Origin of the sequence: Mesorhizobium sp. M0052 (genome assembly GCF_040323255.1) — a bacterium.
Taxonomy (GTDB): domain Bacteria; phylum Pseudomonadota; class Alphaproteobacteria; order Rhizobiales; family Rhizobiaceae; genus Mesorhizobium.
The window spans coordinates 112,085-169,367 of sequence record NZ_JAMYUS010000015.1 but is presented as its reverse complement, the minus strand read 5'-3'; the positions used below and the strand labels follow the sequence as shown (position 1 = coordinate 169,367).

The following is a 57,283-nucleotide window of genomic DNA, read 5'->3' as shown; positions in this document are numbered from 1 at the left end:
GTTAGAATGTAAATAGGATGCCGGCTCACCCTAGCGCAAGGCCGCCTCCTCCTAGCCATCTGGTTAAGTCGAATCAAGGTTTCCGCGCAAGGGAAGCCCGAAGGCGGCCAACGGCGTTTTTGCGGTGTAGCAATTCCTTAACCCCGTCGCTTAACGAAACGCGGCGAAACCGCTTTCCCCCGGAGAACCATCCCCTACAGTTCAACGTTGAACCTCACCTTCTCGCGTTCAAACAGGGGGAGTGCCATGATCAGGAAAACTGTTTGCCTCGCCATTTCCGGCCTTGCCGGTCTCGGCATGGTGTCCGATGCGGTTGCCGGCGGCCGGGCCGCCGAATGCTATGAGCCGGTGCACAGGCCGGCGCTCTATGACACCGTCTATGAAGACGTCATGGTCAGTCCCGGCGGGCAGTTGGTCGACTATGATCCGCCGATCTATGGCACCATGGAGCGCGTCGAGCAGATCGCGCCGCCCCGAGTCACCTATGACATCGTACCGGCGAGAACCCGCACCGTTTACCGCACGGTCCAGGTCGACGATGGCGGCTATGCCTGGGAATGGCGCGTCATCCACGGCCGCAAGGTGCTGTGCAAGGTGTGGCGCAAGGCCCGCTACGCGCGTGTGGCCGAAACAGTGGTGGTTGAACCGGAGCGCACCCGCCGGGTTGTGCTGCCGGCCGAATATGAGAGCGTCGCCCATGAAGTGCTGGTGCGGCCCGAGCGGCGGCACGTCACCCAGATAGCGCCGTCATACCAGAGGATGGCGCGCCGGGTGGTGGTGCAGGAAGGCTCGACCAGCTGGCGCCGCGTGCATATTGCCAGGCATTGCGAGGATTAGACTTCGGTACTTCGCCGAGGTCCGCCTCGGTTGGCTCAATCCATAGGGCCGTCGGGTGCCAACATCCGGTCTGGCACCAAGCCGGCAAGCCGCGGTAATGGTCTGGCATGACCACATCCATGCCGCCCTACCTCGCCTTTGATCCAGCCACGCGCCGCCTGCGGCTCGATCCGCACGAACCGGCGTTTTTCCAGAACCCCTACGACGCCTATGCCGTCCTGCATGGCGCATCGAATGCCTTCTTCTGGGAGGAATTCGGCTTTTGGTGCTTTGGCGGCTTCGACGACGTCAACCGGCTGTTGCGCGACCGCCGCTTCGGTCGCCAGAACCCGGCCGGCATTCCCGACAGCCGCGGCATCGGCGAGGATCGCTCGCATTTGGCCGCTTTCGACGGCATCGAGAGCAATTCGATGCTGGAGCTGGAGCCGCCGGTGCACACCAGGCTCAGAACCCTGGTCAACCGCGCCTTCGTCTCGCGCCAGGTCGAGCGGCTGCGGCCGCGCGTGGAGGCGCTGGCCAATGAGCTGATCGACCGTTTCGAACCGCGCCAGGTCGATCTATTGCCCAGCTTCGCCGCACCTTTGCCGATCACCATCATTGCCGAAATGCTCGGTGTGCCGGTCGAAATGGGGCCGCAACTGCTCGACTGGTCGCACCGGATGGTGGCCATGTACATGCATGGCCGGACGCGCGAGACCGAGGAAGCGGCCAATCGCGCCGCGCACGATTTTTCCGACTTTTTGCGCGGCTATGTCACCGAGCGGCGGAAGAAGCCTGGCGACGACCTGCTATCGCTGCTGATCGCGGCACAAGAGGATGGCCAAAAGCTGTCGGAAGACGAGTTGGTCTCGTCCGCCATCCTGTTGCTCAATGCCGGCCACGAGGCGACCGTCCATCAAACCGGCAACGCCGTGCGCACGTTGCTGGCGCAAGGCGGCGACCCCGGCCGTTTCTTCACCTCGCCGGAAGCAACCGCTGCGACGGTCGAGGAGTGCCTGCGCTTCGACGCGCCGCTGCACATGTTCACCCGCTACGCCTATCAGGAGGTCGAGGTGACATCCGGGGTTGTCGTACAACCGGGCGAGACGGTCGGCCTGCTGCTCGGCATGGCCAATCATGATCCGCTTGCCTTTGCCGAACCTGGCGCCTTCCGGCCCGGCCGACCAGACCAGAAGAATGTCTCGTTCGGCGCCGGTATCCATTTCTGTATTGGTGCGCCGCTGGCGCGGCTGGAATTGCAGGTGTCGCTGAAAACCCTGTTCGAGCGGCAGCCGCAACTCCATCTTGCGGAGCAGCCGCGCTTCCGCGACACCTATCATTTTCATGGGCTGGAAAAGCTCATTGTGAGCTTGTGAGGACGGCGGAGCCGACGCATGCCCGAGAAAATGAGATTCGCCTTTCTACAGGAACCACCCTTCTGCTTTATCGACGGATCGGGACGTCTGGGCGGCAGCGATGCCCACTGGCCAAGAGGGTCTGCCTGACGCTCGGGCTGGAACTTTTGCCCATCGAGACCGAGTTTGCCGAGCTGCTGCCTGGGTTTGCCGAAGATCGGTGGGACATAACCACCGGCCTGTTCATTTCCGACGACCGCCGGAAGCTGGTCGACTTCACAAGGCCGATCTGGATGCTGGCGAATGGATTGCTGGTCGCGAAAGACAATCCCCGCGCCTTCGATGGCTATCGGTCCGTCGCCAATGATCGGACGGCGCTGATCGGCGTCATATCGGGCCAGATCCAGCACCGGACGGCCCTGCAAAACGCTATTCAGCCCGAACGGCTAAGGATATTTGCCACTCAGGCCGAAGCAGCTAACGCCGTCGCGGCCGGCGTGGTGCATGCCTATGCGAGTGCAGCGCTCGCGCATCGCGGCTATCTGAGCCGGCGACCCGACGCGCCTCTCGACGTCGTCGACGTCCCGGCAGTCGAAAAACAGCCAGCGCCCGGCGCTTTCGCTCTCGCCAAAGGCAGTGCCACCCTGCTCCAGCGCGTCGATTCATGTCTCAGTGATTTGCTTGGAAGTCCCTGGCACAGGGAGATGATGAGCGGATACGGCTTTTCCGACACTGACATCGATCGGCTTTTGTGAAGTCCAAGCGCGCCGCGAGCGTCAGAGCTTGATCACATACTCCTTGCGGGTCGTTTCAAGCACTTCCCAGCTGCCCCTGAAGCCTGGCCTGAGCACGAAGCTGTCGCCGGCGCGCACCGTGCGCGCCTCGCCGCCATCCTCGGCAACCACCGAGACGCCGGACAGGATGTGGCAGAACTCCCATTCGTCATATTCGATGCGCCATTTGCCCGGCGTCGCTTCCCAGATGCCGGCATAGAGGCGGCCATCGCGCTCCTCGACATTCCAGGTGCGGAACTTCGGATCGCCCGCAATCAGACGATCCGGCGCCGGGGCGCCATGTTCGGCGTCGACGCTGTCGGTCGATATTGCCAAGTAATGCGCGGACAGGGTTTGCCTCCAACAGATTAGTGACTAGTGAGTAGTGCAGTGAGTAGTGACTAGTGAGTAGTGAGTAGTGAGTAGTGAGCGGAAAGCGCTCCCTCGAGCGGGTGGCTGATCACTAATCACTGCTAAATGGTGAATACCGACTACTACTCACTACTCACTACTCACTACTCACTACTCACTACAAAAAATCAAACCTTGGTCAAAGCCTGTTCCAGATCGGCGACGATGTCGTTGACATCCTCGATGCCGACGGAAAGCCGGACCGTGTCCGGTCCCGCGCCCGCCTTGACCTTCTGCTCGTCGGAAAGCTGGCGATGCGTGGTCGATGCCGGATGGATGACCAGCGACTTGGTGTCGCCGACATTGGCGAGGTGCGAGAACAGTTCGAGCGCCTCGACGAACTTGATGCCGGCCTCGTAGCCGCCCTTCAGGCCGAAGGTGAAGACAGCACCGGCGCCTTGCGGCGAGTATTTCTTCTGCAGCGCGTTGTTCTTGTCGCTGGGCAGGCCGGGATAGTTGACCCAGGCGACCTTGGGGTGGTTGGACAGCCAGCCGGCTACGGTGATCGCATTGTCGCAATGGCGCTGCATCCTGAGCGGCAAGGTCTCCAGCCCGGTCAGGATCAGGAAGGCATTGAACGGCGAAATCGCCGGGCCGATGTCACGCAGGCCAAGCACGCGCGCGGCGATGGCGAAAGCGAAATTGCCGAAGGTTTCGTGCAGGACAAGGCCGCCATATTCGGGGCGCGGCTCCGACAGCATCGGATATTTGCCGGATTTCGACCAGTCGAACGTGCCGCCATCGACGATGGCGCCGCCGATCGAATTGCCGTGGCCGCCGATGAACTTGGTCAGCGAATGGACGACGATGTCGGCGCCATGCTCGATCGGCCGCACCAGATAGGGCGAGGCCAGCGTGTTGTCGACGATGAGCGGCAAGCCGTGCTTGCGGGCGATGTCGCCGATCTTCTCGATGTCGACGAAGGTGCCGCCGGGATTGGCCAGGCTCTCGATGAAGATCGCCTTGGTCTTGCCATCGATCTGGCTTTCGAAAGTGGAGATGTCGTTGGTGTCGGCCCAACGCACCTCCCAGCCGAAATTCTTGAAGGCATGGCCGAACTGATTGATCGAACCACCGTAAAGCCTTGTGGCGGCGACGAAATTATCGCCAGGCCGCATGAGATTGTGGAACACGATCACCTGTGCGGCATGGCCGGAAGCAACGGCAAGTGCAGCCGTGCCGCCTTCGAGCGCCGCGATCCGCTCTTCCAGCACCGCCTGGGTCGGGTTCATGATGCGGGTGTAGATGTTGCCGAAGGCCTTCAGCCCGAACAGCGAGGCGGCATGGTCGGCATCGTCGAACACAAAGGAGGTCGTCTGGTAGATCGGCGTGGCGCGTGCGCCCGTTGCCGGGTCGGGCTTGGCGCCGGCATGGACGGCGAGCGTGTTGAAACCGGGCGTGCGGGTCATCGAAAACCTCCCTGAGCGGTAAACGTGTGAATGATGAAATGGTCAATGGTGAGCGATGAATGGTGGTCGCAAAGTCGGCCAGTCCCACCTTGATTGCAAGCCGCTCATATTCCGCATTACCCGGCTTCCAGGAAAATCCTTCTATTCACCATTCACCATTCACTGCCTTACTTCTGGCGCACACCGAAACTCTGGAATCCCGACCGCATCAGCGGCTTCTTCGACGAAAGCACACCGGAGTTGACGCCGGTCCAGCCGATCTCGCCCGACAGCTTGCCATATTCGATCTTCGGGCAGCGGTTCATCACCACCTTGATACCGGCCGCCTCGGCGCGCGCGGCCGCCTCGTCGTCGCGCACGCCAAGCTGCATCCAGATCACCTTCGGCAAGGGGTCGAGCTTCAGCACCTCATCGACAATGCCGGGCACCGATGCAGAGGCGCGAAAGATGTCGACCATGTCGACCGGCTCCGGCAGATCGGCAAGGCTGGCATAGGTCATGCGGCCGAGGATTTCCTTGCCGGCCTGCCCCGGATTGATCGGAAACACCGAAAAGCCCTTGGCCAGCAGATATTTCAGCACGAAAAAGCTCGGCCTGACATCGTTGGCCGACGCGCCGACCATGGCGATGGTCTTCACAGAATTGAGGATGCCGCCGATATAGGCATTGTCGTAGCTATCGTGATTCACTCGTCGGTCTCCCTCAGTGCTTCCTCCATAAAGGACTGCGGGTCCGTGCAGAAGTCGCGCATCATGCGAAAATGATCGGTATCGGTGAAATCGGTCGGATCGAGGCCGAAACGGCTGATTCGGAAGAGCCGCGCGCCGGGACAAGCCATCAGCAGCGGCGAATGCGTCGCCATGATCACTTGCGCCGTGCCTGACTGGTCCATGCGCCGCAGCATCTTCAACAATTCGATCTGCCGCGACGGCGACAGCGCGCTTTCGGGCTCGTCGAGGATGTAGATGCCTTGCCGGCGGCAGCGCTCCTCGAAAAAGCGAATGAACCCTTCGCCATGCGACCACGATAGAAAGTCCGGCGGCGGCGGTCCGAACGGGTCTTCGAGTGCCGCCTGGTCGAGATAGCGCGCGACCGAGTAAAAAGATTCGGCACGAAAGAACCAGCCGGCGGTGACTTTTGGCAGCCAGTGGCCGCGGAATGTATTCGCCAGTGCCGCACCGCTCTTGTCGATGGCGATGGAATGATCGACCGGACGATAGCCCTTGCCGCCGCCGGCCTCGTCGTAACCGGCCAGCGCGCCGATGGCTTCCAGCAGTGTCGATTTGCCGGTGCCGTTTTCACCGACAATGATGGTGATCGGCGTGGTGAATTCGAGCTCGAATTCACGGCCGCGAAACAGCGGCAGGTTCCATGGATATTTTTCCCAATCTTCCACGCGCTCGGGGTCAATCAGGATGCGTTTGAGATAAGGCGCCTTAAGCCGGGTCAGTTGCTTGCGATAGCCCATGCGGGCGCTCAGTCCGGCAGCGAGATGGTGCCGTCATCCGCGATCGGGAAGGCCGGATTGTGTGCGACTTCCCAGACATGGCCGTCGGCATCGGCGAAATATCCATACCAGCCGCCCCAGAAGGCGCGGCCTGCCGGCTTGACGATCCTGCCGCCGGCCTTCTCGGCGGCCGCCAGCACGTCGTCGACTTCGGCATCTGAGCGGGTGTTGTAGGCGAGGTAGACCGCCGACGGTGCTGCGGCGAAGGCAATGCCTGAATCCTCCTCGGCGCTTGGCCTCGGGAACAGGCCGAGAATGGCGCCGCCCATCTGGAAGAAGGCGACGCCATCGGTGATGCCGGCGTGGCGCTTCAAGCCCATGCCTTCGTAAAAGCGCACGGCGCGCTCGAGATCGTCGGTGGCGATGGTGATGATGGAGATGCGCGGTTCCATGGATCGAAAACCTATTCGTCCGTCCATTCCGGTTTGCGCTTGCCGATGAAGGCGCCGATGCCTTCCTCGGCGTCGCGGGCCAGCATGTTCTCGACCATGACGCGGCCGGTATAGGCATACGCGTCCGCCAACCCCATCTCGGCCTGCGCGTAAAAGGCTTCCTTGCCGGTCTTGACCACCAGAGATGATTTGGAGGCAATGGTTTGCGCGTATTTGGTGACGATCTGATTCAGGTATTCGCGCGGCACGACGCGGTTGACCAGGCCGAATTCCTTGGCGGTTGCGGCATCGATGGTCTCGCCGGTGAGCAGCATTTCCATGGCGTGCTTGTGAGACACGTTGCGTGACAGCGCCACCATCGGCGTCGAACAAAACAGGCCGATATTGACGCCCGGCGTGCAGAAGGTCGCTTCATGCGAGGCAATGGCGAGGTCGCAACTGCAAACCAGTTGCAGCCCCGCAGCGGTGGCTAGGCCATCGACTTCGGCGATGATCGGGAGCGGATGGCGCACGATCTGCTGCATCAACGCCGCGCAAGCCGAAAATGTCTGCTCGAAAAACCCCTTGCCCTTGTCGGCGTCGGCGCGGCGCGCGGTCATTTCCTTGAGATCGTGACCGGCGCAGAAGACTTTCCCGGCGGCCGCCAAGACGATGACGCGGACCGATTTGTTGGCCTTGGCACGGTCGAGCTCGGCGCTCAATGCCGCCATGACGGAAAGCGACAAGGCATTGGCGGGCGGATTGGCGAGCGTCAGGCGCAGCACGCCCTTGTCCAGCCCGGCGATGACCGGCCCGTCTATGGCAACAGGTTTGATCGAAAGGATTTCGGCCATGACAAGGGTCTCCGCGATTCCGCCGGGCGCCGCCAGACTATCTAATATCGGATCGAGTTTCATCAACACCCATCGCTTGCGCCAGAGGTGTTGCCAGAAGCGCATCATTGCGTTCATACAGGCCCGGCATAGAACGAGAGACCGACATGCCCGCCCAGGATAATCTCAAGCCGGTGCTGACGGCGGCTGAAGTCAATGCGCTGATGGCCAGCGTCTACCCGCAGCTCAACGACGAGTTCACGTCGTATGAGGCGCTCGATGTGTTTCCGGGCGGCTGCACGGTGCGGCTCAATGCCGACGAGCGGCATTTGCGGCCCGGCGGCACGGTGTCCGGGCCCTCGCTGTTCACGCTGGCCGACATTGGCGGCTATGTCTGCGTGCTCAGCCATGCCGGGCCGGATGCGCTTTCGGTTACCGTCAACCTCAACATCAATTTCGTCCGCAAGGGCGAGGCCGGCCCGATCGACGGCCATTGCCGCATCCTGAAGCTGGGCAAGAGCCTGATGGTGTTCGATATCGACATCGTTGCCGGACCGAAGGGACACACGGTAGCGCATGCGACCGGCACCTATTCGATCCCGCCGAAGCGCGCCGCCGATGTGGTAAAATAATACCTTTTGGTCAAACCTTTGTTTTTATTACACTTTGCGAGCAGACGTGCGTTTCCTGCGCCTTGACGTGCCCACTCCCCTCGCCTATAAGCCGTCACGAAGCAGCGGCCCGCAAAGGCCGCCGTTTTGTTATTGGCGGCGGGCAAGTGCCTTGTCGCCAATCCAAGCAACAAGAAACGCCTTCTTCGGAAGGTCAAAATCGAAAGCAGAAATCCATGGCAACCTTTTCGCAGAAGCCTGCGGATGTGGTGAAGAAGTGGGTGCTGATCGACGCCGAGGGTCTCGTCGTCGGCCGTCTCGCCACTGTCATCGCCAATCATCTTCGCGGCAAGCACAAGCCCACCTTCACCCCGCATGTCGACGACGGCGATAACGTCATCGTCATCAATGCCGACAAGGTGGTGTTCACCGGCAAGAAGTTCACCGACAAGGTCTATTACTGGCACACCGGTCACCCCGGCGGCATCAAGGAGCGCACCGCGCGCCAGCTGCTCGAGGGCCGTTTCCCCGAGCGTGTCGTCGAGAAGGCCGTCGAACGCATGATCCCGCGCGGGCCGCTCGGCCGTCGCCAGATGAAGAACCTCCGCGTCTATGCAGGCACGGAACATCCGCATGTCGCCCAGCAGCCCGTCACCCTCGACGTCGGCGCGCTGAACGCCAAGAACAAGAAGGTTGCATAAGATGGCTGAGCTTTCCTCGCTCGCAGAATTGGGCGCCGCCACCGGCAACACCAATACCCAGCCGGCAGCACCCGTCCATGTCCAGAAGCTCGACAAGTCGGGCCGCGCCTATGCCACCGGCAAGCGCAAGAACGCCATCGCCCGCGTCTGGGTGAAGCCGGGTTCGGGCAAGATCGTCGTCAACGACAAGGAATTCGCGACCTATTTCGCGCGTCCGGTCCTGCAGATGATCCTCAACCAGCCGATCATCGCTTCCAACCGCGCCGGCCAGTACGACATCGTCGCCACCGTCATCGGCGGCGGCCTGTCCGGCCAGGCCGGTGCCGTTCGTCACGGCATCTCCAAGGCGCTGACCTACTATGAGCCGGCACTGCGCGCCGTGCTCAAGAAGGGCGGCTTCCTGACCCGCGACAGCCGCGTCGTCGAGCGCAAGAAGTACGGCAAGGCGAAGGCCCGCCGTTCCTTCCAGTTCTCGAAGCGCTAAGCGCTGCGACGTTCCAGACATCGAAAGGCCGCCTCCGGGCGGCCTTTTCTTTTGGGTCTCGGCAGTCCCCCCCCCCGGCGCTTCGCGCCGACCTCCCCATCGAGGGGAGGTAGGAGGTCGCGGCAGTTTTGCCGCCCGGACAATCCACGATGGTCCAGCGGCTAGCAAACCAGTTCGACCATAAAAACGCGGCACCCTACCTCCCCTCGATGGGGAGGTCGGCGCGAAGCGCCGGGTGGGGTGATGGCGCCGGCCTCGGTTCAAGTCTCAGAACTTGCCGGCCTTGATGTAATCGATAAACGCCCGTAGCGGCGCCGGAACCAGACGCCGTCCGGGATAGTACAGAAATGGCCCGGGAAAGCTCTGCCACCATGGTTCGAGCACGGGCTCCAGGTCACCGCTTTCGAAGTGAGGGCGAAGCCACCCTTCAAAGAGAGCGACGATGCCGCTGCCGGCAATCGCCGCATGGACGGCAAGATCGCTCGCCCCGCCGATGCGCACGATCAACGGCCCCGTCGTGTCGACCCGCACCACCTCGCCGTCGCGCTCGAATTCCCACGGCAGCATCGAACCACTGGCAAAACGGCCGCGCAGACAAGCATGGCCAAGCAGATCGCTCGGGTGCTGCGGCCGCCCATGGCGATCGAGATAGGCGGGGCTGGCGCCAGTGGCGAAGCGCTGGACGCGCGGTCCGATCGGCACCGCGATCATGTCCTGCTCCAGTCGCTCGTCATAGCGGATGCCGGCGTCGCAGCCGGCCGCCAACACGTCGACGAAGTTCTCATCGGCGATGACCTCCAGCCGAATGCCGGGATAGGCGGCGAGGAAGCCCGGAACGATGTCGGGCAATATCAGCCGCGCGGCGCTGACCGGGACGTTGAGGCGCAGCGAACCGGCCGGCCTGTCGCGAAAGCCATTAACCACGTCGAGGGCCGCCTCCACCTCCGACAGCGCCGGGCCAAGCCTTCCCAAGAGGCTGAGGCCTGCGTCGGTTGGAACAACGCTGCGTGTGGTGCGGTTGAACAGCCTGACGCCGAGCTGCGTCTCCAGGCGGCGCACCGCTTCGCTCAGGCCCGACGCGCTGCCGCCGCTGGCGCGAGCCCCTTCCCGAAAACCGCCGGCACGCGCCACCGTCACGAAAGCGTTCAGATCGCCAAGGTCCATCATTGTTCGCCATTCCGCACAAGCTGTACGGATTGTACCTTATTATCCCGAGGTTGAGCAGCGTCTATCTTCGCCTCCTCAAAGGAGACCGACCATGTCCACCATCCAAAAATCCGGCACATTCACCCTCGGCAGCCACACCGTGAAACGGCTCGGCTACGGCGCCATGCAACTTGCCGGCCCGCACGTTTTCGGTCCGCCGAAGGATCATGACGCGGCCATTGCAGTGCTGCGCGAAGCGGTGGCGTCCGGGGTCAACCACATCGACACCAGCGACTACTATGGCCCGCATGTCACCAACCAGCTGATCCGCGAAGCGCTGGCGCCCTATCCGCAAGACCTCGTCATCGTCACCAAGATCGGGGCGCGGCGCGGCAGCGACGGCTCCTGGCTGCCTGCCTATTCCGCCAAGGAACTAGAGCAGGCCGTGTACGACAATCTCAGGAATCTCGGCCTTGAGGTGCTGGATGTCGTCAATCTGCGCATCATGTTCGGGGTGATGGGTCCGGCCGAGGGCTCGATCGAGCCGCAGTTGACCGCGCTTGCCGAACTGCAGCGCAAGGGTCTGGTGCGCCATATCGGCCTGAGCAACGTCACCCCAGCGCAGGTCGAGGAAGGCCGTGGGATCGCCGAGATCGTCTGCGTGCAGAACCAGTACAATCTGGCGCATCGCGACGACGACGGGTTGATCGATGAACTGGCGCGCGCCGGTATCGCCTACACGCCGTTCTTCCCGCTCGGCGGTTTCAGCCCGCTGCAGTCGTCGACCTTGTCGGATGTGGCCGCGCGGCTCGGCGCCACACCCTTGCAGGTCGCGCTCGCCTGGCTGCTGCGCCGCTCGCCGAACATCCTGCTGATCCCGGGGACGTCGTCGGTCGGGCATTTGAGAGAGAACCTGGCGGCGGCGGAACTGGAGCTGTCGGCTGATGTGCTGAGGGAATTGGATGGGGTGGCGAAAGCGGCGTGAAGCGCGAGCAATCTCCCCCCTCGAGGGGGAGATGTCGCCAAAGGCGACAGAGGGGGTCGGTTCGACCGGGCTGGACCTTTTCTCAGTGGCAGAGGGAGGTTAGCGCTCCACGCGAGGCGACCCCCTCTGGCCTGCCGGCCATCTCCCCCTCAAGGAGGGAGATTGCAGCTCCAGCCTCCGCTCCAATGATACTCGCCGTATTCGCGGCTCGGCCGGCTTCGCCTCATCCACATAAGGCACCCTAAACCCGTTGGCCCCCAGCCAGCCAATGGCAGCCTTCGGTTCGTCGGTCTGGATGATGGTGGCGCCGCGTTCGGCCCAGAAACCGTGGTCTCGGCCGGCATGCCGGCCCGCACCGCCAGTTCATCGCCGCGGCCGCCGGAGAGGATGCCGCCGGGCCTTGCACCTTGGCGATACAAGTCCTTCGCCAAGCTGTGACTGGCATCTTGCGTGCCGGTTCTGTAGTTGTGGCAGCCCGATGAACAAAGAAGGACCCGTAATGGCGAACCAGACCATCGATAACGCCTTCACCGCCCGCTCCAAGACGGGGCCTTCCTTCGAGCCGACCTATGCCGGCGCGCTGTCGTTCATGCGGCGCAAATACACCAAGGATGCAAAGGGCGCGGACGCCGTCGTGTGGGGCATTCCGTTCGATGCCGCCGTCACCAACCGGCCGGGCGCGCGCTTCGGGCCGCAGGCGATCCGCCGCGCCTCGGCGATCCTCGACAACGACCCGCAATATCCGTTCTCGCGCGACCTGTTCGAGCATCTCGCCGTCATCGACTATGGCGATTGCCTGCTCGATTCGGGCAATCACCAGAAGACACCAGGCACGATCGAGCGCGAGGCGGCGAAGATCCTGAAATCGGGTGCCTTCCTGTTGTCGCTCGGCGGGGATCATTTCGTCACCTGGCCGCTGCTCAAGGCACATGCCGCCATCCACGGGCCGCTGGCGCTGGTGCAGTTCGATGCGCACCAGGACACCTGGCCTGACGATGGCAAGCGCATCGACCATGGTTCGTTCGTCGGCCGCGCCGTCAATGAAGGCATCATCGACCCCGATCGCTCGATCCAGATCGGCATCCGCACGCATGCCCCCGATACGTTCGGCATCAAGATCCTTTACGGTCACGAGATCGAGGAGATGCGGGCTTCCGACATCGCCTATGCGATCGTCGACCGCACCGGCGGCAGGAAGACCTATCTCACCTTCGACATCGACTGCCTCGACCCGGCCTTTGCGCCCGGCACCGGCACGCCGGTTGCCGGCGGACCGTCCTCGGCGAAAATCCTGTCGACGCTGCGCCAGCTCGGCCAGGTCGATATTGTCGGCGCCGACGTCGTCGAGGTTGCGCCGGCCTATGATCACGCCGATATAACGGCGATCGCCGGCTCGATGGTGGCCATGCACTATCTCGGCCTGGTGGCCGAGCGAAAAGCGCGGGCGGAAGAGCTGAACAGCGGCAACCATGGCGCGGCAAACCATGGCCAGGGCATATAGGCCTGAATTAGCAGGGAATTGACGGGCACATGAAACCGAAAATCTTCATCGACGGCGAACACGGCACCACCGGCCTGCAGATCCGGGCGCTGCTGGCCGAGCGCGGCGACCTCGAGATCATCTCGATCCCGGCCGAGCGCCGCAAGGAAACGGCGGCGCGCGCCGAGTTCCTCAATGCAGCCGATGTCGCCATCCTGTGCCTGCCGGATGCGGCTGCCAAGGAAAGCGTATCGCTGATTGCCAACGACACCACCAAGGTGATCGACGCCTCCACGGCGCATCGCGTAGCCGAGGGCTGGGAATATGGCTTTGCCGAGATGGAAAAGGGCCAGGCCAAGATCATCGCCAATGCAAAACGCGTCGCCAATCCCGGCTGCTGGCCGCAAGGACCGATCGCGACACTGCGGCCGCTGGTCGCCGCCGGCCTGCTGCCGGCGGATTTCCCGATCACCGTCAATGGCATTTCGGGCTATTCGGGCGGCGGCCGGCCGATGATCGAGGACTATGTCGCCAAGGGCGAGGATGCCTCTGAATTCCAGGTCTATGGGCTGACCCTGCAGCACAAGCATGTGCCGGAGCTGCGCACCTATGCGAAGCTGTCGCACGATCCGATCATGCAGCCGGCGGTCGGCAATTTCGCCCAAGGCATGATCACGGTGGTGCCGCTGCAACTCGGCGGGCTTGACCATGTGCCGGCCGGCGCCGAACTGCACGCTGCAATCGCCGACCATTTTGCCGCCATCAAGGGCGGCGGGGTCGAGGTAGCTCCTTACGAGCACGTGGAGCGCCTGCCCGAGATCAATCCCGAGGTCTATAACGGCACCAATCGGATGAAGGTCTATGTCTTTGCCAATGACGACCGGGCGCAGGCGCTGCTGATTGCGGTCTATGACAATCTCGGAAAGGGCGCCTCGGGTGCTGCCGTTCAGAACATGGATCTGATGCTCGGCCTTTAATTCAGTTGGAGAGAGCATGTTGCCCGAAAACCGCTTAACACTTTTCGGCATCACGCTCTGAATGGACGCGCCTGCATTTCCAAAGCGCTGGAAGATCAGCGCGCCCGAGCTCATTGCGGAGACGTTTTCGAGCCGCATCTGGAAGGTGCGGCGTGAGGACGGCTCGCCGGCCATCGTCAAGGCGCTCAAACCATTCGACGATGTCGAGGACGAGTTGCGCGGCGAGCACTATCTCGCATGGCGGCGCGGCGAAGGCGCGGTGCGGCTGCTTGGCCGGGACGGCCACCGCATGCTGCTCGAATATGCCGGCGACACCCTGCTTTCCGACGTTCTGGCCAAAGAAGGCGACAACGCCGCGACCGCAATCGCGGCCGAGTTGATGGGGAGACTGTTCTCGCCCACAAGACACCCTGCCCCGCCGGACCTGCAGCCGCTGCGGACACGGTTTGCCAGCCTGTTCAAAAAGGCCGGAGCCGATCGCGACGCCGGAGAGCACAGCCTCTATATCGAGGCCGCCGAAATCGCGGACCGGCTGCTCGATGCCCCGCATGCGGTCAAGCCGCTGCATGGCGACCTGCATCACGACAACATTTTGCACGGTGCGCGCGGCTGGCTGGCGATCGACCCGAAGGGCGTGGTCGGCGATCCCGGCTTCGACGCCGCCAATCTGTTCTACAACCCACTGGGGCGCGACGACCTCTGCCTCGATCCCGAGCGCATCGCGCATATGGCCGAGATCTTCGCCAGGACACTGGGCCAGACGCCGGCTGCCATTCTCGACCATGCCATCGCCTATGGCTGCCTGTCGGCCGCATGGCATCATGAGGACGAGAATGCGGTCGACGAGAACCGCGAGCTGTCGGTTGCGGGAGTGATCCGAAAGGTGCGGCTCAGCTTCTGACCGGCGCAGCCTCGCGCGTTAGACGTAGCGAGGCAGTTCGTTCGCGAAATAGATTATTGCGACGGCCAAGACACCGTAGACGATGTACCTGCGTTCATGGCGGCCGCGTTGGCAGTGGATAGGCGCCTTTGGTGCCGCGCCAGTGGGCGGCGGCAAATCCCAGCAGGACAAGCGCGAAGGCCTGATGGGTCAGCGCCATGTGCAGCGGCACCTGCATCAGCAGCGTGCCGATGCCGATCGAGGCCTGGACCAGCACCAGCAGAAACAGCAGCGTCGCGCGGCGTGCGTGTGTCGTGCCTGGTAAACGCCGGCGTGTCGCGATCATGTGCCAGAGCGCGACGGCAAAGACCGTGTAGGCGCCCAGTCGGTGGACGAACTGCACCGTCTTCGGGTTCTCGAACAAGTTGCGCCAGGCCGGCTCGAGCAGAAGCAAATCTGACGGGATCACCTTGCCGTCCATCAGCGGCCAGGTGTTGTAGCTCAGGCCGGCGTCGAGCCCTGCGACCAGCCCGCCGAGATAGATCTGGACCAGCGCCAGCAGCACGATGAAACCGGCCAGTCTTTGCGTCGACCGGCCGGCGGCAGGCTCCGAATGCGGCGCCAGCCCGCGCGCGACCACCATGGTGGCAGTGAAGATCAGGGCGGCAAGCGTCAAATGCGTCGCCAGCCGGTACTGGCTGACGGAGACGCGGTCGACCAGGCCGGAGGCCACCATCCACCAGCCGATGGCGCCTTGCAGGCCACCAAGCAGCAGAATACCGACCAGCTTTGGCCCAAGGCCGCGCTCGATGCGGCGCGTCGCCCACAAGACCAGCAACGGCAGGCCGAAGACCAGGCCGACACTGCGCGCCAGGATGCGGTGCGCCCATTCCCACCAGAAGATCGATTTGAAGGCGTCCAGGCTCATGCCCTTGTTGAGCTCGGCATATTGCGGAATCTTTTGATAAAGCTGGAATTCCTCCTGCCACTCCGCGTCATTGAGCGGCGGTATCACACCGTGGATCGGCTTCCACTCGGTGATCGACAGGCCGGAATTGGTGAGCCTGGTGGCGCCGCCGACCAGCACCAGCGCAGACAGCACCAGAAGCACGACATACAGCCAGCCGCGCACCAGCGCCCGATTTTTCAAGTCGCGATCGCGGTCAATGTAAGGCGCGGCGGCTGATATGGCGGCCATGGTTGGTCCCGGCAGGTTGACGTGGCGGATTGGTGAACCATCGCAACCCGGCTGACAAGACCGGACGGCGCGGCACGCCGTCGCGCCGCATCTCCCGGGTTGCACAGGCGCGCGGTTGGGCCTAAGCGGAGGCGATCAACGAGAACGCTCATGCCCATCCGCCTGAAAAAGCTGATCGGAACTTTCCTGCTGGTGGCGCTGGTCATCATCTATGCGCTGGTCGCGTCGATCATAGCGGTCGCGCAGCTGTCGCAATCCAGCCCGCTGGTGCACTTCCTGTTCTTCCTGTTCAGCGGCCTGTTCTGGGTGCTGCCTGCGATGGGCATCATCAAATGGCTGATCCTGGAGCCGCCGCCGAAAGGCTGAAGAGCCCGCCCCAGGTTAGATGGTGACCACCATTTTGCCGGCATTGGCCAGCGGCGTCGTTAAGCCCGACAACATGGTGCGGATATGGGCGACGCTCTGGTAGCGGCCGTTGATCGAAATGCGCGGCAGCGCGTGCAGGAAGCCGGCGTGCTCGGCGTGCAGCACGCCGTGGCGAGTGGTCACCGCCGAGGCGTAGCCGGCGTCGCGGGCAAAGCCCACTTCGCGGCAGCCGACAGCGCTGGCGTAACCATAGGGGTAAGCGAGATGACGGGGGTCTTCGCCGAGCTGCGCCTGCAGTTGGCGCCTGACGTCGACGATCTCATGGCGCGCATCGCCTTCGTCGAGCCGCTTCAGATTGCGGTGGTTGACCGTATGCGCGCCGATCGTCACCAGCCTGTGCCCGGCCACGGCGCGGATGTCGTCCCAGGTCATCAGCGTGCTTGGGCGCAAGCCATCGAGGTCGATGCCGTTCGAGTGCGCCAGATCGCGCAGCACGGCGCGCTGATCCTCCTCGCGCACCTCGAGCGTCAGATAGGCATGCAGACGCGCATTGGCGTGGAGTTTCTTGCCGTGGGTCGAGCAGTCTATGGTCACCGGCCCCTTCGGCGTCGCCAGCGTCAAACGCTCCCGCGCGTTGACGATATCCTCGACCACGTCCCACCATAAATCGGCGCTGCCGTCGATCAGACCCGGCGCGACATAGATGGTGATCGGCGCGTCGTGCTTTTCGAGCACTGGCAGCGCTTCGGTCATGTTGTCGCGATAGGCGTCGTCGGCGGTGATGGTGGCGAACTGGCCGTCCTTGCCGCCGGCCTTGATGCGCTCGATCGCCTCGTCGAGGGTGACGAAGGCATAGCCCCTCGACTTCATGTCGGCGACGAGAGCGTCGAGGAATCGCGGGGCGATGTTGAGGTGGCGGTTAACGCCGTCCGGCTTCTCCGGCGTGGCGGTGACCCGATGCAACATGAGGATGGCGCCAATGCCGCCGACAAACGGCTTGGCCAGCGGTGCAAGGCCGGTAAAGCGGGCGATATTAAGCGCCAGTTTCCGAACTGCCTCACCACCGTCGATCATTCATTCACCTTTTGCGCCTAGGCTCGATCCAAGCACGGAACGCGCCGACGCGAACTCCTGATCGCGACGAATACGCCTTAAGGATTGAGGTATGGTTGACGCCACCGCGTCATTTGACGGCAATCGGCTCGCCGCAAGCAAGGCGTCTGCGCGCACGCCGGCTGCCGACCAGACCAGTCTGTTGGTGTCGATCGCAGATGCTGCCGCGCTCGCCTCTTACGGCGAATTCTGCCGTTCGGCGCTGTTTGCGCCGGCGCAAAGCGCGGACTGGGTTCGTGCCTGGACGGCGCAGGCTAATCCCGATGCCGTCATTGCCACGCTGACAATCGAGGACAGGCCGGTCTTTGCACTGGCACTGGAAATCACGCGAACTGGTCCATTCCGCGTCGCCCGCTTCATGGGCGGGCGCCATGCAAACGGCAATTTCGCCGCCGCCGATCCGGCATGGCTGGCAAAGGCAGATGCTGGGGGGATCCGCAGGCTGGTGACGGCGATCGGCAAGGCGCGTCCCGACATCGATCTCGTTGCCTTGGAAAGGCTTCTGCCCGACCTCGATGGTGTTGCCAATCCGCTGGTGGCGTTCTCCAACTTTCCGAGCCCAAACCTGTCGCTCGCCGTCAATCTCGACGGTGGTTTCGATGCGCTGCTGTCGCGTGTGGGCGGCAAGCGCAAGCGCAAGAAGCACCGTTCGCAGACACGAAAATTCGAGGCGGTCGGCGTTCATCGCCGCATCGAGGCGCAGACACCCGAAGACGTGAACCGGCTGCTCGACGCTTTCTTCGAGATGAAGGAGTTCCGCTTCGCCAAGATGGGCATCGCCAATGTCTTCGGCGAGCCGGAGGTGCGGGCTTTCTTCCGTGCCCTCTTCGCCGGCGCGCTGGCCGAGGAGAAACCGGCCTTTGTGCTGCATGGGCTCGAAGTGGCCGGCAAGCTGCGTGCAATCACCGGCTCGAGCCGCTCGGGCAAACGCCTGATCTGCGAATTCGGCGCCATCGCCGAGGACGATCTCGGCCACACCAGCCCCGGCGATTTCCTTTTCTTCGACATCATCGAGGAAGCCTGCCAAACAGGCTTCGATGTCTATGATTTCTCGGTCGGCGACGAGCCCTACAAGCGGCTCTGGTGCGATATCGAGACCCAGCATTTCGAGGTGCTGGCGCCCCTGACGCTGAAGGGACGCGCCCTGGCGTCGGCGCTGCGGCAGGGCGCACGGGCGAAAGCCTTCATCAAGAACAACCCGACGGTCTGGAAGCTGACCAAGATGCTGCGCCGCAAGGCCGCCGGACAGGCAGCGCCCGCTCCCACGGACGACGAAAACTAGCGTTCAGAAATTCAGCGCTTCGCGGAGCGCCGGGCCGGCCCTGACCCGCAGGTCGAGATCTGCCTCGATGTGGTCGATATGGTGCAGCATCAGCCGGCTCACCAACCCGCAATCGCCGCTTTCCAGCGCGCCGACCATTTCCGTGTGCTCACTGTGTCCGCAGGCCGACACGCCGGATCGTCCGTAAAGGGCGATGACCAGCGACGAACGCGCCACCAGCTCCTCCATGAAGCGCTGCAGGATGGCATTGCCGGCGACGGAGGCGAGCAGCAGATGGAAATCGCCCGACGCCTTGATTTCGGAGCGCCGGGCGGTTGGGCCGCGCTCGGCGATGAAGCGGCCTTCCTCGTCGAGCTGCGCGCGGAACGCAGCGATATCGGTGGCTGTGACCCGCCCACAGGCGGCAATGGCTATGCCCGGCTCGATCAGCCGGCGCGATGCGAACACCTGGCGCGCTTCCTCGGGCGAAGGGTTGGCGACGAAGGCGCCACGGTTGCGCTCGGTACGCACCAGCCCCTCGAAGGACAGCATCTGCAGCGCCGCGCGCGCGACGGTGCGCGAGACGTCGAACAGCGTGCCGACCTCGCCTTCCGACAGCTTGGTGCCGGGCGTCAGCCGACGGTCGACGATGGCGTCCCGCAGATTGTCGCGAATCGCCTGGGCGCGATCCTGGTTGGCGCTGTCGGCGGAATGGATCTGATCGGCAATGTTCATGGCGATGATGGTTCCCAGCCTCTTCTAGCGCGACTCGTCGCCTGCGCACGAGAGGCAAAGTGGACACGAAGCCAAAAAAGATTGCATACGATTCTTGTGCAGATCGCGCACAATCGCCCATAATTTGTGCAATGCACAAGATAGCCTACCGGCTAGGCAGTGGGCAAGAACCCCGATTTCGCTGTCGATTCAAACGCTTGGGCCGATTGCCGCCGATTGGCACGCATAATGCATTGGTTAATGCGACCAAACGGGGAAGCCTGAATGTCCAAAGCCGCCGAGATCGACATCGTCTCCGTTTCGAAAGTGTACGGAACGACGACTGCCGTCGAGGCCATCAGCCTGAAAATACCGGCAGGCACCTATTGCTGCCTGCTTGGCCCCTCCGGCTGCGGCAAGACCTCGACGCTGCGCATGATCGCCGGCCACGAAAGCATTTCGTCGGGCGATGTCCGCCTCGGCAACATTGTCGTCACCGACCTGCCGCCGGCAAAGCGTGGCACGGCGATGATGTTCCAGTCCTATGCGCTGTTTCCGCATCTCGACCTTGTCGACAATGTCGCCTTCAGCCTGAAGATGAAGGGCGTCGACAAGGAGCAGCGCCGTGCCAAGGCGCTCGACATGCTCAAGCTGATGCAGATGGAGGCCTATGCGACGCGCCGGCCGGCGCAGCTTTCCGGCGGCCAGCAGCAGCGTGTTGCACTCGCCCGCGCTCTGATCACCGATCCCGAGGCGCTGCTGCTCGACGAGCCGCTGTCGGCACTCGACCCGTTCCTGAAGATACGCATGCGCGCCGAGCTGAAGAAATTGCAGACCTCGCTCGGCATCACCTTTGTCCACGTCACCCACAGTCAGGAGGAGGCCATGGCATTGGCGGACCTGATCGTGGTGATGAATGACGGCCGCATCGAACAGGCTGCGCCGCCACGAGATGTGTTCGAAAGGCCGGCCACCGCCTTCGTCGCGCGCTTCATGGGCGACCACAATGTCATCTCCGGCCGGGTCACCGGCGCGCGCGACGGCATGGTCGTCTTCGACGTCAATGGTGGCGCCTCGCTCGCCGCCCGCGGGCAAGGCCGGGAGGCGGGCCAGGAGGTGGGCACGCCGATCGACATCGCCATCCGCACCGACCATGTGCGCATCGGCGAAGCACCCTCTCCCGGCCTCGGCTTCACCGGCATCGTCTCCAACATCGAATATCGCGGCGCCACGGTGAAGCTGTCGGTCACCGGCGGCGGCATCGACGATTTCACCGTTATCATCGACGATTCCGACTTCTTCGCCAAACCCGTCGCCCTTGGCGACGCCGTACCGCTCGCCTGGGATTCCGAGGACGCCATCGTCCTCGGCCGCCTTCATTCATGAATTCAACGAAGCAAAACAAAAACAGGGAAATAGGAATGACAAAAACAGTAGAAACAAAGACCGGAATTTCGCGCCGTTCGTTGCTCAAGACAGGTGCGGCCGCCGTCGGCCTCGCCGCAGGCTCGGGCGCCATTACAGGCTTCCCGACCATCTGGGCGCAGTCCAACATCACGCTGCGCCAGTTCGGCACCGGCGTGTCGAACCTGAACGCGATCGCCGACAAGTGCAAGGCCGACCTCGGCATCACGCTGGAAATGACGGCGACCGATTCGGACGCGGCCGCCCAGCGCGCCGTGACCCAGCCCGACAGCTATGACATCGCCGACATCGAATACTGGATCTGCAAGAAGGTGTTCCCGAGCGGCGTGCTGCAGCCGATGGATGTCAGTAAGCTTAAATACTACGACGAACTGGTGCCGTTGTTCAAAACCGGCAAGCTGACGCCCGACAGCATCATTGCCCAGGGCACCGCGCCGCACACGGTCGGCTATGTCGAAGCGCAGGACTCAAAGACCTTCGCCAAGGCGCCGACCAAGTGGTTCACCATGGTGCCGACGATCTACAACGCCGATACGCTAGGCATCCGGCCCGACCTCGTCGGCCGCGACATCACCACCTGGGCCGACATCATGAACCCGGCCTTCAAGGGCAAGACCGCGATCCTCAACATCCCGTCCATCGGCATCATGGATGCGGCCATGATCATGGAGGCCACAGGCAACATCAAATATGCCGACAAGGGCAACATGACCAAGGAAGAGATCGACAAGACGATCGACTTCCTCATCAAGGCCAAGCAGGCCGGCCAGTTCCGCGCCTTCTGGAAGTCGTTCGACGAGAGCGTCAACCTGATGGCATCGGGCGAAGTGGTCATCCAGTCTATGTGGTCGCCGGCCGTCGCTGCCGTGCGCTCCAAAGGCATCGCATGCCGCTTCCAGCCGCTCAAGGAAGGCTATCGCTCATGGGGCGGCGGCCTTGGCCTTGCCGCCCATCTCAAGGGCGCCGAGCTCGACGCCGCCTACGAATACATCAACTGGTATACGTCGGGCTGGGTCGGCGGCTATCTCAACCGCCAGGGCTACTATTCCGCCAATATGGTCTCGGCCAAGAAGTTCATGTCCGAGGACGAATGGGGCTACTGGATCGAAGGCAAGCCGGCCAAGGGCGAGATCAAGGCGCCGGACGGCACCGTCATGGAAAAGGCCGGCGCCGTGCGCGACGGCGGCTCTTTCGAAGAGCGTATGGGCAAAGTCGCCTGCTGGAACTCGGTCATGGACGAGGACCGCTACATGGTGAAGCGCTGGAACGAATTCATCGCGGCGTAGAGCGGACGCGTTCACTGTGATGTTGCGATCCTTCGCGCCCCCCTCTGTCCTGCCGGACATCTCCCCCACTTGGGGGGAGATTGGCAGCGTCATGGCCGGCTCTTCGTTAGCAACGTTGGAGTTTGGCGAAGGCCGTTATGAGAGTTCGATCTCCCCGCTCGTGGGGGAGATGTCCGGCAGGACAGAGGGGGGCGCGAAGGATCGCAAGTCATCGCGATCACGCGGAGGATTTTCCCAATGACAGTCGCGCTCGAACGCCCCGCCATCGCAGCAGCCAAGCCCGCCAGACGCCGCCGCGTCTCCCATGGCGCCGTCACGCCCTATTTGCAATCGGCGCCGCTGGCGGTCATCCTCGGTGCGTTCCTGCTCTTGCCAATCATCATGATCGTCGTCGTCTCCTTCTGGGACTACGACTTCGCCGCCATGTATCCGGATTTCCTGACGACGAACTATTCCGACGTGCTGGGATCATGGGTCACCTGGAAGACCTATCTCAACACCATCAAATTCGCTGCCATCGTCTGGGCTCTGACTTTGTTCATCGGCTTCTGGGTCGCCTATTTCCTCGCCTTCCATATCCGCACCACCGCCATGCAGATGGTGCTGTTCCTTGTCTGCACGGTGCCGTTCCTGACCTCCAACATCATCCGCATGATCTCGTGGATCCCGGTGCTTGGCCGCAACGGGTTGATCAACTCGACGCTGGTGCAATTGGGGCTGGTGCCAAAACCCATCGAATGGCTGCTCTATTCGGAATTCGCCGTGGTGCTGGCCATGGTGCATCTCTACACGCTGTTCATGGTAACGCCGATCTTCAACACGTTGATGCGCATCGACCGCTCGCTGGTCGAGGCCGCGCGCGATGCCGGCGCGTCCGGCTGGCAGGTCTTGTGGAACGTCGTCATCCCGCTGGCCAGGCCCGGCATGGCGATCGGCACCATCTTCGTCGTCACGCTGGTGATGGCCGATTTCTCCACTGTGCAGGTGATGTCGGGCGGCCAGAGCGCGTCGGTCGCACTGATGATGAAGAACCAGATGTCGCTGCTGCAGTATCCCGCAGCCGCCGCCAATGCCGTGGTGTTGCTGGTGTTGGTGCTCTTGATGGTCGCCGGCATCCTGCGCATCGTCGATATCCGCAAGGAGCTCTGAGGTGAGCCACGAAAAACGCACCCTCGAATTCTATGTGCTTGCGGTCTTCTTCACTCTGTTCGTGCTGTTCCTCTATGGCCCGCTGTCGGCGATCCTGATCCTTTCTTTCCAAGGCGAGACCGGCGGCCTCACCTTCCCGCTCAATGGCATGTCGCTGCACTGGTTCGCCAATCTGTTCGAGCGCCAGGCGGTCGGCGATTTCGGCGGCAGCTTCAAGCGCTCGCTCGTGCTCGGCCTCATGGTGATGATCGTCACCGTCGTCGTGTCGCTGTTGGCAGGGCTCGCTTTCCGGCAAAAATTTCGTGGCGCCACCGCTTTGTTCTACCTGGCGGTCGCCAGCCTCGTCGTACCCTCGATCATCATTTCGCTCGGCATCGGCGTCGTCTTCCAGCAGGTCGGCTTCCGCCCGGCCTGGTACACATCGGCCTTCGGCGCGCACCTGACCTGGACCTTGCCCTTCGGCGTGCTCATCATGTTCGCCGTCTTCAACCGCTTCTCGCCCGCCTATGAGGAAGCAGCGCGTGACCTGGGCGCCAACTCCTGGCAGACCTTCGCCCATGTCGTGCTGCCGATGATCGCGCCGAGCCTGATCGGCGTCGGCCTGTTCGGCTTCACGCTGTCCTATGACGAGTTCGCCCGCACGCTGATGACGTCGGGCACCTTCAACACGCTGCCGCTCGAGATCTACGGCATGACCACCAATGTCACGACGCCGGTGCTCTATGCGCTGGGCACGGTCACCACCGTGTTCTCCTTCCTGGTGATCCTGGCCACACTGGGCGCCATCCTCTATGTCGGCCGCAAGCGGGCCAGGGTTTGATCGTGCAGATACTGGTGGTGAACCCCAACACGACGGCGAGCATGACCGAGACGATCGCGGCGGCGGCGCGCGCCGTTGCCGGCGCCGGGACCGAGGTGATCGCGGTCACCTCCTCGATGGGTCCTGCCTCGATCGAGGGCTATTATGACGAGGCATTGGCCGTGCCCGGCCTTTTGATGGAGATCGCCGCCGGCGAACGTGCCGGGGCTCAGGCCGCCATCATCGCCTGCTTCGACGATACCGGCCTGGATGCGGCACGCGCCATGGCCTCTATTCCGGTCATCGGCATCTGCGAGGCCGCACTCAGTGTCGCCTCCTACATTGCCCAGCGCTTCACAGTGGTGACGACCACCGAACGCTCGCGTGTCCCTGTCGAGGGGCTGGTGCACCGCTACGGCATGGCCGGGCGTGCCCGCGTGCGCGCCGCCGACATTCCCGTACTCTCGCTTGAAGACGCTGCTTCCGGCGCTGTCGAGAAACTGCGCGCCGAGATCGCCCGCGCCATAGCGGAAGACCGCGCCGAGGCCATCGTGCTCGGCTGCGCCGGCATGGCCGACCTGGCACACCGGCTGCAGCAAGAGTTCGACCTGCCCGTCATCGACGGCGTCGGCGCCGCCCTCAAACAGGCCGAGGCGCTGATCGCATTGGGCCTGTCGACCTCGAAGCGCGGCTCCTATGCCAGTCCGCTGGCCAAGCCCTATCGCGGCGTGCTGAAATCCTTCTCGCCGGGGGTGGTCGCCGCGGAGTGAACGCTATGAAGCCTACCGTCCGCGCATTGTCTCCGCCGGAACTGACCGTTCTCATCGACTGGGCGGCGGCTGAAGGCTGGAACCCTGGCCTTGATGATGCCGCCGCGTTCCGGCCAACCGATCCTGAAGGGTTCATCGGCGCTTTTGTCGACAACGAGATGACCGCCGCCATCTCGGCTGTCGCCTATGGCGGCAACTTCGGTTTCATCGGTCTCTACATCTGCCGACCAGACATGCGCGGCAAAGGCCATGGCAAAGCAGTCTGGAATGCGGGCATGGCCAGGCTGGCCGGCCGAACGGTCGGCCTCGACGGGGTCGCCGCGCAGCTGGCGAATTATCGCCGCACGGGATTCAGCTCGGCGTACGAAACCATCCGCTTCAGCGGCCGTATCGCGACCCCGCCCGTCCGAAGCGAAGGGGTGCGCATGATAACCACGCAACTCGTGCCCGACATCATCGCCTATGACGCCCGCTGTTTCCCCGCGCCTCGACGAGCCTTCCTGCACCGCTGGGCGCAGCCGCCGCATTGCGGGTTCGCCGCGATCAGTTCACTCGGCACCATAGGCTACGCCGTGGCTCGTCCCTGCCGTTCGGGTTACAAGATCGGCCCGCTGTTTGCGGACGACACCGAGACGGCGATGCAGCTCATGGGCAGTCTGGCTGCCGCATGCGAAGGTGTCGACCTGCATATCGACGTTCCTGCCGAAAATTTCGATTTCACCGCGGCGCTTTCAGCAATTGGTTTCAGGCCGACCTTCACCACCACGCGCATGTACAAGGGCCCGCCTCCGAAGGTCGACTCGCGCCGAATATTTGGCGTGACGACCCTGGAGTTGGGGTAGATCCCGGCGCCGACTGACAGGCTTGGTTTTTTGGGAGCCGGCGGGCGATGGACGAGCCGATCCGTAGTAGCGCCGCCTAAGTCGAATTGTCTGATGTCTCAGGCGGCGCTACGTCGTCCCGGCACGGGGTTACCCGGCGTCTCGTGGCCGATCGGCGTCACCAGAGTGAGGTCGGGATAGCCGCTTTCGATCAGCTCGACGGCGGCCTGCGCCACCTCATCGTCCGCCTGCAGCATGGACATGAAGACCTCAGTGCTGTCGCCGACCAGTCGGCTGATGCCTTGCGCATCGGCCGGTCCGCATTCGACAATGACCAGATCATAGGCGGTGGTCAGCGACTGCATGATGATCGGCAGCCGGTCGGCGGCGCGCATGGCGCGAACCGGATCGGCGGTGCCGACGGGAACGACATGGCAGTCGGAATAGAGGTCAGCGTGAACGACGTCGCTGAACTGCGCTTCCGAAGCCAGCAGATTGGTGATGCCGGGGAAAAGTCCGCTGTCCAGCATCGGCCGCGAGGCGGCACCTGACGCCGTGAGATCGAGCAGCAGCACGCGCAGGCCAGCGTCGGAGACTTCGCGCGCTACCAGCACTGCCGAGGCCGCGGCCTCATCGCCTTCGGGCGAGACGAAGATGGCGCGCGCAGCACCGCTGGCGATCAGCTTCTCCGCCGCCTTCTCGACATCGATCTCGCCAAGGCTGGAGCGGACAGGTTCAGGTTCGGCTTGCGGTTCGGAACCGGCGATCGCTGCGTCCTCCTGCACTGCAGGAGCCGGCTCGGGCTTTGGCGCCAGTTCAGACTCCATGGTCGTCGGCTGATCGTCCACTTCCACGACCTCAGGAGCCGGTTCCGGGTCGACTACCGGCGCCGACATTGCCGGCATCGCAACCTGCTCGATACGCTCGAAGCGCGCCCCTGGGGCCGGACGCATGGCGCGGCCCGAAAACAGCTCCTGCAGCAGCGTGATGACCGACATCAGAACCAGCGAGCCGACGAAGGCGGCGCCGACGATCGGCACGAGCTTGGGGAAATAGGGTTCCGACGGCACGCGCGCCTCGGAAAACACGCTGGCATCGACCGGCAGATAGTTTTTGCGCGAGGACACTTCGCGGAAGCTCGCCATATAGGATTCAAGCTGCTGGCGCCGGACGTTCGCCTCACGCTGCAGCGCATCCAGCTGGACTTGCTCCTCGCCGGCGCGCGACGACGCCGCTTTCAGCTTGTTGACGTCCGATATCAGCTGGTTTTCGCGCGCCTGGGCGGTCTGCGCCTGCGTCAGCAACCCGCGCATGATCTTTTGCGCCTCGTTGCGGATCTGACCGTCGAGATCGGCTAGCTGCGACCTCATCGCCCGCAGGCGCGGATGGTTGTCGAGCAAAGTGGTGGAAAGATCGGCGATGTTGGTTCTGAGCTCGATCTGACGCTCGCGCAGCCGCTGGATCAGATCGGAAGACAGCACTTCGGGTACAGCGTCCAGCGAACCGCCATTCTGCAGGGCCTGGCGCACCCTTTCGGCCGTTGCCTCAGCCGAGGCGCGGCTGGCGCGCACACGCGACAGCTCGCTCGACAGTTCGGACAATTGCTGTGTCGCCAGCACCGAATTGTTGCCAGCCATCAACAGGTCCGACTGAGCGGAGCGGAAGGCCGCGACCTTGGCCTCTGCATCCCTGACCTGCTTCTGCAGATCGTCGATTTCCGGCCCGAGGAAGGCGGTCGCGGCGGCGTTCGACTTGGTCTTGGCGTCCGCCTGATAGGCCAGGTAGGCCTTGGCGATGGCGTTCGGAATGTCAGCGGCAAGCTGGGGATCTTCAGAGGAAAATTCGACGGCGATGACGCGGGTCTTTTCCACGCCATAAACATTGAGCTTGTCGCGCATCTTCGTCAGCACGCGCTCTTCGAGCGGAATTTCTTCCGGATCGCTCTTCAGCCCGGCAATGACCAGGAGCCGGGTGACCGGCGACATGCCGAGCGCATAGTTGAACTCGGGCTTGTCGCCCAGCTTAAGGTCGGCAGCCACCTGCTTGAGAATGTCGGACGAGGAAATGACCTGAACCTCGGTTGCTACACCTTCCGCATCGAGCACAGGTTTGTCGTCTTCATTGGTGCCGGCAGGCCGCGTAAAGGCCGATTCGCTCAACTGGATTTTCAGCTGCGTCGTGGCCTTATAATGCGGCGTGGCAAGCCACGCGAACGCGAAGGCGAGACCAGTGACGAGAAGCGTGATCACAAGAATGCGCAGCCAGTTCCGCGCCAGGCTGGCGAAGAGCTGTCTCAGGTCGACATCGACATCTGCGGCCGCGGACTGGTCAGACATGCATTCCTGCTCCGGACATGAGGCTAGATGGTAGCGTAAACAACTATGGTAACTCAGCCGTTAAGATCGCGGTAAGCAGCTGTTAGGGTTTGCTGACATCCGGTAAACAAAGCCAGCAAAACTATACGGCTTTTTGTCGATTGCCGCCAAATCGGCCGCGTCCCTTTACCGGCCATTAACCCTAACAGGATGATAACGAACCCAGATCCTTAAGGTTTGCCGCCGTGTCCTGGCGGCCATAGCGACGAAGGTGTGTGTCCGATCATGAAAAGCGCTGCTGGTCTGTTTCGCGCTCTGCTGGCCGTGTCGATGCTCGCCGGCTGCTCCAGCTACCGGCCGACGCCGGCGGCCTTCCACGAGGTACTCGACCAGCCCTATCGGCTCGGCGCCGGCGACCGTGTCCGCGTCACCGTGTTCGAACAGGACGGTCTGACCAACACCTACAGTGTCGATCAGTCCGGCTACATGTCCTTCCCGCTGGTCGGCGCGGTGCCGGCGCGCGGCCACACGGCCCAGCAGCTGGAAAAAGCGCTCGCCGACAAACTGCGCCAAGGCTATCTGCGCGACCCCGACGTGTCGGTCGAGATCGATCGCTACCGGCCGATCTTCGTCATGGGCGAAGTGGGCGCCGCCGGCCAGTATTCCTACGTGCCGGGCCTCACCGTGCAGAAGGCCATCGCGATTGCCGGCGGTTTCTCGCCGCGCGCCAACCAGGAAAGCGTCGACATCACCCGCGACATCAACGGCAAGGTGATGACAGGCCGGGTGGTTACCTCCGATCCGCTGCTGCCGGGCGACACGGTCTACGTTCGCGAACGCCTGTTCTGACATCAACGTGGCGGACCAGCTCAGGATCGTCCACTGCTTTCGCTCACCCGTCGGCGGGATCTTCCGGCATGTGCGCGACCTGACGGAGGCCCAGCTCGCCGCCGGACATGTTGTCGGCATCGTCTGCGATTCGACCACCGGCGGCGAATACGAGGAACGCCTGTTCGACCAGATGAAGGACAGCCTGGCGCTCGGCATCCATCGCACGCCGATGCAGCGCCATGTCGGGCCGGGCGACTTCGCCTCGGCCTGGCGCACTTACAGGATCATCAAGGAATTGCAGCCGGACGTGTTGCACGGACATGGCGCCAAAGGTGGCGCCTATGCCCGTCTGTTCGGCTCATTGTTGCGGGTATCTAGGTCTCGCGTAGCCCGCCTCTATTCGCCGCATGGCGGCTCCCTCCACTATGATGAAACGACGACGACCGGGAAGCTGTTCTTCGCGATCGAGCGCTTCATGGCGCGCTTCACCGACTGCCTGCTGTTCGTCTCCGACTATGAGCGGCGCACCTATCGCAGGAAGGTCGGCGAACCGCCTATCCCGAACACGCTGGTCTATAACGGCCTGCGCGCCGCCGAGTTCGAACCGGTGGTCGCACAGCCCGACGCGGCCGACCTGCTCTACATCGGCATGATGCGCGACCTCAAAGGGCCTGACATTTTCATCGACGCGCTGGTGCTGGCCGGGTCCCAGCTAGAGCGCCGCTTGACCGCGGTCATGGTCGGCGATGGCGACGACCTGCCGCGCTACCATGCGCAGGTGAAACGGCTGGGCCTCGGAAAACAGGTCCGCTTCTTGCCGCCGATGCCGGCCAGGGAGGCATTTTCGCTGGCCGATCTGGTCGTCGTCCCCTCCCGCGCGGAAGCCATGCCCTATATCGTGCTGGAGACGCTGGCGGCCGGCAGGCCGATGATCGCCACGGCCGTCGGCGGCATTCCCGAAATCTTCGGGGAGGGATCCCCTGCCCTGATCCGTCCCGATCCGCGCCAACTCGGCGACAAGATGGGTGAAGCGCTGCGCGATCTCGACGCCTACCGGCGCGCCATGCCCGATACGGCCAGCCTCAGGGCGCGATTCGGCGCCGATGTGATGGCCGCCGAAATCGAAAAGGCCTATTTCGCCGCGCTCAACAGATAGACGACCGTCCAAAACCACAAGTTGTCTCAAGGTTTTTTTAGCTCTCTTTCTGCTATCGTCATCGCGGAAGCTTGTGGGAACCCGATGAACGAGACCGACCCCACGCGCCGCTTTTCGGCCGATGCGGTGCGCAAATTCGACAGTCCTGCCGAGAGCCCCACGCCCGGCGGCATGAACAGTGTTGCCCGCCAGGTCGCCTCGCAATACCGGCGCGATACGATGTCGCCGGTCATGGTCAGCGGCGTATTGCGCATCGTCGAATTCGGCTTGCTGTTCCTGTCGGGGCTCGCGCTCTACTTCCACTTTGTCGGCTTCTTCAACTATCTCGCCTGGCAATATCCGCTGACCATTGCCGCGGCGTCATTCGTGGCCGTGGTGCTGCTCGACGTCAGCGATTGCTACCAGATCTCCGCCTTGATGCGACCGATCTCCAATCTCGGCCGCGTGCTGATGGTCTGGGCCGGCACCTTCGCGCTGATGGCGCTGACGGCCTTCATCATGAAAATGTCGGAGGATTATTCGCGTCTGCTGTTCGGCACCTGGTTTGTCGTCGGCCTGCTTCTGCTGTTCGGCCTCAGGCTGGTGATGTCGAAGCTGATCCGGCGCTGGGCGCGCAACGGCCGCATGGAACGCCGCGCCGTCATCGTCGGCGGCGGCAAGGCGGCCGAGATGCTGATCCGCTCGGTCGAGAAGCAGCCAGACAACGACATCCGCATCTGCGGCATCTTCGATGACCGCGGCGACAAGCGCTCGCCGCCGATCGTGGCCGGCTATCCCAAGCTCGGCACCATTTCGGAGCTGATGGAATTCGCTCGCATCGCGCGCATCGACATGCTGATCGTGTCGCTGCCGCTGACTGCCGAAACGCGCGTGCTGCAGCTGCTGAAGAAGCTCTGGGTGCTGCCGGTCGACATCCGGCTCTCGGCGCATTCGAACGCTTTGCAGTTTCGCCCGCGCGCCTATTCCTACATCGGCTCGGTGCCGATGCTCGATATCTTCGACAGGCCGATCAACGACTGGGATTCGGTCGCCAAGCGCGCCTTCGACATCGTCTTCTCGCTGATCGGCATCATCCTGTTTTCACCGGTGATGCTGGCGACGGCCATCGCCATCAAGCTCGACAGCAAGGGTCCGGTGCTGTTCAAGCAGAAGCGGCACGGCTTCAACAACGAGATCGTCGAAGTCTACAAATTCCGCTCCATGTATACCGACCGCTCGGACCCGACCGCCAAGCAGACGGTGACCAAGAACGATCCGCGCGTCACCCGCGTCGGCCGCTTCATCCGCAAGAGCTCGATCGACGAGCTGCCGCAGTTCTTCAACTCGCTGTTCGGCACGCTGTCACTGGTCGGTCCGCGCCCGCATGCGATTGCCGCGCAGTCGCACAACCTTCTCTACAACGAGGTGGTCGACGGCTATTTCGCCCGCCACAAGGTCAAGCCCGGCGTTACCGGCTGGGCGCAGATCAATGGCTGGCGCGGCGAGATGGACACCAATGAGAAGATCCGCATGCGCACGGAATACGACCTCTATTACATCGAGAACTGGTCGATGCTGTTCGATCTGCGCATCCTGCTCATGACGCCGCTGCGGCTGCTCAACACGGAAAACGCCTATTGAGCGCGATTTCCCATGATGTGCCGCAGGCTGCGGTCAATGCCAAGCTGATCGCGCTGATATCCTCGGGCGCGGTGTTTTTCGGCGTCTTCCTGTCAGGCTTCGTCATCGACGAACCGGCGCCCTACGATCTTTTCATGCTCGGGCTGATCGGGGTGTGGGTGCTGTTTGGCCTGCGCATATCGCGCGCCGCCGTGCCGCTGCTCGTGCTGCTGATCACGATGAACATCGGCGGCATGATTGCCATGACGCAGATGGCCGATCTCGCCAACACACCGCTCTATCTCGCCGTCTCGCTGTTTCTCGCGTTCACCGCGGTGTTCTTCTCGTCGGTGACGGCGGTGCAGCCCGGCCTCTACCGGCTGATCTTCATCGCCTATGTCGTCTCCGCGGTGGTGACCTCGCTGCTCGGCATTGCCGGCTATTTCCACGCTTTCCCGGGCGCTGAAATCTTCACCAGATACGACCGCGCCCAGGGCGCCTTCCAGGATCCGAACGTGTTCGGGCCGTTCCTGGTGCTGCCCGGCATCTACCTGCTCTATCTCCTGTTGACCGGGTCGATCGCACGCATGCCGCTTCTGGCGGTGCCGCTGCTGATCATCACCGCCGGCATCTTCTTTTCGTTCTCGCGCGGCGCCTGGGGCATGTTCGCCGTCTCGGCCATCCTGCTCACCGGCGTCCTGTTCCTGCAAAGCAACAGCGGCAAGTTCCGGCTGCGCGTCATCGTCATGACCATTGCCGCCGTCACCCTGCTGGTGGTCGCCATGATCGTCATCCTGCAGCTGCCCGGCGTCGGCGAGATGTTTTCCAGCCGCGCCCAGCTCGAACAGAGCTACGACACGGCGCGCCTTGGCCGTTTCGCCCGCTACACGATCGGCTTTCAGATGGTGCTCGAACATCCGCTCGGCATCGGCCCGCTGGTGTTCGGCACCATTTTCGGCGAAGACACGCACGACATCTGGCTGAAGACGTTGATGGATTATGGCTGGCTCGGCTTCGTCTCGTTCCTGTCGCTGACGCTGTGGACGATCGCCGCCGGCTTCCGCATTCTTTTGCGCGACCGGCCGTGGCAGCCCTATCTGCTCTGCGCCTACGTCGCTTTCATCGGCAATATCGGGCTCGGCACCTTCATCGACATCGACCACTGGCGCCATGTCTACCTGCTGCTCGGCCTAATCTGGGGCGCGATCGCGCTGGAATACAGGCATCAGCGCGGGTTGCGGGCGGTGGCCGCAATCCGAACCGATGGGAAAGCCGCCGAGTTCGGATGACTTCGCCTTCGGAACCGACGATTCGTCTATCTCGCGATACCGGTCACCCGCTCGGGATACCGCACTGCCAGCATCGATTTGTTGGCGTGATCGGCAAAGATGGCGCTGACCTTTTCGGCGTCGAACCGCGCCCTGCGTTTGCGCTTCTCGTCGTTCAACAAGATGCCGCTGATGGCATCGAACTTGCGGCCAAAATTCTTCATCAACCCTCTCTTGAACGGCCAGCTGCGGCTGAAACGTCCGGCCCAGGGGGTGCCTTTCGCCAGGTCGCGATAGACAGCCATGGCGTCGACCTCGACACCGGCTGGCCGAGGCTCCCAAGGTTTGCCCCACGCGAAGTGCCGCGCATAGCACCTGCTGAAAGGGATCTGGCTGCTGTAGTTGGTCATCACGTTCCAGAACGGGTGCATCGTCTGCCATCGGCCTTCGAAGGCCACGTTCAATGCGCCCTGATCCATTCCGTAGACATGCTCGGACGCCAGCTGCCGCGTGCGCTCCAGAAGCCCCTCAGCCCTGAGCAGGGGCATGTTGAAGAGAAGAACGCCGGCGTTGAATTTCGGCGCTCCAGGCTGCATCGGCAGATGTTGCCTGTACTTTGCATCGAAGTAACTCTGCTCGTCGTGAGCCGCCAGCAACGGTGCATTGAGCGGGGTGTTGCAGAGATCGGCTATCGATCGGTTGAAAAGCACGTCGGCGTCTGAATAGGCGATGCGGTCGTATGGCTCGAATTCAGGCAATTGATCGGCAAACAGCCTGATGTAGGTCGCAAGGGTGGGATGCGTTCCACGGTTGAAGTTCGTCGCCTCCATGAATTTCGTCACGTCGATGATGCCGATCCTCCCATCGAGCAAACGCTCACCGGCAGACCGGTCTTCGGCGGAGATCATGCCAGTGTGCAGGATAAAGCCGTCGACCGGTGCCGAAACATCCAGGACGCGGCGAGCCGCCAGACAGGCAAAGGGGAAGAATTTTTGGTCGGCAGCAAAAAAGAAACATGATCTCTGTTGCATGCTACAATGCCCGCCCGTTGACTGTGGCCCGTCGTAGCGGCTCAAGCGAACCCTCCCAGTACTTCTGGGAAACTGACGGCCAGGGCCCCGGAATCAGCTTGCTCCGCATAGATCTTGTGGGTCTTGCGGCCATCATAGTAAGCCCGCCGTTTTTTTCTCTTATCGTTGAGCAGAAGCCCCCGAGCGGCATCGATCCGGCGCCCCAGCCTCTTCAGCACGCCCCGCTCGAATGGAATGCGTTGACGAAAGCGTTGAAGCCAAGGCGTGTCCTTCGCAAGGTCGCGATAGACCGCCAAGGCGTCGAGCTCTACGCCGACCTGGCCTCCCCATGGCTTGCTGCCTGAAAAATGCCGGGCGTATGCCTGAGAGAATCGATACTCTTTCGTGTAGTTGGACATCAAATTCCAGTTCGGATGCATCGTCTGCCACTTGCCTTCGAAAGCGATGTTTAGCGCGTTCTGGTCGTTCAGCTTTTTCTCAATGGCGACTTGACGGGTATGCTCCAAAAGCGATTGGGCACGCACAGATATCATGTCAAACAGCAGCACGCCCGAATTGAAGTACGGAGCTCCCGGCTGCATCGAGAGCTTCTGCCGATAGGTCGGCAGCAAATACATATAATCATCGTGGGCCGCCAGCAGCGGGGCCTGAAGCTTCTGGCCTGTCAAGTCGCCAATGTCTCGGTTGAACAACACGTCGCAGTCCGTGTACGCGATACGATCATAAGCTTCGAATTCAGGTATCTGGTCCGCAAACAGTCGAATGAACGCGGCAATGCCGCTGTCGCGAAATCCGGATCTCACCTTCTCCATGAACGACGAAACGTCGACCAGTTCGACTTGACCCTTGAGCAGGCGCCGCGCCACCCGCATGTCATCGTCGCCTGCGCCAACGTAAAGAATGAAGCCTGGCGTCGTCGCCGCCGAGACGTCCAATATTCTGCGCGCTGTCAAGCATGCATACGGAAAATAGCCCCCGTCAGCCGCAAGAAAAAAGCAGGAGTTCACGTCCAATCCTTTCTCGTCGCTCGAGCGCGAGCCATATCCCCTTGGTGCTTCATCGACAAGTTGGATGTTGGTGCTCACTGTTGAACGTTTGCCTGGATATTTGGGTGCGTCCCACTTTCTCAGCTATCCGCAGAGCCGCCGCGATTCCGCACGGTGTCGCCAAGCGAGGTGATATTCGTTCGGCTCGTTCACATGCGCCGTTTTAGCCCTTGCGCCACAACTCTCGAAAATATAAGGCTTTGCGCGGTCCGGAGTGTAGCGCAGCCCGGTAGCGCACTTGACTGGGGGTCAAGGTTGCTCACGCCAATTTCTTTCTATTTTTCAGTTGGTTATAAGCCTTCTTGCCTAATCCGGTGTGACTCCCGGTGTGACTTGCTGCTTCCATGGCAATACGCATATCCTCGATCATCGCATGGGCGTATTTCGCCGTGGTGGTGATGTCCTCGTGGCCAAGCATTCTCTGCACGATCTTCATGTTGCCGGTGCGAAGGGTTCTAGTCGCCGCTGTATGGCGCGTGTCGTGGAACCGGAAGTTCTCTACGCCTGATTTGTCTCTGTAGCGTCGCCAAGCAGTCTTGAAGCCTTCCTTCGTGATCGGGTAGCGGGTCCCTCTAACGAGTTCGAGACGTTTGTTTGTTCTCCGGGCAATGTAGGTGAAGACAGACGCCGTATGGTGGTCCTTCAGGGCCCACAAGAGGGCATGCACCGCGTCTGTCATCGGCAGAACCCTGGTCTTATCGCCCTTGCCGGTGACGGTGATCATCCTTCCGAAGAAATCAATACGGGACCACGTGAGGTCGACGATCTCCATGCGACGGCAGCCGGTCAGGAGAGCAAAGCGAACAGCGGGCTCGTAGTCGTCGCGCATCGCATTCAGAAGGCGCTTCTCTTCGTCTTGGCTCGCTTCACGAACGCGTTCCTTCGGCTCTTTGAGCATATGCCTGCTCCAGTCGACATCACCGACCGGCACCTTCCAGGTCTTCTTCGCACGGGTCATGATACCGCGGAGAGGAACTGTAGCGGTGCGATTGACCGTGGCGTTGCTGACGCCGTCGCTGCGCCTCTGCGATACCATCGCAGCCACCAAGGAGTCCGAGATCCGATCCAACGTGATGTGCTTGCCAAAATGATCGAGGAGCCACCCGAGAAAGCGGTAGTAGTTACCGGAATTGGCCAGGTGTTGCCCAACCTCCAGCCAATAGCGCGAAGCAGCTATCTCGAGTGTCATTGGTCCTTCGGCGGTGAAGCTGGCAGCCGTCTTCAGCTTGCTTTGCGCTTCCTGCCGCTTGAGTTCTAGGACGCGCTCCGCCTGGCGCTTGTTGCTCGTGCCCGTGGGACCGGAAAATCGACGACCGTGAAATTGGAAGTCATAGGTGTATTCTGATTTGCCGTGCTTTCGGTATACCGGCATGCTTTTTGGCTCCGCTTTGCAATGAACTCGGCAAGGTCGTCTTGTTTATAGCGTCGGGTGGGCCTCTTGCCCTCAAGACCAATGTTCACCCAGGGCAAAGCGCCTTCGTTCGTCAGCTCGAGCAGGTGCTTCGGAGTGACGGCGAGGAATTCGGCAGCTTGAGCGGGGGTGAGCAACCTCAACATCTTTGAGGTTATAGCGATAAGTCGACCGGCTACTTTCACGAATTGTTACGGCCACTCAATAGCGCCGGTGCCTGATAGCCTCGAGAAACGCCCCGTTGATTTTGGAGCATTCTTACTCAAGTTCAGCTTCGATGCCGCGGTGTGGCCACTCTACTTACTTTCAGTAATTTCAATGGCTTAGAAGACATTTTGTAACGTTGTGACCTTCCTTACGATGATCCAGTCTTCTAACATGGGGACGAACATAATCGATGCGCCATAAGCATCGATAATTTATGCGGCTTCGATCCCTTCCGCTGACCGCACGGATCAAGTGTAGGACTGCCATGATAACCGCACCCAAGCAGGAAGCGCTTCCAAAAAAGGCGCACGAAGCACGCCAATCAAACGCAAGATGGAAAGGGCATTGTTGGCGCCTTCGAGGTAGGGCTCATAGGTGCGAAGTTCATTTGCCGCACCTTCGCGCGGGTGCTCCCGCACTTGTTGGCTAATAGCTCAGGGACTTGCCGACGCCTGGCTGGGTGCCCGGGACGATTCAGCAGAGGAAGATGGCCAGCGCCGCAGCGGTGAGTGGGGCCACGATACCTGCGCGAATCTCTCTGCAGTCGCTAAAGACTTAATGGTGATCGAGATTTGAATTTCAGGGCTAATGAGCCGGACAAGTGTGGCCGGGCTCGTGATATCTAACGCCCTTGATTAATCTACCCAAACCAGCGTGATCATTTGGACATGTGCACGCTAGCCAGCCCGGAGGTATTGTGTCGTGCTTTTCTTGAGCCACCGCCTTCACAGCTCTTGAGGTCTCGACCAGCTTGAAAACGATCTCCTTCGTTTTCGTCTTTGTATCATTGAGCTGCTGCTCGTAAGTCTCAGCCACCTTCTTGGAAAGATCGGCATTCAACTCAAGATCGGCGATCTTTTTGTCGAAGTCCTTCATCTCATTCTCGTAACCGCTGAGTTCGGACTGCAATTGCTCCATCTCAAATTGCATATCTACCTCGGCGTATTCCGCATCAAGAACTTGCTCGAATGCCGGCAGTGTCTCGGTGAGGAGAATTCTGCCGGTCTCGAGCACATTCGACCGCTTGCCAGGTCCACTCATGTATTCGGTGAAGGCGTCTCCAAGGCTCTCCCCCATGTCACGCAGACCCTCGTCCATGTCCTGTTTTGCCTGTTCTGACACTTTGGCGAAATCGATCGCATCGAGTTTCTCATTTACTGATTGGGCCTTCTCGCCACGCTCCTTGCGCTTCTCGCGTAGATCATCCACTTGGGTCCGATACTCTGACTCCAATTTTCGCCACTCGCCAGGCACGTCGATGGGGGAAATCAGATCCAACTCGCCCGAAACACTGACGTCGTTGGGCGCCAGCAACAATCCCACAACTATGAACCACAGTCGCAACGGCGGGCGCATCACATGCTTTCGAGGATCTTGCGAATATCCTCCATCTGCCTCGCGAGGTCATTGAGGTCACCTAGGATCTCGGCTCGCGTATCAGACTGAAGCTTTTGCAAGAATTGAAGATCAGAAGCCAAACTATCGAAGTTTGTTGCAAGACGGCCGAAACTTTCCTTTACCTTCAAAACGCTTTCATTCTGTTTTTTGTCCGAGATAGTCAGTAGGATTACAATGTCGCGGATGTCTTGCACGTCGCTCCCGAGCCTAGCCATGGTGCCCGCAAGTTGGTAGTAGTAAGCAACCTCTTCGTCAAAATCGGCAGATAGGGAGAGTTCGTTTTTTCCAATCTCTTTCGAAGAGTAGATGAATGCTGCTGTCGGTGAAACGCTCGAAGGCAACGGCAATGAACTTAGTGGGCCTTTGTGGGTAGCAGCAACGTGCTTTACCCAAGCTTCAAGCGGGCTGTTCCCGAAGAGAACCAACTTTATCGATTTCCGTTCGTTGTCGGTGAAGACCAGAGCGCCCTTGGCACTCTGCGCATCTACCTGCGCGCGAATGGAGTTTCTGTTGGCTACCAGGACACTTGCGGTCGAAGCAATTTCGCGGCGTTGTCGATCAGTGGAAATCTGATCAAGAGACGCACAACTCGTGAGACTTACCGCAAGAGTCAACGAAAAAACGATCTTCCACGTCGTCTCATGCCGTGGTGATTGTAATTTCATTGAGCGAATCCCCGAGTCCCTCTGAGGAATACTTACCGTGTTTCAGACTCAGTGTAAATGCGCTGTATGAGTTTGTGGTGATGAGACTTGGTCATTTGATTGGGAAAAATTTCCGGTGCGCCCGCACCACTGAATGTGCCAATCTATGCTGTAAGTCATCGATTTGACTGGCGTTACCGAAAGGTCAATCCTCTCTGGCAACACATGCGGGTATCGAACCGAATTTGAGCGACATTGCTGCAAATCGACGAGGCGCTTCGCCGCTGAGGAGTTGGTCTTCCTGACAAAGGGCCGGCTGACCGGCGATTGGGTGAGTGGACCGTCGCGGAGCTCGAGCAACGTGGACAACGCGTCGAGATCGAGGAAGACACCCCTCACCTCTATCGCACCATCCTCGATGCCATCGTCCATTTCGAGCCAGGCATAATCGAGTAGCTTCCCCGTCATCGAGTTCTAGGCTACCACCTCCGCACACGAGCAAGGGGGAGTTAGGTGGCAAAGAAAGAGGATCTGACTAAACCTCCGGAGGAAGGCCCTGAGTTCGCCGAACTCGAGGCGACACTGGCCAGGATAGCCGCTGCCTTGGATGCGGACGCCGGAGAAACTCCGGGCACAGAGGGCGCGCCCGCCTCGGACGAGATCCGGGAACTCGCAGATGAGGAAGCTGCAATTGAGAAGGAAGCGGCCAGGCTTAAGGAGAAGCGGGAGCGTGAACGCGAGTTGGCGAAATTTACCGCCAACGCCTTTGACCGCATGTCCACGTCCGCAGTGACATTGGGTCTGATTGGTCCTGGAGTTGGCTTCCTCTACCACACCTCTCTGCTGGCAGCTTTGAAGGACGGGGAGCTGGTCGTAGCCACCCTAAGTTGCCTGGGAGCTGCCTTCGTCCTACATTGTGTGGGACGAGCTATCCTCAACGAGGAGTTCCAACGATGAGCACGCCTTTCTGGATCTTCCTGGTTGCACTGGGTGCGATCTGCCTGTGGGCGCTCGTGAGCCGCAATATATTCTCGCGCCGCATCGCCGAGCATAACAAGGCGGAAGCGGCTCTGGACGCCCGAATGGCTGCATTTAAGGAGCGGGTCAGCGCTCGCAATGAGCGCATCCTGGCTGCTGAGAAGCCGAAGAAAGGGCCGGACGACAAGAGTAAATCCGATCCGAGCTTTCTGGAGGAACTTTATGTGACTCACGGTCAGGTAATGCGGTCGGTAGCACCGCTTACTGGAATTGGCCTCAAACCTGCCCGCTTTGCCGGCGGTGGCGACCACCACCTCGTCATGCTTGGCAATGGGTGCGTCTGGCTCGAAACCAACCAGGTCGGCGATGCAATGATGAAGCGCATAGTCGAAGCGGATGCGCCACGAGCCTCGGGCGCCTACGAGGTCTCCAGCAAGAAGGACTTCATTGCTTCCACGGCAGCAGCGGTAAAGCGTTACCCTCGCAGGTAACCACCGCCATATCGCTATCTAGCAATAAGGCTGTTCACTTAGCCATGGTCGCGTCGAGAATAGACCGATCTCCATCGATCGCCTCGAACCAACCCGAAAACGTGGTCCGAGAAAAATCGGGGAATGGCTCGACATTTATCCCCAGAAGCAGCTGAACCCTATCGCTCGTAGAGACCCAGCGAAGTCCCAGGAAGGCCATGGGGAAATTCAATGGCGACGTTCACTGATCTTGGCACCAGACATAGCGCCATGATGGATCTTCGGCTGGCGCATTCTGCTGCCATGAGCGCTGCCTCCGCGCGTCTCCCATGAGCTAGTTCTCGCGCGGTCGAAACGACTCGCTTTTTCTCCCTTTCTCGGCTTCACTGAAGAGGGATGGGGGGAAGACAGATGGCAACAGTAATACAGCGTCCTCTGTGCGCGGTATTATCTGTGTTCATCTTCTGTGCTGCATTTTTGATTTCGGGGTGCACTACCCCCTACATCCCCCCGGTAATTCAAGAGCCGGGCCAAACCACCGCATCCAGCTTTGGCGGCATTATGAGCTTTGCAAAGCAGGAAGACCTACGGGTCGTTTGGGTGCACGGGATGTGCACTCACGATGAAAGCTGGGCCGATAATCGGCATGCCCTACTCCAACAGGCAATCCCTATTGGATCGTCAAGACGAAACACAGTGTATGGTCCCGAGCGTGCTGCTCGCGTCACGTTCAACCACAGTGTGAACGGACACTCGCTCGAACTCCGTTTTCTCGTCTGGTCACCGCTCGCGGCCGAGGCAAAGATCGCTATTGGGCTCGACCATAATGATGACCTGAAGCGCGCCAGCCTGAACAAGACCCTCAAGGGAGGCTTGATCGACGACTGCTTTTCCGATGCGGTGATTTACACTGGCACGGCTGGCAATCCGACCAGATCGTGGATCCGTTCCGAAGTTTGTGACGCTCTGAGTGGCGATATTTCAGCCGCAGGCCGCTGCCTGATCGACGACAGCAAGCCCAGGCGGAAGACCATCCTGGTCGCCGAAAGTTTGGGAAGCAAGATGCTCTCCGATGCAATCGTCTCGATATGGCAAGCCACGCCGGCATCGGAGCAGTCACGGATTGCCCAGCGCCTGGGCGATGTCCAAATGGTCTTTCTGCTCGCAAACCAGATCCCTCTCCTGAACGCCGCAACCTACTCTCCAGGCGCGGCCAAGATTGCTTCAGACAAATCGGCGGATCGTGCCAACGGATCGCTTTTCGACGTGTTCGCCAGCGCCAGAGCTCGCAAGAACAAGGCGTTTGTCGCCGAACCGGCCGGCCCCATCCGCTTTGTCGCTTTCACAGATCCGAATGACCTATTGAGCTACCGGCTGTTCCCCAAGGCATATCTGCCGGAGGATATGAAGATTACCAACGTCATCGTCTCAAACGATCAGACTTATCTCGGGCTGCTGGAGCGCCCGGACACTGCCCACTGCGGCTATGGCTGGAACCCGGCGGTGATAGCGACGGTCGCGGAAGGCTACGACGGCAAACGCCTTGGATCGATCCCGGTCGATGTCCCACACTCTTGCGGGCTCGGGGGATAGCGCTGCTCTATTGCCTGGGATTTGGGCCAGGCTTCAGGCGTGGCTCGTGATTTCTGCGAGGGTGGCGCAAGCGAAGGGCGGAATTGGTGCCGCTACGACGCATCCGTGAACGAGAACCCAACCCGGTAGGTCTTGAGCGCAACCGCCGGGGTCATCGACGCCGCTGAAAGTGCTTTTTCCTGGAATGCCGGTGCAACAAGGATTCCCCGAACCTTTCCCTTGTCGACATTCCGCATCGTGGCAGCCTCGGCCATGTAGGCTAGGAGCTGGGCTACCGCGTCCTTTCCGGCCTTGGTTGCCTTCAACTCGATCACGACCAGATTTCCGTCCCGGTCCTGCGCCGTGATATCCCGAAACTTTTCCTCTGATCCATGGTCCGCCACAACGAGCCCGTCTTCTAACTGAGCGAGGTTCGCGCGCAGCGCTACCTGAAGATCGCGTTCCAACGAGAAGGTCAGCATGACGGCATCGTTAACTTCGTCGACCACCTCCCGTGGCAGCATATCAACCACCTCATTGGCTTCTTTTAGATCAGCCTCGCCCGCAGCCTTGTGCCGGAGCCAAATGCGCATCTGCGCGCCCTTGCCCTTGCGGATGACTGTGTGGCCGACTTCTTCTAGTCTCTTGAACACATTGTATTGACCTTGGTCGGTATGACTCCTGATCTCGCCCATCGTTGTGCCCTGGGGCCTTGCGGCCAAACCCACAGCCAATGCCGCTTTGTCACCCAAGCGGATTCCGTAGTCAGTAGTCGCGGTCACGGCTGTCCCCCTCTGCCACCAAAATCTGGTAATTCAGCGTTTGCTGTGCGTGTTCGCCAGAAAATATACAGGCTTCGCTGCAAGAGCCAACTCTTGATCGAGATGCGACCATGGGAATGACACCTTACGACTTCTTTGATGGCTTTGTCGTCGACGACTACGACGACTGGAGAAACGCCCTACTCAATCCGCAAGGCATTTACGCGGCTGTTTCCTCCTTCCACATGGCCGATCACTACTACCGCTAGCATGCCCATCGAAATCAGGTTTTCGCCCAGCGCTATAAGACCCTGACGGACTTCTAAAAGGCAGTCACGACGCGCACGCCATCGTTCAGAGATATCCAGGACATGGCGACGGCCTTTAAGCATCTCTATACTCGTGCCACGTGTTCGATCGCGTCCGGCGGATCGATCGAGAGTGTTACCTATCGCGTCGACACAATCGAAGGAGATTGGCAGCAAGCCGAGGGCGGCTGGACCGGCGGCGTTATCATCCGACGGCGCGACAAGTCCATCGTGCGGTTCGATCAGGCCATCGAGGCCGTCATTGAGATGTGGCGCACTTTCATTTACGCCGAGGCACCGGCTCTCGATCTAACAGCGGACGGCCCGCCTGCAAACAGTCCCGGCTTGTCCGGTGAAATTTCCTGAACCTGGCGAGCACAGTCGGCGAGAATATACTTGAGGCGATGCTGGAAACAATCATCGAGATGAGCGATCCTCTCTTCAGCTAGCAGGCACGGCGCATTCACAATCCCGGCATGCACGGCTGCGGTCAACAGCTGCCAACTACACCACTCCGCGGGACGCGACCATTTGGGGAATGGAATGTCACGAATTGAGTTAAAGCGCCAAGCATTCACATTTTTGCAGGATCTTCATCGACTAATCCAAGCGTCGCTACCTCATGCTGCATCGATGAGGATCAAGATCGGTGAACTGGTTGAAACTGCCAAACACGATCCAACAAAGAAGCATCTTGGAGGAAAAGAGTGGGCATTTCTCAATCACTTTGTTACGCCTGTGGTCTACGAGCTAGCGAAACAAACCAAGGGGATGACTGGAAATACCACCCGAACAGCGTTTCTCTCTGAATTTTGGAATAACGCTGATATTCAGCCCTATTGTGAAAAGTCGGCAAGTAGAACCGCTCGCACCCCCTTCATAAAGAAGTTGATGGGTAAAGGCTCAGACCTCTTCAATGCTTGGAAGGCAGGCAAACTAGAGCGGGCTTGCCCGGATTTCGCCTTAAGCTCCCCTTTTCCATACCCCATAGTGTTCGAAGGCAAATACTTTGACGGCGGGTCAATCGCGCAAGCCGAAACGGTTTTGGTTGATTGTATCAGGGAGGCATTTTTCTATCGTTCCTTTCCCTACTCGGATCCCGGTCCCATCAAAGGCGAATGGAGCTACGACTATTCCTGTTTGCTTGTATGCGACGCCTCCGAGAACGGTTCCCTATTAGGTGCCTGGAATCAACTTCCGCTTGATGTCAGAGAAGCGTTTTGGGACGGTGCAAATGTCTTTGTGATGATAGTCCAGGGCGGTAGCGATGTTGGTAGCTCGCCGTGACTTCAGGGCCTAGTCCGCGATAGGCTCCGCTATTTCTGTCCGCGAGACTTATTTAACAGCCGAATTCCTACCCTTCGCTTCCGTCAGCTACGCCACCACCGGGGACACGACCACGCCATGTCCTATTCCAAGGCAAAAGAACTTCTCAGACTGGCTGATTTCGCCTGCTCACGGTTCCGCGGCGTCACGCTCGTGGATATTTGTGAGCATTTCGAGGTAAGCCATCGAACTGCGCAGCGCATGACCTCAGCGCTCGCCGAGGCATTTCCACACGCTGTAGAGATCGCCGAAGATCAAACTAGGGAACGGCGCTGGATGGTTCGCGAGATCCCACTTGCTAGATTGCGGCTCTCCGGGGATGAGGAGCTCGAGGGGCTCGAATTCGCGATTTCCCGACTTCGGGAAAGCGGTGATTCAAGGCAAGCCCGCGCTTTGGCGAGCCTTCGTGACCGCCTTCTGGCGGCACTGCCTGTCAAAGAAGCACGGCGCGCGGAAGCTGACGCCGAAGCGATGCTTGAGGTTCACGGAGTTGCAGCAAGGCCAGGGCCATTCGTTGCCGTGGCACAAGCCGTGACCGACGCAGTGACCGCAGCGCTTCGGGGGCCGTATAGGCTTCGCTTCAGCTACAATGACAGTCTACGTCTTGTCGAGCCTTACGGCGTTCTTCTCGGTGCGCGGCGCTACCTCGTCGGGAGGCAACCCGATAAAGGACTGAAGCTTCGGCATTTCCGCTTTGACCGAATCAGCGCAGTCGAAGTGACGGACGAATGGTTTGCGCGAGACCTCGATTTTGATCTTGCAGCGCATGCGGCGCGAGCGTTCGGGTCATTCCAAGACGACAGCCAGTTCGGTGAGGTCGTGTGGCGCTTCGCTCCAGAAGCGGCCGATCGCGCTGCGGAATGGCGCTTTCATCCCAATCAACGAGTGCGCGTAACTGAAGATGGCGCACTTGAAGTGCGGTTCAAGGCCTCTGGCTGGCTCGAGATGGCCTGGCACCTTTACCAGTGGGGGGATGCTGTCCAGGTCATCAAACCCGAAGAGCTTGCAGATATCGTTCACGCGGCCCGGAGGGCTGATTTTGATGCGCTTCCCTAATTGATGTTCATACTTTGTTCGATAATTCAACCCTTCAACGTTCGCGACCACTCCTCTCCATGACAGCTTCTGACACCCTCGCATGATAGCTCATGTGAATTCGGATCGCACTTTTGGGTCCGCCTCAATCTGGCTCGGGTGATCTTCACATGTTTCGTTTTATTCATTCGTCCGATCTGCATCTCGGCCGCAGGTTCAGCAACCTTCCCGAAAACGCGCGCGGTCGCCTGGTCGAGGCGAGGCACGCGTCGATTGGACGTCTGGCCGCTTCCGCATTGGATCACGGCGCAAGCCACGTGCTCCTTGCTGGAGACGTTTTTGACACGGAAACGCCTTCTGACGCCGTTTGGCGTCACGCCTTGGCTGCGATGAGCTCCGCGCAAGGCCTTCATTGGTGGATTCTTCCCGGAAATCACGACAGCCTGGCGGCTGAAGCGCTCTGGAGTCGCGTCCGCGCCCATGCTCCAGCGAACGTTCATCTTCTTGATGCGCCGGAGCCAGTCGAGATCGCGCCGCGTGTGGTTCTTCTGCCCGCTCCGGTGCCTCGCCGCTTTCCCGGCCGCGATCTGACAGAGTGGATGCCCCTTTGCGCTACTCCTGCCGACCACTTCCGGATTGGGCTTGCACATGGCGGGGTCCTTACATTCGGGTCCGAGGACGGCGGTGCCGACATCATACCGCCCGATCGCGCCAAGTCTGCTCGGCTCGACTATCTTGCGCTTGGTGATTGGCACGGACTGAAGCAGTTCGGCGATCGCACTTTCTACTGTGGCACCCCCGAGCGCGATCGATTCAAGCACAGCGGCCCCGGCACTTGCCTCGCTGTCACTCTCCTGGCTCCGGGCGCGGTGCCCGAGGTCAACACCATTCAGGCCGGTCAGTTCGACTGGCGGGAAGCACCACTGCCACTCATACCTGCACAAGACGCTGTAGCTGCGCTAAAGATGCTGTTGCCGGTCGAAGGCAAGGAGAGGCGGGACATGCTTCTCAAAATTCGAGCCACCGGTAGGCTGGGCCTGCCAGCGCGCATGGCTCTGACGCGTGCAGCAGAGCTTGCAGAGCCCGAGTTCTGGCATTTCGAATTCGACGATGCAGATCTCGCCACCGAATGCAGCCTGGAAGATCTCGATGGAATTGCGTTGAGCGGCGCACTTCGGTTGGCAGCTGAAGGCCTCCATCAGAGGTCTGAAGACGCTGTAACGCCCCCTACGGATCGGGCGATTGCCGCGGCGGCACTTAGACGCCTTTACAACTATGTGCAGGGAGAGACGCAATGAAGCTCCTCGCGATACGCCTCGATAATGTCCGACGGTTCACCGACCCCGTTGAGATCACGGGTATCGGCACCGGGCTGAACGTCCTCTCGGCCCCGAATGAGAGCGGCAAGTCGACCATCGTTGACGCGCTCCACGCGCTCTTTTTCAAAAGCTACAGGTCTTGGGACAAAGAGGTCGCGAGTCTTGCGCCGCATTCCGGCGGTGATCCTCAAGCGGCAGTCGAAATTGAAATCAACGAAAACCGCTTCAAAGTCGAAAAGCGTTGGAGCAAGACGCGCAAGGGCGAGGCCAAGGTCTTCCGTGGCGGGCACCTGATCAAGCAGGCGGACGATGCCGAGACATGGCTCGCTGAGGTGCTCAAAGCACCAAAGGAAGGGGGGCCGGCCGGTCTCCTCTGGGTGCGACAGGGTTTGACCAGTCTCGACGAAGGCGAATCCGCCCACTCAGCACGGCGCGACTTGCTCTCTTCAGTCACCGGCGAGGTCGAAGCGATGACCGGCGGGCGTCGCATGGACGCGACGCGGGACCGTTGTCGGAGGGAACTTGACCGCTACGTGACCAGCAGCGGAAAAGCGAAAGTTGGCGGCCCACTAAAGTCCACGGAAGACGAGGTCTCGGCGCTCGATCTCCGACGTGATGGGCTTGCAGCCAAGGCCGCGTCTCTATGGGCAGAACTTGATCGCCGGCGCAATCTAAGGCGCGAACTCGCCAGTCTTGAAGACGGCGAACAGGATTCGGAAAGGATGACGCGGCTTGCAGAGGCACAGGCCTCCCATGACGAGGCATCCCGTCATGCAGAAGCGCTTGAGCGAGCAATCGAAGCAGAAAGATCGAAACGCCTTGAGATGGAACGAGCCCAGGAGAGGCTTGCGACAATCGAGGCCGCGCTTGCCGAAGAAAGGAATGCCGGAGCCGCCCTTGAGTTGGCCAAGGCTGACGCCGCAATCAAGGACGAGCGGCACCGTGATGCCGAGGGTGTATTCATCGAGGCGAGAAGGAGTTTCAACAAGGCGTCCTCATCGGCAGAAACTGCCTCTGAAATCCTTCGAAGGGCACTACGTGCTCAGACATGCGCCGCGACAGCAGAGCGGCGAGCGGAGCTCACGGTTCGACTGGCCCAAGCCGAAGGCTTGCGGACCGAGCTCGAGAAAGCCGTAGCGGACGCCAAGGTTGGCCTCACAGAAAAGGTGCTGCGTCAGCTGGAGGACCGGGCTGGAGAGGTCCGGGTTCTACGAAAGGCACGCGAGATCGAGGCCGTCGCTCTCACGATGACGTATGTCGTTGGACGAAAAGATGGTGTCGCGTTCAACGGCAAGCCGATGCCCGATGGAAATCGTGTCGCAATACCCGACGGCGCCACGCTGGAGATTGACGGCATTGGATACCTAGCGGTCCATCCCGGTGCACAGTCTGCCGCCGATACACTTGCGGTAGCTGAGAAAGCTCTTGCCGACGCACTAGAAGCTTCTGGCTACGAGACCATCGAGACCGCTCGCGCAGCCGCGCATCTCCAGCTTGAGGCCGAAGCTCGATGCCGGAGTGCCGAACACCAGTTAAACGGAGCGGCGCCGCACGGAATCGAAGCCCTGCTGGAAAGTATCGCCCGCCTGCCTGAACCCGTGGAAGCGGAACCCGAACTTCCGAGCGCACGAGAGGCTCAAGAGGCCGAGGTAGCAGCAAAACATGCTCTTGCAGACGCAACCAGCACACTTGAGAAAGCCCGTTCTGCGTTCGAAACAGCGCAGACCGCCACGGCCCGTGCTTCAGCAGCCGCAGAAAGCGCAGCGGAGAGGGTCTCCAGGGCACTATCCGCGCTCAGCAGCTTCCAAGATGCCGAGGCCGAAAAGATACGCCTTATGAACGGGCTTGTTGGGCATCGGGCCGCGTTGGCCGAGGCGATTGGACAGCGCCAAGCAATCTTGGCCGTGGCGCCTGATCTTGAAGCGGCGAAGGCTGTATTACAACGTGCACGATCGGTCCTCACACGCGTCGAACAGGACCGCCAACGCATTTGCGTTGATCTCGGAAAGTTGGATACGGCGATCGAAATGCATGCTGCGGAGGCCGTCGAGGAAGAACTGGCCGACGTCAAAATTCGACTGAAAGCAGCGAGGCGGAGACTTGAAGAGATCATGTTCGAGGTCTCAGTCCTACAAACAGTGGACGACGCACTAGAATCCGCCCGAACTGCTGCACGTGACCGCTACGTTGAGCCCGTCCTAAGGGAACTTACCCCACTCATCCGACTGCTCTGGCCCGAGGCTGAGCTTCGCTTCGATGCTGAGAAGATCCTGCCAACGGCTCTGGTTCGAGCCGGGACGGAGGAAGACTTTGACATCCTGTCGGGCGGCACCAAGGAACAGATCGCACTGCTCGTGCGGCTAGCCTTTGCTCGAATGCTGGCGAAGGCAGGTAACCCCGCGCCAGTGATTCTCGACGATGCGATCGTTTACACCGACGACGACCGCATCGAGCGCATCTTCGACGCCTTGACGCGACAGGCACAGGATCTGCAGATCATTGTATTTTCATGCCGACAGAGAGCCTTCCGAGATCTTGGAGGTCGGAGCCTCGCAATTATCGGCCAGGAACCTGTATTGGATGCCGCGTGATGAGACGCGACAGCAATGGGCTTCGCCTATCGGCCTCGGACTTGATGCGATTCATGGCCTGCTCGCACGCAGCACGCTTGGACCTCGCACATCTTGCAGGCGAGGGGCCGAAGCCGGCGGACGACAGTGAAGACGCGGCCCTACTTCAAAGATATGGCGATGCGCACGAAGCGGCCCATCTGGCGCGGCTCGAGACAAGCGGAAAGCGTATCTCCAAGATTGAAAAGGATGGGATCGCCTTCGATGTGGCTGTCAAAGCCACGCTAGAGTCTCTTCGAAGTGGCCCGGATATTGTTTTCCAGGGAGCGCTCGAAGGAGAAATGTGGGGCGGATACTCCGATTTCCTCGAACGGGTTGATTTGCCCTCGAAACTCGGGGGATTTTCTTACGAGGTTACAGACACCAAGCTGAAGCGCAAACCTGCCCCGGCTCATGTCTTGCAACTCGTCCTTTATTCCGACCTGCTAGCAACCGCCCAGGGCCGTAGTCCAGAGCGGGCACACGTGGAGCTTGGTGACGGCAAGCGCTTCAGTTTCCGTCTCGCGGAATATGCGGCGTATGCTCGCGCAGCACGAGAGAGGCTTGAGTCTTTCGTTGTCGCACCAACGAAAACTCGACCTATACCTTGCGCAACTTGTAGTCTCTGCCGCTGGCGCGAACATTGCGCTGGAGAGTGGGAGCAGGAGGACAGCCTTTTCCGCGTTGCCGGCATGACGAGAGTCCAGGTGGAAAAGCTTGAGGCAACCGGCATCACAACGATGGCCGCTCTCGCAAAACAACGCGGCCGTGTGCCGAAGATGGCCGAGGCGACACTCGAAAAGCTTAGGACTCAGGCAGCGCTGCAGCAAGAGCGGAAGAGTGGCGGACCGGCCTATGCGCTGCGCCCTCCCCTTCCCGGCAAGGGCTTCGACCTGATGCCCCGGCCCCATCCTGGCGATCTCTACTACGACATCGAAGGTGACCCGTTCTATGCTGAAACCGGCACCGAAGGCCTTGAATACCTACACGGGGTCTGGGATGGGAAGGCTTTCAAAGCCTTCTGGGCTCATGACTTTGCGGAGGAGAAGGAGGCGATAGTCGCCCTTTTTGCACTCTTCGATCAGAGCATAGTGCAGAACCCGCAAGCTCATATCTACCACTACGCATCATACGAAATCAGCGCGCTTCGCAAGCTCACCACTCGGCACGGCGTCGGCGAAGCGCAACTCGATCGGTGGCTGAGGGAGCGCCGTTTCATCGACCTCTATGCCGTTGTTCGGGGAGGCGTCTATGCATCCGAGCCATCTTATTCAATCAAGGCTATGGAGGCTTTCTACGATCTTTCGCGCACAGGCGAGGTGAAGACTGCAGGCGGATCCGTTGTCGCTTACGAGAAGTGGCGTGAAAGCCGTGACGCCGCCATCTTGGAGGAGATCGAGGACTACAATCGCATTGACTGCGTCTCGACGGAACGGCTGCGAAATTGGCTGCTCGAAATCCGGCCGGACGGTCGCTGGCTGGAACTGGGCGAAGGCTACACAGAGAAGTCCATAAAGGCCGAAGCCGAGGTCGACGATCTCGCCAAGTTGCTGCTCGAATCCAGCCTACCCGAGGATCGTCGGCGCCTCTTGTATGACCTCGGCGTTTTCCATTGGCGCGAGCGCAAACCTGCTGCGTGGGCTGTCTTCGACGCCGCTGCGAAGGATTTCGAAGAGCTCTGCGATGATATGGAATGCCTTGGCGGCCTGGTCGCTGACGGGCCGCAACGGCCGGTGATGAGGTCAAATGAGCGAGATTACCGATATCCGCCACAGGAGACGAAGCTAAGGGCAGGCAAATCCTCGCAGTTTGCTATCGAGGGCGGCTTCGGACAGGTCGAGATCACGTCACTCGACCGCGGGACTCGACGGGTAACGCTGAAAATGGGGCCGGGCTCCGGCGATACACTCCCGGACGGGCTCGATCTTATTCCCACTTTCGCAATAGATCCCAGACCCATTCCCTCCGCTGTCCTCAAAGTTATCAACGACCAGTGTGGAGCCCGCGCGAACAAGGCGGCAGAGGATCTCCTCTCGCGCAATTCGCCGCGCTTCAGAGGTGCGTCACCACTTCCGTTGGATGAGGCGGTAGATCCCCTCCGAGGAACTATAGCAGCCATTCGGGCTATGGATGCCACAGTCCTGCCTGTCCAGGGCCCGCCCGGCACGGGCAAAACGTATGTCGCCGCGCGCGCCATCCTCGCACTCGTAAAGGACGGCCACCGCGTCGCGGTTTCATCCAATAGCCACGAAGCCATCCGCAACGTCCTGATGGCCTGTGTAGATGCGCTTCGCGATGACGCCGACGTCGGACTGACCCTTGCGGAGGTCCAGCTCGCGCACAAGATTGGATCCGACACCGGCGAGGCACCGATCGGCTACGAGGCCATCGCGCGTGTGCGGAACAATGACGATGCTGCACTCGGAACGGCCCAGGTAGTTGGCGGGACAGCGTGGCTATTTTCGAGAGATCAACTCGAGGGCGCGTTCGAATACCTTTTCGTCGATGAGGCTGGACAGGTTTCTCTCGCAAATGCGATCGGAATGTCGAATGCGGCGAAGAATCTTGTCCTTATTGGCGACCCCCGCCAGCTCCCCCAGGTAATTCAGGGAGCGCACCCTGATCCGGCAAACCTCTCTTGCCTCGACTGGGTCCTCGGCCAAGGGCAGAACGTTGCGCCGGACCGGGGAATTTTTCTTCCTGTCACTCGTCGCATGCATCCCGAAGTCTGCAGCTTCATTTCCTCACAGTTCTACGAAGGTCGGCTGCATCCACACGAAAAGACGTCGCGGCAAGCAATCCACTCACCGGGACTGCCCATAGCCGGCGCATGGCGGATTGCGGTAGGCCACCAAGGGCGCGCACAGGAATGTCCTGAAGAGGTCATTGCAATTCGTGAGAAGATTGACCTTCTGCTTGCCGGAAGATGGACCAACATTGACGGTTTGGTGCGCCCGTTACGGAAGGACGATATCATCGTTGTCGCTCCTTACAACGCCCAGGTGAACGCACTAGCCGAAGCTTTGCCTGACATAAGGGTAGGAACCGTCGATAGATTTCAAGGGCAGGAAGCGCCAGTTGCCATTGTCTCAATGACTGCCTCTTCAGCGGAAGAAACTTCACGGGGCATCGAGTTCCTTTTTTCCCGCGAGCGGCTCAATGTCGCTGTGAGCCGTGGCAAGGCCCTGAGCCTCGTATTTTTCTCGCCTCGACTGCTGCAGGCGGGGTGCTCGACGGTCGAGCAAATTCGTCTCGTCAATACGCTCTGCGCACTTCCCGACATGCCTACGGGATAGGATGAACGGACGGAATGAATCGATGAAGGACAACGCGGCAGCTCGGCTTAGGTTTGAGGCGCTCAAGGAAAAGCAGCGTCAACTTCGGGCAGGTTTCCCCGAGAATTTCGGCCTTCGCGTCCATCGGTCGATCAGTTGGATCGGACGGGCTGAAGCAGAAGCCAACGATCCCGCTGCAGCGTTCCTCTTCCTCTGGATCGCATTTAACGCGGCCTATGCGGACGAGCGCGACGTGCGAGGTGAACGCGAAGCATTTGCATGGTTCTTCGGAATGCTCCGCGACCTCGACAAGAACAGCCGCATCTATGACGCGGTCTGGACACGCTTCCCTGGTCCCATACGGCTCTTTCTGGAGAATCGCTTCGTCTTTGGCCCATTTTGGTCCCACCAAAATGGGATCGATGGTTACGATGACTGGGAGCAACGATTCAATGCCGCCAGGCGTGCCTTCCACGGAGCGCTGAGGACTCGCGATACCGCCAACATCCTGTCGATGCTATTCGACCGCCTCTATGTGCTCCGCAACCAACTTGTTCACGGGGGCGCAACTTGGAACTCGAGCACTAACCGCGACCAACTTCGTGACGGGGCCGATATCATCGGGTTTCTCATCCCGATCATGATCGACATTATGATGGACAACTCAACCGAGGATTGGGGACGACCATTCTACCCAGTTGTTGAGAGCTAGACCGGTGTTACGACCACAAGGGGCACCGGCCTCTTCAGGCAAGCGGTGTCGGCTCTGGTGCGTCGAGCGACTTGACGAACTCTCTGACGATTTCGACAGCCTTATGGACGACGACGCTCATCGACTTGGCGAGTTGGAGGATGGTTGAGTTTGGCCGAACTGAATACTGTTACACACCAACCACATTACCCTACGTCACTGAATTGACCGCAAACAAGTTGTCGGCGATTACCATCAAGTGATACTGTGGAGATGGGGTCGATGTCGAAAGCGCTAGACGACCAACGACTTCGAAGGGGTTTCATTGCTTGACCACACCATTAGGCGGCTACTCGCGCTTTACCCGCGAGGCGCCACCGACGATCAGCTTGTCTGGCGGTTGAGGGCGTCCGGGCTACGCATTGGCGCGTCCGAGTTGCTTGCCGGACTGCTCTCTCTCGCCGAGCGCAGAGAAATCGTGCGGGTGCGGAACGGACGATGGATGGTAGTCTCACAACCGGCTATCGCTACACCAACGACGGGGACCAACCCCAGCGCCAGCAATGCTGGCGCAACAATTCTTTACTCGGTTCCTGCCACCTGCAGAAATGTGGACCCCCGTCCTCCCGCGGAAATTCCCGAGTCGCCTACAGTCGCGCCTTTGCCGGATTGGGCGACGCTCCTTGGCTACTACTCTGCGACACAACGTCAGGATCCCCGTGGACAGATAGTGGAATTCCCTGACCGCCATGCTGTGAGCTGGCAACTTCTTCGCAGTTCGGGCCATTGGTGGGAAGACGCCGAACTCCGCGTAGGAATGGAGTGTTTGCCGGCAAGCTTCCGGGAAGCACTTGCTCGCCGGACAGTTGGGACGGCTGCCGTTGGATGGCCTGTCTCCATCTTTTCGATCGCGGAGGGCCCGGCCTGTATACCTGGTCTGCTCTTGCCAGCTGACTGGCGAATCGAAGGGTCAGATCTGGTGCTGAATTTGGAGGCCTCACAGCCGTCCGTAAACCCAGCGTGGTTGAGGGAGGTGCGGCGCAACTCCAGTTGGAATGAAAGTGCGCTGCTCGACACACTTTTCCCCGAGGGAGAGGAAAGCGACCTCGGCGCTGTGAGTAGCCGGATGCGGCACGCTCTAGCGACCTTAGGCGGCGTGGAGCTCCGTCCAGCCAATCTCACGCCGCAGCTGACCGTCCATGGCACGGGTCTGCGAAATGCGGCGGCCCTGTTCCTGATAGAGGATGGGACTTTCACTAAGGGAGCAGCCGACGATCTGGAGGCTCTTCGCGCATGGACGACTGAAAAGCGTTCCGGCACAGCGCTGGCGGAGTTGTTCGCGCGCGATGCGAAGAGCCCCGACACCTCTGAAGTGGCCATCCTATCGCCGACAAACTTGACTGAGAGTCAATTGGAGGCAGCGGAAGCGGCGCTGCAAGGGCCTTTGACGGTAATCCAAGGGCCGCCCGGCACCGGCAAGAGCCAAGTCATACTTTCCCTCATTGTCTCGATTGTGATGGCCGGTCGGAGCGTGCTGTTTGCGGCGAAAAATCACCAAGCCTTGGACGAGATTGAGCGACGTTTGAAGGAGATCGTCCCCGCCGCTCCCCTATTGGTTCGAGGTCGCGATGCTGACGGCGATCGGAATACAAATTTTCTTAATGCGCTTTTCGATATCGCCGGTGGCGAAGCGAGGAATTCGGCTGACGTCGACGGCATCGAGGCCGCACGGATCGGCCTGCTCAATTCCGCGCAATCGGGGGCGGCTGACCGTCGGCGGATGCGCGAGCGCACGGCCCTTCACATAGCGTTATCTGAGCTGACCGATCGGCATGAGCAAATCTGCCGCCACCTTCCGGACGGGTCAGCAAGAGGACCTCGCGTTTCATGGGTGAAACGCGCATTGCTTTCCCTGCATCGGTTACTGGGCCGACCAGTCGATCTTAGCGTTCCGTTGCCCGATCTTGTTCCGCTCTCTGAACTAAATGCGCGAATAGCGGAGGTGCGGCGCAGACTTCAAAAACTAGGCTCGCGACCGATTGACGACAGCAAAAGAGACTTCGACCCGGCCGTAGGTGCAGTTGAGATCCGCTCGTTCTTGCCGAGACTGGCGGCCGTGAAGACGCAGGCAGGAGAGGCGGAGTGGTTGCGGATATCCGAGCGCGCCAAAGAAATCCAATTCGGCAACATCAAGAGTGCGCGAAGGATGATGCCGGAAGACGCTCGCGCAGTGCTTGAGCATCGTCCGGTCTGGGCCATCAGCACGCTCTCAGTCCCCTCTCGAGTGCCGCTCATTCCTGGCCTCTTTGATTACGTCATCTTCGATGAATCGAGCCAGTGCGACATTGCTTCAGCCCTGCCTCTCTTGGCGCGGGCGCGCAAGGCAGTCGTCGTAGGCGACCCTATGCAGCTGCGTTTCGTCCCATCATTGGGAATCGCCACCGAGCACGCCCTTATGGATGCGGAACGCATCCCGCAACAGGGACGGGCGTCGATCGCGCAAAGCATAAACTCGCTGTTCGATTTCTGTGCGCGCCAGCCGAACGCACGGCGCCTGTTCCTGCGTGACCAGTTTCGCTCGGCACCGCAGATTGTCGATTATCTGAACTCCGATTTCTATAGCGGCAAGCTCGTGAGCAGGCGAGAGGATGATGCCTTCCATCCCCCGTCTGGCTACAAGCCCGGCTTGGTCTGGGAGGATGTTGCGGGCACAGCCAGCAGGCATGAGGGTGGAACCATTAACAAGGCCGAGGCGGAGCATATCGCCACAGTTCTGCGCCGAATTGCCGATGACGTGGAGTTCAAGGGCACGGTCGGAGTGATTTCCCCATTCAACGCGCAGGTGGCGGAAATCGAAGTCAAGGTCCTAGGCCTCCTGACGAAGACGCAACGGGAGCGCCTGTCGCTTAGGATTGCGACAGTGGATAAGTTTCAAGGCGGCGAGGCCGACGTAATTCTTTTCTCGCTGGTGCTTGCCCCCGGCTGCCCTTCCTCGGCCCGAACCTTTCTGCAAAAAGAACGCCGGAGGCTGAACGTGGCAATTAGCCGGGCTCGCGCGCTCTGCATTGTAGTGGGGGATCTATCTCACGCTCGGTCCTGTAATATTAAGCACATAGAATATCTCGCACAACGCGCAATCACTCCTTGGTCACCCCCGCGCCCGCCCTTCGACAGCGACTGGGAGCGCAGACTCGACACCGCGATGCGAGCGCGAGCTCTTCAGCCGATCGCGCAATACCCGGTTGGCACACGATACCTCGACTTCGCGCTCGACCCTCAAGGGGTCAAACTCGATGTCGAGGTGGATGGCAGGCGCTGGCACTTGGATGCGGACGGAAACCGGAAGGTGAGCGACCGGCTGCGGGATGCCGAACTTCGTGCCCGCGGCTGGAAAGTGCTCCGCTTCTGGGTTCACGAATTAGCGAATGATATGGAGGCATGCCTTGACCGGATTGAATATGAACTCAGGCGCGCCTGACTCAACCCGAGACCAAGCCGCGCCAGTCGGCGGACGGATATGGATCGCTCTCGTGGCGATGCTCGGGCTGGCCGTAGTCGGATTGAACCTGATCGTCTTCACAATGGTTCAGGGTGCCCAGCGCGTCGCAGAGAGTCGCGAGACCGAATTGCAGCGCCGGACGCTGATTGTATCGGCGATGGAGGAGCGAAAAGGTGAGTTGGAGCAAACTATTCGTAGCCTCGATGACAAAAGAGTAGAAGCTCAGCGCGCAAAAGAGGATGCCGAACGGAGTGCCTCGGACGCGGACAAGATAAAAGGTGATCGCGACCATGCCATGGTTGAATTGGACAAGGCGCGCTCCGAACTTGCCGAGGCCGAAAGAGGCCAAGCTGCGGCAAAGGCAGCCGAGAATGAAGCCAAAAGCATTCTTACCCAGCTAAATGCGCAGATCGAGAAATCTACCAACGATCTGGCGCAGACCTCTCAAGAGCTCAAGAAATTGGAAGCAAATCTAGCAGAGGTGAAGGACGAGATTTCAGCAGAGGAACAGTCGCGTTCGGATGCCGAGGCAAGAGCCCAGAAAGCGCTTTCCGAAGGGGCTACGGTTGAACGTGATGTCGAAAAATCGAGAGATGAACTCGAGAAGGCTGAGAGCGACCTCGCAGCCGTAAAAAAGGACCTAGCTGAGAAACAGGCTGCCTTGAGCGGAGCGCAGCAGATGTTAGCCAATGCTTCGGCCGCTGCAGACGAAAAAGGGCAGCGAACCTCCGAGGCCGAAGAGAAGGCAAAGGCTGCCGAACAGAGACGCGTCGCCGCAGAGACGCGATTGGCGGAAGCTAGCTCGACTGAGGCTACGTTGAATGACCGCTTGGCGAAGCTGAAGGCGGATACTGCGGCTGCGCAAGCTCAATTGGATGCGCAGCTTGCCTCTC

53 protein-coding genes and 2 pseudogenes (1 of these 55 only partly in view) are annotated in these 57,283 nt (G+C 60.7%); 36 read left to right on the top strand and 19 right to left on the bottom strand.

Going from position 1 to position 57,283, the window contains the following annotated elements; translation table 11 throughout:
- Positions 1-246 precede the first annotated feature (246 nt).
- The 3 genes from NKJ77_RS21040 (at position 247) to NKJ77_RS21030 (ending at position 2,926) form a co-directional block, all read left to right on the top strand.
- Complete coding sequence (locus NKJ77_RS21040) at positions 247-837, top strand: hypothetical protein (protein ID WP_023697418.1); 591 nt, start codon at positions 247-249, stop codon at positions 835-837.
- A 107-nt stretch (positions 838-944) separates the two neighbouring features.
- Positions 945-2,192 carry a cytochrome P450 gene (locus NKJ77_RS21035; protein ID WP_352535705.1) on the top strand — a complete coding sequence of 416 codons (1,248 nt, stop codon included), beginning with the start codon at positions 945-947 and terminating at the stop codon, positions 2,190-2,192.
- A 146-nt stretch (positions 2,193-2,338) separates the two neighbouring features.
- Positions 2,339-2,926, top strand: a complete 588-nt coding sequence (locus tag NKJ77_RS21030) for a transporter substrate-binding domain-containing protein (protein ID WP_352535704.1) — start codon at positions 2,339-2,341, stop codon at positions 2,924-2,926.
- A gap of 21 nt (positions 2,927-2,947) precedes the next feature.
- Here the strand turns inward: NKJ77_RS21030 and NKJ77_RS21025 are convergent, their stop codons facing one another.
- From NKJ77_RS21025 to NKJ77_RS21000, 6 genes are all read right to left on the bottom strand, one after another.
- Positions 2,948-3,280 carry a cupin domain-containing protein gene (locus NKJ77_RS21025; RefSeq protein WP_488505273.1) on the bottom strand — a complete coding sequence of 111 codons (333 nt, stop codon included), beginning with the start codon at positions 3,278-3,280 and terminating at the stop codon, positions 2,948-2,950.
- A gap of 203 nt (positions 3,281-3,483) precedes the next feature.
- Positions 3,484-4,764, bottom strand: coding sequence for an O-acetylhomoserine aminocarboxypropyltransferase (locus tag NKJ77_RS21020; RefSeq protein WP_023743587.1), 1,281 nt, complete (start codon positions 4,762-4,764; stop codon positions 3,484-3,486).
- Between the two features lie 167 nt (positions 4,765-4,931).
- On the bottom strand, positions 4,932-5,453 hold the full coding sequence (locus tag NKJ77_RS21015) for a CoA-binding protein (protein ID WP_023711525.1): 522 nt from the start codon (positions 5,451-5,453) through the stop codon (positions 4,932-4,934).
- A complete protein-coding gene (locus tag NKJ77_RS21010; protein ID WP_023736498.1) occupies positions 5,450-6,232 on the bottom strand; it encodes an AAA family ATPase in 783 nt (260 codons plus the stop codon). The genes NKJ77_RS21015 and NKJ77_RS21010 overlap by 4 nt, the downstream gene beginning before the upstream one ends.
- An 8-nt stretch (positions 6,233-6,240) precedes the next feature.
- Positions 6,241-6,663, bottom strand: a complete 423-nt coding sequence (locus NKJ77_RS21005) for a VOC family protein (protein ID WP_023689472.1) — start codon at positions 6,661-6,663, stop codon at positions 6,241-6,243.
- An 11-nt stretch (positions 6,664-6,674) separates the two neighbouring features.
- Positions 6,675-7,496, bottom strand: a complete 822-nt coding sequence (locus NKJ77_RS21000; RefSeq protein ID WP_023689473.1) for an enoyl-CoA hydratase — start codon at positions 7,494-7,496, stop codon at positions 6,675-6,677.
- 146 nt (positions 7,497-7,642) lie between these two features.
- Here NKJ77_RS21000 and NKJ77_RS20995 point away from each other — a divergent pair, with 146 nt between their 5' ends.
- From NKJ77_RS20995 to rpsI, 3 genes are all read left to right on the top strand, one after another.
- Complete coding sequence (locus NKJ77_RS20995) at positions 7,643-8,107, top strand: PaaI family thioesterase (protein ID WP_352535703.1); 465 nt, start codon at positions 7,643-7,645, stop codon at positions 8,105-8,107.
- 215 nt (positions 8,108-8,322) lie between these two features.
- Positions 8,323-8,787 carry a 50S ribosomal protein L13 gene (rplM, locus tag NKJ77_RS20990; RefSeq protein ID WP_023669409.1) on the top strand — a complete coding sequence of 155 codons (465 nt, stop codon included), beginning with the start codon at positions 8,323-8,325 and terminating at the stop codon, positions 8,785-8,787.
- A 1-nt stretch (position 8,788) separates the two neighbouring features.
- Positions 8,789-9,271, top strand: a complete 483-nt coding sequence (rpsI, locus tag NKJ77_RS20985) for a 30S ribosomal protein S9 (protein WP_023669408.1) — start codon at positions 8,789-8,791, stop codon at positions 9,269-9,271.
- A 267-nt stretch (positions 9,272-9,538) separates the two neighbouring features.
- On the opposite strand, the gene NKJ77_RS20980 is transcribed toward rpsI, so the two are convergent.
- Positions 9,539-10,438 carry a LysR family transcriptional regulator gene (locus NKJ77_RS20980; protein ID WP_023834211.1) on the bottom strand — a complete coding sequence of 300 codons (900 nt, stop codon included), beginning with the start codon at positions 10,436-10,438 and terminating at the stop codon, positions 9,539-9,541.
- A gap of 91 nt (positions 10,439-10,529) precedes the next feature.
- Between NKJ77_RS20980 and NKJ77_RS20975 the strand changes: the two genes are divergently transcribed.
- Positions 10,530-11,402, top strand: a complete 873-nt coding sequence (locus tag NKJ77_RS20975; protein WP_352535702.1) for an aldo/keto reductase family oxidoreductase — start codon at positions 10,530-10,532, stop codon at positions 11,400-11,402.
- Between the two features lie 184 nt (positions 11,403-11,586).
- Here NKJ77_RS20975 and NKJ77_RS20970 read toward each other — a convergent pair.
- Positions 11,587-11,803: pseudogene (locus NKJ77_RS20970) on the bottom strand (glycerophosphodiester phosphodiesterase family protein); the annotation flags it as partial.
- A 98-nt stretch (positions 11,804-11,901) separates the two neighbouring features.
- Between NKJ77_RS20970 and speB the strand changes: the two are divergent.
- From speB to NKJ77_RS20955, 3 genes are all read left to right on the top strand, one after another.
- A complete protein-coding gene (speB, locus tag NKJ77_RS20965; RefSeq protein ID WP_023669405.1) occupies positions 11,902-12,903 on the top strand; it encodes an agmatinase in 1,002 nt (333 codons plus the stop codon).
- 29 nt (positions 12,904-12,932) lie between these two features.
- A complete protein-coding gene (argC, locus tag NKJ77_RS20960; RefSeq protein ID WP_023831020.1) occupies positions 12,933-13,859 on the top strand; it encodes an N-acetyl-gamma-glutamyl-phosphate reductase in 927 nt (308 codons plus the stop codon).
- Positions 13,860-13,920: 61 nt separating this feature from the next.
- Positions 13,921-14,760, top strand: coding sequence for an aminoglycoside phosphotransferase family protein (locus NKJ77_RS20955; RefSeq protein ID WP_023739331.1), 840 nt, complete (start codon positions 13,921-13,923; stop codon positions 14,758-14,760).
- Between the two features lie 94 nt (positions 14,761-14,854).
- Here NKJ77_RS20955 and NKJ77_RS20950 read toward each other — a convergent pair whose 3' ends face one another.
- Positions 14,855-15,937: a COX15/CtaA family protein gene (locus NKJ77_RS20950; protein WP_023833096.1), complete on the bottom strand. Its 1,083-nt coding sequence runs from the start codon at positions 15,935-15,937 to the stop codon at positions 14,855-14,857.
- Between the two features lie 150 nt (positions 15,938-16,087).
- Here NKJ77_RS20950 and NKJ77_RS20945 point away from each other — a divergent pair, with 150 nt between their 5' ends.
- A complete protein-coding gene (locus NKJ77_RS20945; RefSeq protein WP_023669401.1) occupies positions 16,088-16,303 on the top strand; it encodes a DUF2842 domain-containing protein in 216 nt (71 codons plus the stop codon).
- A gap of 15 nt (positions 16,304-16,318) precedes the next feature.
- Here the strand turns inward: NKJ77_RS20945 and NKJ77_RS20940 are convergent, their stop codons facing one another.
- Entirely contained in the window at positions 16,319-17,377 is a 1,059-nt protein-coding gene (locus NKJ77_RS20940; RefSeq protein ID WP_023669400.1) for a polysaccharide deacetylase family protein, read from the bottom strand.
- A 91-nt stretch (positions 17,378-17,468) separates the two neighbouring features.
- On the opposite strand from NKJ77_RS20940, the gene NKJ77_RS20935 reads away from it, so the two are divergent.
- Positions 17,469-18,698 carry a GNAT family N-acetyltransferase gene (locus NKJ77_RS20935; RefSeq protein WP_023833095.1) on the top strand — a complete coding sequence of 410 codons (1,230 nt, stop codon included), beginning with the start codon at positions 17,469-17,471 and terminating at the stop codon, positions 18,696-18,698.
- 3 nt (positions 18,699-18,701) lie between these two features.
- Here NKJ77_RS20935 and NKJ77_RS20930 read toward each other — a convergent pair whose 3' ends face one another.
- Positions 18,702-19,412, bottom strand: a complete 711-nt coding sequence (locus NKJ77_RS20930; protein WP_023669398.1) for a GntR family transcriptional regulator — start codon at positions 19,410-19,412, stop codon at positions 18,702-18,704.
- 264 nt (positions 19,413-19,676) lie between these two features.
- Between NKJ77_RS20930 and NKJ77_RS20925 the strand changes: the two genes are divergently transcribed.
- The 6 genes and pseudogenes from NKJ77_RS20925 to NKJ77_RS20900 all read left to right on the top strand — a co-directional run bounded on the left by NKJ77_RS20925 (position 19,677) and on the right by NKJ77_RS20900 (position 25,662).
- Positions 19,677-20,777 carry an ABC transporter ATP-binding protein gene (locus tag NKJ77_RS20925; protein ID WP_023689478.1) on the top strand — a complete coding sequence of 367 codons (1,101 nt, stop codon included), beginning with the start codon at positions 19,677-19,679 and terminating at the stop codon, positions 20,775-20,777.
- Between the two features lie 35 nt (positions 20,778-20,812).
- Positions 20,813-22,102 (top strand): ABC transporter substrate-binding protein, encoded by a 1,290-nt coding sequence (locus NKJ77_RS20920; protein WP_023833094.1) that lies wholly within the window; start codon positions 20,813-20,815, stop codon positions 22,100-22,102.
- A gap of 321 nt (positions 22,103-22,423) precedes the next feature.
- Positions 22,424-23,251, top strand: a pseudogene (locus tag NKJ77_RS20915) (ABC transporter permease); the annotation flags it as partial.
- A gap of 1 nt (position 23,252) precedes the next feature.
- Positions 23,253-24,071, top strand: a complete 819-nt coding sequence (locus NKJ77_RS20910; RefSeq protein ID WP_023682326.1) for an ABC transporter permease — start codon at positions 23,253-23,255, stop codon at positions 24,069-24,071.
- A 2-nt stretch (positions 24,072-24,073) separates the two neighbouring features.
- Positions 24,074-24,820 (top strand): aspartate/glutamate racemase family protein, encoded by a 747-nt coding sequence (locus tag NKJ77_RS20905; protein WP_023682327.1) that lies wholly within the window; start codon positions 24,074-24,076, stop codon positions 24,818-24,820.
- Positions 24,821-24,825: 5 nt separating this feature from the next.
- Positions 24,826-25,662 (top strand): GNAT family N-acetyltransferase, encoded by an 837-nt coding sequence (locus NKJ77_RS20900; protein WP_023833093.1) that lies wholly within the window; start codon positions 24,826-24,828, stop codon positions 25,660-25,662.
- A 98-nt stretch (positions 25,663-25,760) separates the two neighbouring features.
- On the opposite strand, the gene NKJ77_RS20895 is transcribed toward NKJ77_RS20900, so the two are convergent.
- A complete protein-coding gene (locus tag NKJ77_RS20895) occupies positions 25,761-27,977 on the bottom strand; it encodes a GumC family protein (RefSeq protein WP_023833092.1) in 2,217 nt (738 codons plus the stop codon).
- A gap of 264 nt (positions 27,978-28,241) precedes the next feature.
- On the opposite strand from NKJ77_RS20895, the gene NKJ77_RS20890 reads away from it, so the two are divergent.
- From NKJ77_RS20890 to NKJ77_RS20875, 4 genes are all read left to right on the top strand, one after another.
- Positions 28,242-28,805: a polysaccharide biosynthesis/export family protein gene (locus NKJ77_RS20890; RefSeq protein WP_023669390.1), complete on the top strand. Its 564-nt coding sequence runs from the start codon at positions 28,242-28,244 to the stop codon at positions 28,803-28,805.
- A gap of 7 nt (positions 28,806-28,812) precedes the next feature.
- Positions 28,813-29,943, top strand: coding sequence for a glycosyltransferase (locus NKJ77_RS20885; RefSeq protein WP_023833091.1), 1,131 nt, complete (start codon positions 28,813-28,815; stop codon positions 29,941-29,943).
- 84 nt (positions 29,944-30,027) lie between these two features.
- The gene (locus NKJ77_RS20880) at positions 30,028-31,563 is read left to right on the top strand and encodes an undecaprenyl-phosphate glucose phosphotransferase (RefSeq protein ID WP_023689486.1); all 1,536 of its coding nucleotides are present in this window, start codon (positions 30,028-30,030) and stop codon (positions 31,561-31,563) included.
- Entirely contained in the window at positions 31,560-32,831 is a 1,272-nt protein-coding gene (locus NKJ77_RS20875) for an O-antigen ligase family protein (RefSeq protein ID WP_023833090.1), read from the top strand. The genes NKJ77_RS20880 and NKJ77_RS20875 overlap by 4 nt, the downstream gene beginning before the upstream one ends.
- Positions 32,832-32,857: 26 nt before the next feature.
- Here the strand turns inward: NKJ77_RS20875 and NKJ77_RS20870 are convergent, their stop codons facing one another.
- The 6 genes from NKJ77_RS20870 to NKJ77_RS20845 all read right to left on the bottom strand — a co-directional run bounded on the left by NKJ77_RS20870 (position 32,858) and on the right by NKJ77_RS20845 (position 38,568).
- Positions 32,858-33,886 carry a glycosyltransferase family 8 protein gene (locus NKJ77_RS20870; RefSeq protein ID WP_155924046.1) on the bottom strand — a complete coding sequence of 343 codons (1,029 nt, stop codon included), beginning with the start codon at positions 33,884-33,886 and terminating at the stop codon, positions 32,858-32,860.
- Positions 33,883-34,926 carry a glycosyltransferase family 8 protein gene (locus NKJ77_RS20865; protein WP_352535700.1) on the bottom strand — a complete coding sequence of 348 codons (1,044 nt, stop codon included), beginning with the start codon at positions 34,924-34,926 and terminating at the stop codon, positions 33,883-33,885. The genes NKJ77_RS20870 and NKJ77_RS20865 overlap by 4 nt, the downstream gene beginning before the upstream one ends.
- A 220-nt stretch (positions 34,927-35,146) precedes the next feature.
- A complete protein-coding gene (locus tag NKJ77_RS20860) occupies positions 35,147-36,259 on the bottom strand; it encodes a tyrosine-type recombinase/integrase (protein WP_352535699.1) in 1,113 nt (370 codons plus the stop codon).
- The gene (locus NKJ77_RS20855) at positions 36,142-36,444 is read right to left on the bottom strand and encodes a helix-turn-helix domain-containing protein (protein WP_352535698.1); all 303 of its coding nucleotides are present in this window, start codon (positions 36,442-36,444) and stop codon (positions 36,142-36,144) included. The genes NKJ77_RS20860 and NKJ77_RS20855 overlap by 118 nt, the downstream gene beginning before the upstream one ends.
- Before the next feature lie 646 nt (positions 36,445-37,090).
- Positions 37,091-37,861 carry a hypothetical protein gene (locus NKJ77_RS20850; RefSeq protein ID WP_352535697.1) on the bottom strand — a complete coding sequence of 257 codons (771 nt, stop codon included), beginning with the start codon at positions 37,859-37,861 and terminating at the stop codon, positions 37,091-37,093.
- Complete coding sequence (locus tag NKJ77_RS20845; protein ID WP_352535696.1) at positions 37,861-38,568, bottom strand: hypothetical protein; 708 nt, start codon at positions 38,566-38,568, stop codon at positions 37,861-37,863. The genes NKJ77_RS20850 and NKJ77_RS20845 overlap by 1 nt, the downstream gene beginning before the upstream one ends.
- Before the next feature lie 306 nt (positions 38,569-38,874).
- Between NKJ77_RS20845 and NKJ77_RS20840 the strand changes: the two genes are divergently transcribed.
- The 4 genes from NKJ77_RS20840 to NKJ77_RS20825 all read left to right on the top strand — a co-directional run bounded on the left by NKJ77_RS20840 (position 38,875) and on the right by NKJ77_RS20825 (position 41,588).
- Positions 38,875-39,003, top strand: coding sequence for a hypothetical protein (locus tag NKJ77_RS20840; RefSeq protein WP_352535695.1), 129 nt, complete (start codon positions 38,875-38,877; stop codon positions 39,001-39,003).
- Between the two features lie 57 nt (positions 39,004-39,060).
- Entirely contained in the window at positions 39,061-39,504 is a 444-nt protein-coding gene (locus NKJ77_RS20835; protein ID WP_352535694.1) for a hypothetical protein, read from the top strand.
- Positions 39,501-40,016 (top strand): hypothetical protein, encoded by a 516-nt coding sequence (locus NKJ77_RS20830; RefSeq protein WP_352535693.1) that lies wholly within the window; start codon positions 39,501-39,503, stop codon positions 40,014-40,016. The genes NKJ77_RS20835 and NKJ77_RS20830 overlap by 4 nt, the downstream gene beginning before the upstream one ends.
- Positions 40,017-40,406: 390 nt before the next feature.
- Positions 40,407-41,588, top strand: a complete 1,182-nt coding sequence (locus tag NKJ77_RS20825; RefSeq protein WP_352535692.1) for a hypothetical protein — start codon at positions 40,407-40,409, stop codon at positions 41,586-41,588.
- Positions 41,589-41,680: 92 nt separating this feature from the next.
- Here NKJ77_RS20825 and NKJ77_RS20820 read toward each other — a convergent pair whose 3' ends face one another.
- The gene (locus NKJ77_RS20820; RefSeq protein ID WP_352535691.1) at positions 41,681-42,319 is read right to left on the bottom strand and encodes an endonuclease NucS domain-containing protein; all 639 of its coding nucleotides are present in this window, start codon (positions 42,317-42,319) and stop codon (positions 41,681-41,683) included.
- 140 nt (positions 42,320-42,459) lie between these two features.
- Here NKJ77_RS20820 and NKJ77_RS20815 point away from each other — a divergent pair, with 140 nt between their 5' ends.
- From NKJ77_RS20815 to NKJ77_RS20770, 10 genes are all read left to right on the top strand, one after another.
- Positions 42,460-42,597 carry a hypothetical protein gene (locus NKJ77_RS20815; RefSeq protein ID WP_352535690.1) on the top strand — a complete coding sequence of 46 codons (138 nt, stop codon included), beginning with the start codon at positions 42,460-42,462 and terminating at the stop codon, positions 42,595-42,597.
- Between the two features lie 102 nt (positions 42,598-42,699).
- Positions 42,700-43,002 (top strand): hypothetical protein, encoded by a 303-nt coding sequence (locus NKJ77_RS20810; RefSeq protein WP_352535689.1) that lies wholly within the window; start codon positions 42,700-42,702, stop codon positions 43,000-43,002.
- Between the two features lie 177 nt (positions 43,003-43,179).
- Entirely contained in the window at positions 43,180-43,923 is a 744-nt protein-coding gene (locus NKJ77_RS20805) for a hypothetical protein (RefSeq protein WP_352535688.1), read from the top strand.
- A gap of 117 nt (positions 43,924-44,040) precedes the next feature.
- The gene (locus NKJ77_RS20800) at positions 44,041-45,018 is read left to right on the top strand and encodes a helix-turn-helix transcriptional regulator (RefSeq protein ID WP_352535687.1); all 978 of its coding nucleotides are present in this window, start codon (positions 44,041-44,043) and stop codon (positions 45,016-45,018) included.
- 149 nt (positions 45,019-45,167) lie between these two features.
- A complete protein-coding gene (locus NKJ77_RS20795) occupies positions 45,168-46,295 on the top strand; it encodes a metallophosphoesterase family protein (RefSeq protein WP_352535686.1) in 1,128 nt (375 codons plus the stop codon).
- Positions 46,292-48,907, top strand: a complete 2,616-nt coding sequence (locus NKJ77_RS20790; RefSeq protein WP_352535685.1) for an AAA family ATPase — start codon at positions 46,292-46,294, stop codon at positions 48,905-48,907. The genes NKJ77_RS20795 and NKJ77_RS20790 overlap by 4 nt, the downstream gene beginning before the upstream one ends.
- On the top strand, positions 48,907-52,221 hold the full coding sequence (locus tag NKJ77_RS20785; RefSeq protein WP_352535684.1) for a TM0106 family RecB-like putative nuclease: 3,315 nt from the start codon (positions 48,907-48,909) through the stop codon (positions 52,219-52,221). Before NKJ77_RS20790 ends, NKJ77_RS20785 begins: the two co-directional genes overlap by 1 nt.
- 22 nt (positions 52,222-52,243) lie before the next feature.
- Complete coding sequence (locus NKJ77_RS20780) at positions 52,244-52,912, top strand: hypothetical protein (protein ID WP_352535683.1); 669 nt, start codon at positions 52,244-52,246, stop codon at positions 52,910-52,912.
- 958 nt (positions 52,913-53,870) lie between these two features.
- Positions 53,871-56,369 carry an AAA domain-containing protein gene (locus tag NKJ77_RS20775; RefSeq protein WP_352535682.1) on the top strand — a complete coding sequence of 833 codons (2,499 nt, stop codon included), beginning with the start codon at positions 53,871-53,873 and terminating at the stop codon, positions 56,367-56,369.
- Positions 56,335-57,283 carry the 5' portion of a coiled-coil domain-containing protein gene (locus tag NKJ77_RS20770; RefSeq protein ID WP_352535681.1) on the top strand. It continues 473 nt past the right edge of the window, so 949 of the gene's 1,422 nt are visible here — the first part of the coding sequence; the start codon lies at positions 56,335-56,337; its stop codon lies beyond the right edge, outside the window. Before NKJ77_RS20775 ends, NKJ77_RS20770 begins: the two co-directional genes overlap by 35 nt.

Bases quoted from the DNA above. Each gene is read 5' to 3' on its own strand.
- NKJ77_RS21040 (WP_023697418.1), top strand. From the start codon at position 247: ATGATCAGGAAAACTGTTTGCCTCGCCATTTCCGGCCTTGCCGGTCTC.
- NKJ77_RS21035 (WP_352535705.1), top strand. From the start codon at position 945: ATGACCACATCCATGCCGCCCTACCTCGCCTTTGATCCAGCCACGCGC.
- NKJ77_RS21020 (WP_023743587.1), bottom strand. From the start codon at position 4,764: ATGACCCGCACGCCCGGTTTCAACACGCTCGCCGTCCATGCCGGCGCC.
- NKJ77_RS21010 (WP_023736498.1), bottom strand. From the start codon at position 6,232: ATGGGCTATCGCAAGCAACTGACCCGGCTTAAGGCGCCTTATCTCAAA.
- NKJ77_RS21005 (WP_023689472.1), bottom strand. From the start codon at position 6,663: ATGGAACCGCGCATCTCCATCATCACCATCGCCACCGACGATCTCGAG.
- NKJ77_RS21000 (WP_023689473.1), bottom strand. From the start codon at position 7,496: ATGGCCGAAATCCTTTCGATCAAACCTGTTGCCATAGACGGGCCGGTC.
- NKJ77_RS20995 (WP_352535703.1), top strand. From the start codon at position 7,643: ATGCCCGCCCAGGATAATCTCAAGCCGGTGCTGACGGCGGCTGAAGTC.
- rplM (WP_023669409.1), top strand. From the start codon at position 8,323: ATGGCAACCTTTTCGCAGAAGCCTGCGGATGTGGTGAAGAAGTGGGTG.
- rpsI (WP_023669408.1), top strand. From the start codon at position 8,789: ATGGCTGAGCTTTCCTCGCTCGCAGAATTGGGCGCCGCCACCGGCAAC.
- NKJ77_RS20980 (WP_023834211.1), bottom strand. From the start codon at position 10,438: ATGATGGACCTTGGCGATCTGAACGCTTTCGTGACGGTGGCGCGTGCC.
- NKJ77_RS20975 (WP_352535702.1), top strand. From the start codon at position 10,530: ATGTCCACCATCCAAAAATCCGGCACATTCACCCTCGGCAGCCACACC.
- speB (WP_023669405.1), top strand. From the start codon at position 11,902: ATGGCGAACCAGACCATCGATAACGCCTTCACCGCCCGCTCCAAGACG.
- argC (WP_023831020.1), top strand. From the start codon at position 12,933: ATGAAACCGAAAATCTTCATCGACGGCGAACACGGCACCACCGGCCTG.
- NKJ77_RS20955 (WP_023739331.1), top strand. From the start codon at position 13,921: ATGGACGCGCCTGCATTTCCAAAGCGCTGGAAGATCAGCGCGCCCGAG.
- NKJ77_RS20950 (WP_023833096.1), bottom strand. From the start codon at position 15,937: ATGGCCGCCATATCAGCCGCCGCGCCTTACATTGACCGCGATCGCGAC.
- NKJ77_RS20945 (WP_023669401.1), top strand. From the start codon at position 16,088: ATGCCCATCCGCCTGAAAAAGCTGATCGGAACTTTCCTGCTGGTGGCG.
- NKJ77_RS20940 (WP_023669400.1), bottom strand. From the start codon at position 17,377: ATGATCGACGGTGGTGAGGCAGTTCGGAAACTGGCGCTTAATATCGCC.
- NKJ77_RS20935 (WP_023833095.1), top strand. From the start codon at position 17,469: ATGGTTGACGCCACCGCGTCATTTGACGGCAATCGGCTCGCCGCAAGC.
- NKJ77_RS20930 (WP_023669398.1), bottom strand. From the start codon at position 19,412: ATGAACATTGCCGATCAGATCCATTCCGCCGACAGCGCCAACCAGGAT.
- NKJ77_RS20925 (WP_023689478.1), top strand. From the start codon at position 19,677: ATGTCCAAAGCCGCCGAGATCGACATCGTCTCCGTTTCGAAAGTGTAC.
- NKJ77_RS20920 (WP_023833094.1), top strand. From the start codon at position 20,813: ATGACAAAAACAGTAGAAACAAAGACCGGAATTTCGCGCCGTTCGTTG.
- NKJ77_RS20900 (WP_023833093.1), top strand. From the start codon at position 24,826: ATGAAGCCTACCGTCCGCGCATTGTCTCCGCCGGAACTGACCGTTCTC.
- NKJ77_RS20895 (WP_023833092.1), bottom strand. From the start codon at position 27,977: ATGTCTGACCAGTCCGCGGCCGCAGATGTCGATGTCGACCTGAGACAG.
- NKJ77_RS20890 (WP_023669390.1), top strand. From the start codon at position 28,242: ATGAAAAGCGCTGCTGGTCTGTTTCGCGCTCTGCTGGCCGTGTCGATG.
- NKJ77_RS20880 (WP_023689486.1), top strand. From the start codon at position 30,028: ATGAACGAGACCGACCCCACGCGCCGCTTTTCGGCCGATGCGGTGCGC.
- NKJ77_RS20860 (WP_352535699.1), bottom strand. From the start codon at position 36,259: ATGCCGGTATACCGAAAGCACGGCAAATCAGAATACACCTATGACTTC.
- NKJ77_RS20855 (WP_352535698.1), bottom strand. From the start codon at position 36,444: ATGTTGAGGTTGCTCACCCCCGCTCAAGCTGCCGAATTCCTCGCCGTC.
- NKJ77_RS20850 (WP_352535697.1), bottom strand. From the start codon at position 37,861: ATGCGCCCGCCGTTGCGACTGTGGTTCATAGTTGTGGGATTGTTGCTG.
- NKJ77_RS20845 (WP_352535696.1), bottom strand. From the start codon at position 38,568: ATGAAATTACAATCACCACGGCATGAGACGACGTGGAAGATCGTTTTT.
- NKJ77_RS20830 (WP_352535693.1), top strand. From the start codon at position 39,501: ATGAGCACGCCTTTCTGGATCTTCCTGGTTGCACTGGGTGCGATCTGC.
- NKJ77_RS20825 (WP_352535692.1), top strand. From the start codon at position 40,407: ATGGCAACAGTAATACAGCGTCCTCTGTGCGCGGTATTATCTGTGTTC.
- NKJ77_RS20815 (WP_352535690.1), top strand. From the start codon at position 42,460: ATGGGAATGACACCTTACGACTTCTTTGATGGCTTTGTCGTCGACGAC.
- NKJ77_RS20810 (WP_352535689.1), top strand. From the start codon at position 42,700: ATGGCGACGGCCTTTAAGCATCTCTATACTCGTGCCACGTGTTCGATC.
- NKJ77_RS20805 (WP_352535688.1), top strand. From the start codon at position 43,180: ATGTCACGAATTGAGTTAAAGCGCCAAGCATTCACATTTTTGCAGGAT.
- NKJ77_RS20800 (WP_352535687.1), top strand. From the start codon at position 44,041: ATGTCCTATTCCAAGGCAAAAGAACTTCTCAGACTGGCTGATTTCGCC.
- NKJ77_RS20795 (WP_352535686.1), top strand. From the start codon at position 45,168: ATGTTTCGTTTTATTCATTCGTCCGATCTGCATCTCGGCCGCAGGTTC.
- NKJ77_RS20790 (WP_352535685.1), top strand. From the start codon at position 46,292: ATGAAGCTCCTCGCGATACGCCTCGATAATGTCCGACGGTTCACCGAC.
- NKJ77_RS20785 (WP_352535684.1), top strand. From the start codon at position 48,907: ATGAGACGCGACAGCAATGGGCTTCGCCTATCGGCCTCGGACTTGATG.
- NKJ77_RS20780 (WP_352535683.1), top strand. From the start codon at position 52,244: ATGAAGGACAACGCGGCAGCTCGGCTTAGGTTTGAGGCGCTCAAGGAA.